Source organism: Candidatus Auribacterota bacterium, assembly GCA_026392035.1.
In the GTDB taxonomy this organism is placed as follows: Bacteria; Auribacterota; Tritonobacteria; order UBA1439; family UBA1439; genus JAPLCX01.
The window spans coordinates 1-43,351 of the sequence record JAPLCX010000084.1 but is presented as its reverse complement, the minus strand read 5'-3'; the positions used below and the strand labels follow the sequence as shown (position 1 = coordinate 43,351).

Annotated in this window: 30 protein-coding genes, 3 tRNA genes and 1 pseudogene; 4 read left to right on the top strand and 30 right to left on the bottom strand. The window is 56.5% G+C overall.

Annotated elements, in window-relative coordinates; all coding sequences use genetic code 11:
* Positions 1-316: 316 nt before the first annotated feature.
* The 7 genes from NTX71_09170 to leuC all read right to left on the bottom strand — a co-directional run bounded on the left by NTX71_09170 (position 317) and on the right by leuC (position 8,225).
* Entirely contained in the window at positions 317-1,360 is a 1,044-nt protein-coding gene (locus NTX71_09170; protein MCX6340069.1) for a hypothetical protein, read from the bottom strand.
* Positions 1,361-1,512: 152 nt separating this feature from the next.
* On the bottom strand, positions 1,513-3,111 hold the full coding sequence (locus NTX71_09165; GenBank protein MCX6340068.1) for a DUF2079 domain-containing protein: 1,599 nt from the start codon (positions 3,109-3,111) through the stop codon (positions 1,513-1,515).
* An 11-nt stretch (positions 3,112-3,122) separates the two neighbouring features.
* A complete protein-coding gene (gene truA / locus NTX71_09160) occupies positions 3,123-3,857 on the bottom strand; it encodes a tRNA pseudouridine(38-40) synthase TruA (GenBank protein MCX6340067.1) in 735 nt (244 codons plus the stop codon).
* Between the two features lie 77 nt (positions 3,858-3,934).
* A complete protein-coding gene (locus tag NTX71_09155) occupies positions 3,935-4,945 on the bottom strand; it encodes an aspartate-semialdehyde dehydrogenase (protein MCX6340066.1) in 1,011 nt (336 codons plus the stop codon).
* A gap of 71 nt (positions 4,946-5,016) precedes the next feature.
* On the bottom strand, positions 5,017-6,078 hold the full coding sequence (locus NTX71_09150; GenBank protein ID MCX6340065.1) for a 3-isopropylmalate dehydrogenase: 1,062 nt from the start codon (positions 6,076-6,078) through the stop codon (positions 5,017-5,019).
* Between the two features lie 157 nt (positions 6,079-6,235).
* A complete protein-coding gene (locus tag NTX71_09145) occupies positions 6,236-6,736 on the bottom strand; it encodes a 3-isopropylmalate dehydratase small subunit (protein ID MCX6340064.1) in 501 nt (166 codons plus the stop codon).
* Between the two features lie 229 nt (positions 6,737-6,965).
* Positions 6,966-8,225: a 3-isopropylmalate dehydratase large subunit gene (leuC, locus tag NTX71_09140; GenBank protein MCX6340063.1), complete on the bottom strand. Its 1,260-nt coding sequence runs from the start codon at positions 8,223-8,225 to the stop codon at positions 6,966-6,968.
* A gap of 190 nt (positions 8,226-8,415) precedes the next feature.
* On the opposite strand from leuC, the gene NTX71_09135 reads away from it, so the two are divergent.
* Both NTX71_09135 and NTX71_09130 read left to right on the top strand, forming a co-directional pair.
* Positions 8,416-8,491: transfer RNA gene (locus NTX71_09135), tRNA-Ala, on the top strand.
* Between the two features lie 52 nt (positions 8,492-8,543).
* The gene (locus tag NTX71_09130; GenBank protein MCX6340062.1) at positions 8,544-8,951 is read left to right on the top strand and encodes a PilZ domain-containing protein; all 408 of its coding nucleotides are present in this window, start codon (positions 8,544-8,546) and stop codon (positions 8,949-8,951) included.
* Between the two features lie 39 nt (positions 8,952-8,990).
* On the opposite strand, the gene NTX71_09125 is transcribed toward NTX71_09130, so the two are convergent.
* The 14 genes from NTX71_09125 to NTX71_09060 all read right to left on the bottom strand — a co-directional run bounded on the left by NTX71_09125 (position 8,991) and on the right by NTX71_09060 (position 25,355).
* On the bottom strand, positions 8,991-9,749 hold the full coding sequence (locus NTX71_09125; GenBank protein ID MCX6340061.1) for a sugar phosphate isomerase/epimerase: 759 nt from the start codon (positions 9,747-9,749) through the stop codon (positions 8,991-8,993).
* 207 nt (positions 9,750-9,956) lie between these two features.
* A tRNA-Ser gene (locus NTX71_09120) sits at positions 9,957-10,028 on the bottom strand.
* A 44-nt stretch (positions 10,029-10,072) separates the two neighbouring features.
* Positions 10,073-10,149, bottom strand: a tRNA-Pro gene (locus NTX71_09115).
* A 151-nt stretch (positions 10,150-10,300) separates the two neighbouring features.
* Positions 10,301-10,987 carry a DedA family protein gene (locus NTX71_09110; protein ID MCX6340060.1) on the bottom strand — a complete coding sequence of 229 codons (687 nt, stop codon included), beginning with the start codon at positions 10,985-10,987 and terminating at the stop codon, positions 10,301-10,303.
* Between the two features lie 404 nt (positions 10,988-11,391).
* Positions 11,392-12,045, bottom strand: coding sequence for a protein-L-isoaspartate(D-aspartate) O-methyltransferase (locus NTX71_09105; protein MCX6340059.1), 654 nt, complete (start codon positions 12,043-12,045; stop codon positions 11,392-11,394).
* Between the two features lie 77 nt (positions 12,046-12,122).
* Positions 12,123-12,821 (bottom strand): glycosyltransferase family 2 protein, encoded by a 699-nt coding sequence (locus NTX71_09100; GenBank protein ID MCX6340058.1) that lies wholly within the window; start codon positions 12,819-12,821, stop codon positions 12,123-12,125.
* Entirely contained in the window at positions 12,790-13,704 is a 915-nt protein-coding gene (locus tag NTX71_09095; protein ID MCX6340057.1) for a lysophospholipid acyltransferase family protein, read from the bottom strand. The genes NTX71_09100 and NTX71_09095 overlap by 32 nt, the downstream gene beginning before the upstream one ends.
* Before the next feature lie 433 nt (positions 13,705-14,137).
* Positions 14,138-17,368 carry a carboxypeptidase-like regulatory domain-containing protein gene (locus NTX71_09090; GenBank protein ID MCX6340056.1) on the bottom strand — a complete coding sequence of 1,077 codons (3,231 nt, stop codon included), beginning with the start codon at positions 17,366-17,368 and terminating at the stop codon, positions 14,138-14,140.
* A gap of 294 nt (positions 17,369-17,662) precedes the next feature.
* Positions 17,663-20,053, bottom strand: coding sequence for a secretin and TonB N-terminal domain-containing protein (locus NTX71_09085; GenBank protein MCX6340055.1), 2,391 nt, complete (start codon positions 20,051-20,053; stop codon positions 17,663-17,665).
* A gap of 2 nt (positions 20,054-20,055) precedes the next feature.
* Positions 20,056-20,499, bottom strand: coding sequence for a hypothetical protein (locus tag NTX71_09080; GenBank protein ID MCX6340054.1), 444 nt, complete (start codon positions 20,497-20,499; stop codon positions 20,056-20,058).
* An 87-nt stretch (positions 20,500-20,586) separates the two neighbouring features.
* The gene (gene pilO / locus NTX71_09075) at positions 20,587-21,147 is read right to left on the bottom strand and encodes a type 4a pilus biogenesis protein PilO (protein MCX6340053.1); all 561 of its coding nucleotides are present in this window, start codon (positions 21,145-21,147) and stop codon (positions 20,587-20,589) included.
* 134 nt (positions 21,148-21,281) lie between these two features.
* A complete protein-coding gene (locus NTX71_09070) occupies positions 21,282-21,851 on the bottom strand; it encodes a PilN domain-containing protein (GenBank protein MCX6340052.1) in 570 nt (189 codons plus the stop codon).
* Between the two features lie 78 nt (positions 21,852-21,929).
* Complete coding sequence (pilM, locus tag NTX71_09065) at positions 21,930-23,114, bottom strand: pilus assembly protein PilM (GenBank protein MCX6340051.1); 1,185 nt, start codon at positions 23,112-23,114, stop codon at positions 21,930-21,932.
* A 735-nt stretch (positions 23,115-23,849) separates the two neighbouring features.
* Positions 23,850-25,355: a hypothetical protein gene (locus NTX71_09060; GenBank protein MCX6340050.1), complete on the bottom strand. Its 1,506-nt coding sequence runs from the start codon at positions 25,353-25,355 to the stop codon at positions 23,850-23,852.
* A gap of 105 nt (positions 25,356-25,460) precedes the next feature.
* On the opposite strand from NTX71_09060, the gene NTX71_09055 reads away from it, so the two are divergent.
* A complete protein-coding gene (locus NTX71_09055; protein MCX6340049.1) occupies positions 25,461-27,320 on the top strand; it encodes a tetratricopeptide repeat protein in 1,860 nt (619 codons plus the stop codon).
* A 329-nt stretch (positions 27,321-27,649) separates the two neighbouring features.
* Here the strand turns inward: NTX71_09055 and NTX71_09050 are convergent.
* A pseudogene (locus tag NTX71_09050) lies at positions 27,650-27,736 on the bottom strand (prepilin-type N-terminal cleavage/methylation domain-containing protein).
* A gap of 414 nt (positions 27,737-28,150) precedes the next feature.
* Here NTX71_09050 and NTX71_09045 point away from each other — a divergent pair.
* Complete coding sequence (locus tag NTX71_09045) at positions 28,151-30,199, top strand: tetratricopeptide repeat protein (GenBank protein MCX6340048.1); 2,049 nt, start codon at positions 28,151-28,153, stop codon at positions 30,197-30,199.
* Positions 30,200-30,372: 173 nt separating this feature from the next.
* Here NTX71_09045 and NTX71_09040 read toward each other — a convergent pair whose 3' ends face one another.
* From NTX71_09040 to mrdA, 8 genes are all read right to left on the bottom strand, one after another.
* Positions 30,373-31,725 (bottom strand): sigma-54 dependent transcriptional regulator, encoded by a 1,353-nt coding sequence (locus tag NTX71_09040; protein MCX6340047.1) that lies wholly within the window; start codon positions 31,723-31,725, stop codon positions 30,373-30,375.
* Between the two features lie 5 nt (positions 31,726-31,730).
* Positions 31,731-33,377, bottom strand: coding sequence for an ATP-binding protein (locus NTX71_09035; GenBank protein ID MCX6340046.1), 1,647 nt, complete (start codon positions 33,375-33,377; stop codon positions 31,731-31,733).
* A gap of 103 nt (positions 33,378-33,480) precedes the next feature.
* Positions 33,481-34,698 carry a type II secretion system F family protein gene (locus tag NTX71_09030; GenBank protein MCX6340045.1) on the bottom strand — a complete coding sequence of 406 codons (1,218 nt, stop codon included), beginning with the start codon at positions 34,696-34,698 and terminating at the stop codon, positions 33,481-33,483.
* 366 nt (positions 34,699-35,064) lie between these two features.
* Complete coding sequence (locus tag NTX71_09025) at positions 35,065-36,294, bottom strand: ATPase, T2SS/T4P/T4SS family (GenBank protein MCX6340044.1); 1,230 nt, start codon at positions 36,292-36,294, stop codon at positions 35,065-35,067.
* Between the two features lie 110 nt (positions 36,295-36,404).
* Positions 36,405-37,418: a hypothetical protein gene (locus tag NTX71_09020; GenBank protein ID MCX6340043.1), complete on the bottom strand. Its 1,014-nt coding sequence runs from the start codon at positions 37,416-37,418 to the stop codon at positions 36,405-36,407.
* Between the two features lie 301 nt (positions 37,419-37,719).
* On the bottom strand, positions 37,720-39,651 hold the full coding sequence (locus tag NTX71_09015) for a TIGR03960 family B12-binding radical SAM protein (protein ID MCX6340042.1): 1,932 nt from the start codon (positions 39,649-39,651) through the stop codon (positions 37,720-37,722).
* 526 nt (positions 39,652-40,177) lie between these two features.
* Entirely contained in the window at positions 40,178-41,275 is a 1,098-nt protein-coding gene (rodA, locus tag NTX71_09010) for a rod shape-determining protein RodA (GenBank protein MCX6340041.1), read from the bottom strand.
* Positions 41,272-43,113 carry a penicillin-binding protein 2 gene (gene mrdA, locus NTX71_09005; GenBank protein MCX6340040.1) on the bottom strand — a complete coding sequence of 614 codons (1,842 nt, stop codon included), beginning with the start codon at positions 43,111-43,113 and terminating at the stop codon, positions 41,272-41,274. The genes rodA and mrdA overlap by 4 nt, the downstream gene beginning before the upstream one ends.
* Positions 43,114-43,351: the final 238 nt, after the last annotated feature.

Genomic DNA, 43,351 nt, shown 5'->3' with positions numbered 1-43,351 from the left:
GAGTCCGTTACGAGGCCACGACCAACCAGTGGTTTGATGACCTTGAGAATACATGGACGACGGTTCGCAAAACAACACGTTCATGGTCAGTTCAAAAAATCAAGCGATTGTGTAACTTTACTTAATGCGTTTGTATTAGTGTAGTGCGTCTAACGCTTCTTTATATTTGGGTTGTCATTGCGAGGGAGTCGCGCGAAGCGAGACGACCGAAGCAATCTCCCATGTGGAGTCAAGATTGCTTCGCTTCGCTCGCAATGACCCTAACCTAGGTCGGTTGATAGATTTTTATCTGACAAGATATCTCTGACGCACTACACTAGAACGCGTACACCAGCGCCACCCCGCCGATAATCTCGTCCTTGTCGTGCCAGACCATCGTCTGGGTATCGAGGTTCTGGGCGTCCATCACGTACCGCACGAATGGCTCGACGATGATTTTCGACTCGCCGAAGGCGCCCCACAGATACCTCTCGAGCGTGAACGCCTTCCCCATGTCGAGGATGAGAGGGAGCGCCAGCCCGAACTCCGCGTCCTGGAGACCTTTCTTCAGACCGGGGAGCACTGATCCTCTGTCGATCGCCCAGATTGTGGAGTCCAGCTTCAGGCACTGAAGGATGCCCCATGTGCTATCGGGGATGACATCGGGGAAGGGAACGATGAGATTGAATTCGACATTGTGCCACCACCAGTTGGGTGGGTAGCCGTGGAAGCCGTATTTATCAGTGGTCCATGCAAAGCTCTTTGACGAAAAACCGCTATAGGCACCATAGTGAACGGCGAACGGTATCGCGGTGACAGGCTTTGCGTAGCCGGGAAGCGTGAGGGGCCGGAATGTGGGGATCGAGTTGAATCCGGTGCGGATGAGCAGCTCCTCGAAGTCCCTGTCGTGGTCATCAAAAGGTGGGAGGCCATAGTGTTCGTAACCGATGTCGAAATCGAGGTACTTAAAGAACCTGTTCTCCAGCGCCGCCATCACCTTGAACCGATCATTTATCTCATGGCCCGACTTGAGGGCCCACGCGCCTCCGACCATGGAGTGCAGTTTCACCTCCCATATATCCCTCAGCCGCTGTTCGTCATAGGGGGTGAGATCGAGCTTGAAATCGCCGCCCATGAGATATGCCGGATCGATTCCGAACCAGTTGATGCCGCGCCAGACGTCCCGCGATTCAAAGATATTTGCCACCGCAAAACTCATCCGCTTCTTCGCGGCCCGCGCCCATCCCTCGATGCCGGTCGCAGTCACAGGCGCTCCCTGAGCGGCCCCGGGAGCGGTTTCGCGCGGCACCCCTGACAGCGCATCTTCGCCCACCTCCCCCGAGAAGGAGTCTTCGTCCTGGGCGATTATTAAAGGAGGCACACTTGCGATGCTGGTTATAACAGTAAAGAAGAACAAGATGAAAAATTTCTGCCTAATAGAGTAAAAACCCATACTACCTCCCTATGTACAGCCGAGGTTTAGGTCCCTGCTACAACAAATTAACATCCAATCAGCGCGGCAACATGATTGATCTATCTAGTTTTATCTTTTCTCCTGTATAAGTGTATCCCATTTCTACAAAATATACTTTTATAATTTGACAGATAGTTACTGTCATTGAGAAATTTCTCGTTTAAACGGCCAAGAGTCGCTTTATCTTTTGTGTTCTTGTCAATGAGCGCATAGTCGGGCCGCTCCCCTGGAAGGTCGTACAATACATGATCCCTATTGGCAAGATGGGGGGCTGTGTATCGAGGCACGGCGATGCTGGCCTGGGGAGGAATAATAGAGATCGCCTCGGCCAGCGCTTGTTTGTACTCGGCAAGAGGTATAAGGCCATTCCAGCCATACGGAGCCATGATCTCCGTTTTAATAGAGGGTATGTATTGATAACAGGTCAAAGATGTGGCAACAAACAGCATGAGCACAATGCAGAGTTTGCAGAGAAACACGCCCTCACCGGGTTTCTTATTAGAGTATCCCAGAGAGCCAAAATGACCCAGCGATAGTATGCAGCTTATAAAAAGGGCAACCATAACAAAAGCATGGTAGTGGTAGCCAATCCACTTAGTCAGAAGCTTGCCGGATAAGAGTACCCCTACGATAAAAGGGGTGGCGAGTATGCACGAAGGATTTAAAAAAGGTAACACAAACAAGGCGGGAGCGAGCAGAAAATAGCTATACCTGGCATTTTCTATGCTCACCATATTCTTATAAAGCTGAAAAGGCATTAAACCACCAGATCGGCCTGTAATTAAAACAGTTGGGTATTTACCCGACGGATTAAAATACGGGATTAGGAAGAAATACGAGGAGAGGATTGATACGGTCCCAATAATGAGCATAGGGATAGACCATGACTTATCCCTTTTTATAATAATGGAATAAACGCCAAGCGCGATCGCGCACATACCCATTTCTTCTCTTATTGATATGAGGATGATGAGACATAAAAAGAAAAAAGCCTTTTTCTTTTTCAGGAAATAGTACAAACAGAATCCAATGACGAGCGGTGCGAATTGAAGCTCGTAGAATTCGAACAAAAATTGGCTGAACACTGCGGGTGACATCAAATAGCTGCCTACAATGACCAGGGCAGCCATCTTTGAAAGTGCATCACGAGCAATTAGATAAACAGGTATCATGCTGAGTGAGAGGGAAAGAACTTTCGCAAAAATTAATATCCAAGGGTGAGGACAAAGCCAGTAGGCAGGACAGAGGATAAATAGGAACGGACTGAAGTGAATGCCAAAATGCGAGCGCGCATAAGAATTGGTGAACAGTTGATGCCGATAGGTTGTTGAGTAAAAGCTCTGAGCGAATTTGGAAAGATCCTCACCCACAAAGCCATAGTTGGTGAACTTCAGATAATTCAAGACGCAAAACAGGATCGCAACGATAACAACTATAAAAGCTATTATTGTATCTGCATGGCGGTTGAACCATTCGCCCAACTGTTGCGCATAGGGGCGATCTACCGATAAGGATACGGCGAGGAGGAGAACAGCGTTAATCAGGTGAAAAATAATAGTGTTTGCGTTTGGTATTTTTCCCCAGAGATAAATTGGCGCGAGAATGGCAAGGTACACAAGAGGCAATGCCACAGATACTAATCGTTGCGTCGTTTTCACTGAGTGGATCCTCAATAATCGACTTTGATCAGTGTAAGTCCCTGAGCCGGCGCGGTGGCGCTGGCGCTCTTCCTGTCGCGATCCCTCAGTATCCGGGGGACATCCGACGGTTGCATCTTCCCCCTCCCCACATCGATGAGCGTCCCCACGATCGAGCGGACCATTTTGTAGAGGAAACTGACCGCTTCTATCTCGATCGTGAGATAATTTCCCTGTCTGTCAACCGCTATGGCCAGGACGGTTCGCACCGGATCATCCTCCCTGCCGGCATTGCAGCCGAAGGAGGAGAAATCCCATGTGCCGATGAGATGCCCGGCCGCTTCTCGCATCGCCTCAATATCGAGCGGCTGCGCGAGGTGCAGGGCACAGTATCGCTGGAGCGCGCAAGGGGCAGTGCGGTTGAGGATTGTGTAGCGGTAGCGCCTGCTCTTCGCGCTGTACCGGGCATGAAATGATTCCGGAACTTCACCGAGATCGAGCACCACGATGTCATCGGGGAGGACTGCGTTCAGGGCGTGGCGCATCCGCTCGGCGGACATCCGGCACGCGGTATGGAAGTTCGCCACCTGTCCGGAGGCGTGCACCCCCGCGTCGGTCCGCCCCGCGCCGAAGATCCGCACCGTCTCGCCCGTGATCTGTCTGATGGCGAGCTCAAGCTTTTCCTGGATCGTGGGGCCGTTGGGCTGCACCTGCCATCCGCAGTAGCGGGTCCCCTCGTACTCGATCACCAGTTTTATGTTGCGCACGCCGGCCATAGGAAACAAGCTCTAAGTGGTAAGCCGTAAGGATTAAGCTGCGCCTTGCCGCTTTTGCGTATTGCTTATTATTTACCGCTTACTACTAATTCGGCGATCTGCACCGCATTGAGCGCGGCCCCCTTGAGGAGCTGGTCCCCCGAAATGAACAAATCTATGCCGCGAGGCTGCGACATATCCTCGCGAATGCGCCCCACGAGCACCTCATCCCGGCCGGTCGCCATGAGCGGCATCGGATAGAGATTCTTAGATGTGTCATCCACGACTTTCACGCCAGGTGCGCGGGAGAGGATTAGCCGCACTTCCGCCGCGGTCAGTTTCCGTTCCGTCTCGATATTCACCGCCTCCGAGTGAGCCCTCAGCACCGGCACCCGCACGCAGGTGGCGGTAAGCACTATTGAATCATCTCCGAATATCTTCCTCGTCTCCATGACCATCTTCATCTCTTCTTTCGTATAGCCGTCCGGGAGGAACACGTCAACGTGCGGGAAAAGGTTATAGGCGATCTGCTGGGGCAACACCGAGACCGTCGCGTTCTTCCCTTCCGATAGTTCGCAGATCTGCCTCTGCAATTCCGCCATCGCGCCCGCCCCCGCCCCCGACGCTGCCTGGTACGTTGACACCACGATTCTTTTTATCCGCGCCGCCCTATGCAGAGGCCAGAGGGGAACAACCATGATGATGGTGGAGCAGTTTGGATTCGCGATGATGCCCTTGTGCTCCCCGACCTTTTCAGGATTCACCTCGGGGACCACCAGGGGAACATCCGGATTCATCCTGAACGCGCTGGAATTATCCACCACAATCGCGCCCGCCTTAACGGCTGCCGGCGCAAAATCCTTGCTCCGCGATGCGCCCGCGCTGAACAAGGCGATCTCCACGCCCTTGAACGAATCGGCCCTGAGCTCCTCGACGGGGATATCCTCCCCCTTGAACGGCAACCTCTTCCCCACGGAACGGCGTGATGCGAGCAGCCTGATGTCCCGTACGGGGAAGTTCCTCTTTTCGAGCGTCCGAATCATCTCCGTGCCGACCGCTCCCGTCGCTCCTGCTATCGCTATTGAATATCCCTGCACCATACTATTCACTCCTTAATAAATAGGGACAGACACCATTTATTTTTCGGACACACTCTCTCGCCCTCATGACTTCATCCCCGCACGATGTCCGCCACCATTGTGCCCACCTCATCCGTCCCATAACCCATCTTGCCTGCCGAGAGGCTCTTGAGCTTTCCCGAGACCACTTTCATCACCGCTTGCTCGATCGCCTGAGCCGCTTCCTTCTCTCCCAGGAAGTCGAGCATCATCCCCCCCGCGCAGATTGCGGCGAGCGGGTTGATCACGTTTTTCCCCGTGTACTTGGGGGCCGATCCGCCGATCGGTTCGAACATTGATGTCCCCGTTGGGTTGATATTGGCCCCCGCCGCGATCCCCATGCCCCCCTGGATCATCGCGCCCAGATCGGTGATGATGTCGCCAAACATATTTGAGGTGACTATGACGTCGAATGCCTCCGGGCTCTTCACCATCCACATGCAGATCGCGTCAACGTGGGCGTAATCTTTCTGGACCTTCGGGTACTCCCGCCCCACCTCGTCGAAGGTTCTCTGCCAGAGGTCGTGGACATAGGTGAGCACGTTTGTCTTGCCGCAGAAGGTGAGCTTCTTCCGGGGTCGCGTCATGGCGAGTTCGAAAGCGTACCGGATGCAGCGCTCGACCCCCTTCCTCGTGTAGATCATTTCCTGGATTGCCACCTCGTCGGGGGTCCCCTTCTTCAGGAAGCCGCCGATCCCAGCGTAGAGGTCTTCCGTATTCTCCCGCACTACAATGAAATCGATATCCTCCGGCTTCTTATTCCTGAGGGGGGTCTCCACACCGGGATAGAGCTTCACGGGGCGCAGATTGATGTACTGGTCGAGCTCGAAGCGCAACTTGAGCAGGATGCCTTTTTCAAGAATCCCCGGCTTCACGTCGGGGTGCCCGATCGCTCCGAGGTAGATCGCCTTGAATCCCCTGAGCTCATTCAGGGCGGAGTCCGGGAGTGTCTCTCCGGTCTTCTTATATCGCGCTCCGCCAAAATCATACTCACGCGTCTCGAGTTTGAATCCATACCTGCCGGCGGCCGCGCTGAGGACTTTCAAGCCCTCGCGGATCACCTCAGGCCCCGTACCGTCACCGGGGATTACCGCAATCTCGTATTTTCGTCCCATTGTGTCCCCCTATTGAATACTGAACAAACCGTGTTAAACCGCGGATGAGGCGGATTGTGCGGATTTTTTTGCTATGCATGAACACTGTTGATCATTTTTATCTGCGCAAATCTGCATTCATCTGCGACCAATGACGCTTATAATCCGCTTAACCCGTTCAATCCGCGGTTCCCAACCTCTTTTTCACATACGCCATGAGGCCGCCGACCTTCACCAGCTCCTCCATGAAGGGAGGGATCTGCATGATAGGGTAGTCCTCCCGCCTGGTCAAATTTCTTACCAAGCCCTTTTCAGTATCGATTTCGACCTCGTCGCCGGCGGCGATCCCCCCGCTCGCTTCGGGGGACTCAAATATGGGCAGCCCGATATTGAACGAGTTGCGGTAAAATATCCGCGCGAACGATACCGCAATCACCGCGCGCACACCGGCGGCCTTTATCGCGATGGGCGCGTGCTCGCGCGACGAACCGCACCCGAAGTTCTTGCCTCCCACAATGAGGTCTCCAGGCTTTACCTTTGCCGCGAACCCGGGATCCGCATCCTCCATGCAGTGCTGCGCGAGCGCGGCCGGATCAATGGTGTTGAGGTATCGCCCGGGGATGATCTCATCCGTATTTACATCATCGCCGAACTTCCACGCCCTGCCTCTGATTTTCATTAGGAACCTTCTTCAATCTTTATCACGGATATACACGGATGAACCCAGATAAACACAGATGCTCACTACAGTTGAAAGTGTAAAGTTGAAAGAATATTGTGTGCCTTTATATTTTACACCCTACACTTTGAACTTTCGGCTGCGGCAAACGTCTGCGTGCACCCCGTTCTCGTCTCTTTTAAAAAATCTGTGCGTATCTGTGCCAATCTGTGTGCATCTGTGGCAAAAGTCAAATCTCCTCAGGCGAGCAAATCCTCCCTGCAACCGCGCTCGCCGCCGCGACCGCGGGCCCGCTGAGGTAGACCTCGCTCTTCTGGTGCCCCATCCGTCCCACGAAGTTCCTGTTGGTGGTGGCGAGCGCCCGCTCGCCGGCCGCCAGCACTCCCATGTGGCCTCCGAGGCACGGGCCGCACGTCGGCGTCGATACCGCCCCCTCGGCGTTGATAAAAATCTCGAGCAACCCCTCCCTGAGCGCCTCGGCGTACACCTCCTGCGTGGCGGGGATCACGATCAGCCTCACATTTCTGTGCACCTTCCGGCCCCTGAGGATGCCCGCCGCAACCCTCAGATCATCTATCTGGCCGTTCGTGCAGGAGCCGATCACCACCTGATCGATCGGCACCTCTCCCACCTCGCTGACGCCCCGCGCATTTTCAGGGAGCGAGGGGAAGGAGACCTGCGGCTCGATATCCGCGACATCATACTCGATCGTCCTCTCGTAGCGGGCATCCTCATCGCTCGAGCACAGGCGGAATTGGCGATCCGTTCTCCGGCGCACATATTCCAGGGTAATTTTATCCGGATTGATAATGCCGCACTTGCCGCCCGCCTCGACGGCCATATTGCACATGGTAATCCTGCCGGCCACAGGGAGCCGCTTGATCGTCTCTCCCGTAAACTCCATCGCCTTATAGCGTGCGCCATCGACTCCTATTTTGCCTATGGTATAGAGTATGAGGTCCTTCCCGCCGACCCATTCCCTCAATTTCCCCCTGTAGACGAACTTGATGGACTCAGGGACGCGGAGCCACACCTCACCCGTGGCCATCGCCGCGGCGAGATCCGTGCTCCCCACGCCGGTCGCGAATGCCCCCAGCGCACCGTACGTGCAGGTGTGGCTGTCCGCCCCGATGATCAGGTCTCCCGGCAGCACAAGCCCCTTCTCCGGAAGCAGGGCATGCTCTATGCCGCATCGACCAACGTCATAGTAGTGCGTGAGCTGTTGCTCGCGGGCAAAGTCCCTCAGTATCTTGCTCTGCTCGGCCGACTGGATGTCTTTATTGGGAGTAAAATGATCCGCGATGAGGATGACGCGGCCCCGGTCAAAGACCTTCGTGGCGCCGATTGATCTGAATTCCTTGATGGCGATCGGCGCGGTGATATCGTTTCCGAGCGCGATATCAACCGACGCCATGATCATATCACCGGGAGAGACCGACTCGCGCCCCGCGTGGGCAGCCAGTATTTTCTGAACGATCGTCATTCCCATATAAGGCCTTCCGGACAGATGCGAACGGCTGATTATATACCAGCGATGAAGTAAATGCAATTGACAAACCTGCCCGGCTTCCTGATAATAAGGTGATTTAACACCGCTCGGACAGTCTTTTTTGCTGTTCTATCTATTGGGATTTTGCCTGCCGGCAGGCAGGGATTTGGATGTTGGGATTTCCCCCGGTGGGGCTGTAGCTCAGTTGGGAGAGCGTCCCGATGGCATCGGGAAGGTCACGGGTTCAACTCCCGTCAGCTCCACCATTACTACAGTTAAAAGTTAAAAGCCTAAAGTTAAAAAAGCGGGAGAGCAGTCGTGGGACAGAAACCATCCGAGAGATCGGAACGCCGGAAACACGAGCGCCTCATGGCGGACCTCCCCGTGCGCCTGACCATCATTGATGAGTCAACGGCAGCTCCCGGTTTGAAGTTCTACGGGGGGCGGGTCTCCAACCTGAGCAAAGAGGGCATTGCCATAGAAACGTACGTCTCCTCCGGCGTCGAGGTTCTCAGAAACGGTCAGAAGGTATCCGCCGAAATCACATTGCCCGACTCGCATGATGCGATTACAATGGCGGGGGAGGCGACATGGGGGACGAAGATCCACAATCCCCTTGATCAATCTGCCATTCTCCGCGTGGGGCTGAAAATCAGCGAGATATCCTCCCCGGACGCCGAGAGGTTCAGAGCCCATATCGATCAGCAACTGGCTGGCTTACAGTAAGTTCGGCTTTAATCAACCACTCCCTCAGCCCCGGCCATTCTACTTCCACCACTTCTTAAGTTTTTCTTTGCACAATAAGACATAATCCCTGTCGCGGGAAAATATTTCCAGGGTTATTGTTCCATCATAGTACTGCTTCAGACATTTGATGACGTTTTCCCAGTCAATTGTGCCTGCCCCCAGAGGAATATGCAGGTCTCTGTTCCCGTCGTTGTCGTTCATGTGAATGTGTTTTAGCCTATCATGAAATTTTATAATGAACTGCTCCGGCTTCCTCCCAAACAGATGTGCGTGCCCAATATCGAGGTGCAGGTAGAGATTCGGCACGCTCTGCAAAATCTCGGAGACGCTCTCTATGCTGTCGTGCCAGGTATCGACGGGTTCATACATGAGACTAATGTCGTGCTTCTTCGCGCTCTCCACAAGTTTCCTCAGTGTTCCGACCTGGAACTCTATGCCTTCTTTCGTTGAAAACATTCCGGGCGGCCAATTGGCATGGATGGTCACATAGGGCACCGTGAGCTTCGAAAAGCACTCAAAATATCTCTGCATCTCTGAGATTGCAGCATCTCTCAGTGATGGTACGGGGGATCCGACCGGCAGATACCACGCGGTATGACCGACAACGCCGAGCCCGTACGTCTTCAGGAGTTCGCGTATTTTCTGAATATCAATTTTCTCGGGAACTGCCTGATCCTCTTCCAGGAATAAATCAACAAAATCGAATCCGTTCCTGCCGATCCATTCTATCTCGTCAAGGATGTTTTTCCGCGGATTGTTGGCAAAGCCTATTTTCATAGCGTGCCCCACCTGCGCGCACCGAGGAATTGCGTAACAGCCTCAGCACCGCATTATGCCTTACACTTTAGGCTGCAGTAATGGTCGGGGCGGGCGGATTCGAACCGGAGGACCTCCCCGATCTCGATCGGGGCCGCGCTAGCCCCGCTCGTTTGCCCCTCTTACTTGGAACTATAAACTGGAAACCGGTGTTGCTGCAGTAATGGTCGGGGCGGGCGGATTCGAACCGCCGACCTCCCCGATCTCGATCGGGGCGCGCTAGCCCCGCTCGTTTGCCCCTCTTACTTGGAACTATAAACTGGAAACCGGTGTTGCTGCAGTAATGGTCGGGGCGGGCGGATTCGAACCGCCGACCTCTTGGTCCCGAACCAAGCGCGCTAGCCAGCTGCGCTACGCCCCGTTTAATATAAACACTATATATCAGCTTGAACCGCCGACCTCCCCGATCTCGATCGGGACGCGCTCACTCCCGAATGCTTTCGGGACGCTACGCCCCGATACAACAGTGAAAAGTGAAACGCGCCACAATTCATCAACCGTTTATCTTCTCACTACATCATATACTTCATTGCCAGAAAACCGAGGATTATCAGCACCACGAAAAGAATGGAGAGCCAGTCGAAATATTTTTCTATAAATCTCTTCATCGGGGGACCGAATTTCCAGAGCAAAATGCTCACCCCGAAAAAGCGCCCGGCGCGCCCGAGGATCGACGCCGTCACCAGGGTGCTGAATGGTATTTGGAAATAACCACCCGCGATAGTGAAAACCTTATAGGGAATCGGCGTAAACGCAGCGGTAAAAACCGCCATAAATGCATTTTGGTCATAGAGTTGCTTGACCTTCAAAAATACGGAGGTGTCAGACACATAGGGGGATCCCGCCGGATACGCGTAAAAAGCGAATCCGGCTTCGTTCACCACCCGGGCGCCTTCATGCGCCACTCCATACCAGACACTCTTGCCAACGACAAAAGCGACAATGTAGTTCACTATGCTGAAGAATTCATGGCCGAGATAGTAGCCGAACATCCCCCCCAAGACCGATCCTATGGTGCATACAGCGGCGTAATAAAACGCGCGCTCACGGCGTGCGAACACCAGCGCGATCAGCAGCACATCCGGCGGCACCGGGAAAAAAGAGGATTCCGCGAACGCGAGCAGAAAAAGGGCCGGTGTCCCGTAGGGAGTATGAGCCCAGTGCAAAACCCAGTCATATAATCGCCGAAGCAAATGCATGATTCTCCTTTTGGCAGCGCTAAGGATTAAGCAATAAGCTTCTCTATGTGCATTAATCCAAATATGCTTAATCCTTAGTGCTTAATTCTGGTTCTCTTCCGTTTTGTGTGGGTAAATCACGTAAATTCCTCCCCCTCTGACGGGGAGCTTGTCCCGAGCGAAGCCGAGGGAAGGTTCGGTGGGGGTGTGAACTACAGTTGAAAGTTGAAAGCGAGCATACCTTACGCTTTCCGCTTTGAGCTTTTGGCTGTATTTCCCCCTCACCCCACCCTCTCCCTCCTGGGGGAGAGGGGATAACAACAAAAAGGCGTTGCGAAGGTTAGTTTCCATAATTGGGTGAGCTCACATATTCTTGATTGCTTTACAAAATCAAACCCACACAGCTTGGAAGAGAACCTTAATTCTTAATCCTGTTTCCATCCGAACTCCCCCAGGAGCGGCACGAAGACGCACCCGCAGACAGGTTCCTCCTCTATCTTCCCCTTCACCTTCCGCACGATCATCAATTCCTGCGACCACCCACCCCCCACCGGGATCACCAACCTGCCCCCCTCGGCGAGCTGCGCGACGAGGGGCTCAGGGATCCGAGGCGCGCCCGCGGTGACCACGATCCCGTCAAATGGAGCCTCCTCGGGCCATCCCCTCGTCCCATCACCCACGAGGAAATGGACGTTATTATACCCCAGTTCCTTCAGTATTGACTCGGCTTTTTTTGCGAGCGGTGCAACCCTCTCGACCGTGAACACCTCCGCCGCAATCGTCGCGAGGATCGAAGTCTGGTAACCTGAACCAGTCCCGATCTCAAGGGCGCGGTCGCTCGCCGCGAGGCCAAGACACTGCGTCATCAGCGCGACCATGTAGGGCTGGGAGATGGTTTGTCCTTCCCCGATCGGCAGGGGGTGGTCTGCGTAGGCCGAATGCTGGAGCGCCGCTCCCAGAAAACGATGCCGCGGCACACTCATGAAGGCGCGCACCACCTCAGGATTACAGATGCCGCGCGGCGTGAGTTGCTGCTCAACCATCAGCTCGCGTTGCTGCTTGAATTCTTTTTCGTCCATTGCCGTATGAGCGACCTAAAAGTTATCCATAACTGTAGGGCTCACCCTAAAGGGTAAGCTACAGGGTGCCCCCCGCCTCATTCATCACTCGCTCTGTTCCTGCCGGAGACCGGCGATTTCCTCATATGCCGCATCACCAATTTAATAAACCTGACGGTGTCTCGCACGGGATCGATCCTGCTCTTCTCAGAACCGTAGATTGTCTTCACCGGGATAGAGCCGATCCTGCACCCGGCACGCGCGGCCTCTATGAGCATCTCCGCCTCGGTATCGTAGCGCATCGTGCTGAATTCCATGCGCTGAAACGCGCTCCTGTGGATGAGCCTGTATCCGCACTGGCTGTCGGGTATCCTCTGCTTCGCGAGTTTTGAGACGAAGAACGAGGTGACCCTGTTGGTGAGATACCTGATGAGTGGCATGCCCTCCGCCCGCCCCATACGATCACCCACGATGATGTCCGACCGTCCCCCGCGGTCGGCCTCCAGGAACAGCGGAATCTCATCCCAGTCATGCTGCGCATCTCCATCGAGCACGATCACGGGATCGAACCCCTCGGCGAAGGCCTTTGTCAGACCATCCCTGAGGGAGGCTCCCTTGCCGAGATTCCGGCTATGGGTCACCACCTCGGCGCCCGCCTCACGGGCGACGCGCGCCGTCCCGTCCACCGAACCATCGTCAACGACGATCACCTTTGTCACATGCCTGGAGGCGCCGGCAACTACCTGTCCTATGCGCTCCTCCTCGTTAAACGCGGGAATCAGCGCGCACGGCTTCATCGGACTCACTCCATACCTTGTAGAATGCGAACCACTGTGACGGATAGCGCGCGATGTACTGCTCCATGAGTTCCACCATGCGCCTGTTGATCCGGTCTACCCTCTCGTCCATCGGCATGCCCTCATCAGCCTCGATAGGCTCCTCAACGCACAGACGGAAACAGCCATTTTTATCCTGCACGCAGAATGCGGGCACGATGGGCGCGCCGCTCCGCGCCCCGATCTCAGCGGGGCCCCTGGGGATGGTGATCTGCCTGCCGAAGAATTTTACGGGGTAACCGTTCCCGTTCACATCCCTGTCCGTCACAAAAGCGATCATCTCTTTTCTTTTGATCGCCTGGAAACATCCGCGCGCCGCATGGTTGAAGTCGATCAGCCGTATGCCGCCCAGGTCTCTCAGGTGTGAAAAGAATCGGTCGATCTTCTTATCCCTGAACTTGAGCGCGACCGCGTGCAGCGGGAACCCCTCGCTCGCCGTGGCCGCCGCCCCCATCTCCCAGTTGCCCAGGTGCGCGGTGATCGAGATCAATCCCCTGCCCCGCGCAAACGCCTCTCTGAAACGCTCGATATGCTCGAGTTTGAGCAGCCCTTTTTTAATGTCGCCGCGCACCTTGCTCAGGCGCATGAAGTCGACAATGTGCACCGCGAAATTTTCAAACGACTCCCGGGCGAGACGTATGATCTCCGCGCGGACCTGCCGCGACGCGGTTTTGCGCCCGGTGACGGAAAGGACGTGCGTGAGATTGGCGATGACCGCACGGCGCGCCGGGCCGTCGAACATAAAGCACATGTCCGCGATCCGCCTGGCGATCCAGACGGAGACAAGCCGCGGAACAACTGAAATGCCGAACCGCGCGATATTATACGCAATATACAGAAGCATCACAGCGCTCCAGGAGCCTTCTCTCACACGCAAAGAAATTCAAAGGGGATCATTCAGCTCGAGACGCCCGCACCGGCGCTTTCCTGCCCCGGCATCGCGGCCCCTATACTTATAGCACAGGGTCATCAGCAAGACAACGGAGAAAGACCCACCTCTTAAATCCCAAATCCCAAATCCCAAATGTCAAATCCCAAATCCACAATACCAAATGACAAACACCAAATGACAAAACACAAGTCCCAGAAGATAAATGAGAATCAAATGCTGCCGTTTACAAACCTCGAATTAGAAACGATCTCGGGTCTATAACACACGCCGAGAGAAGCTGCACCTTAAACGGATGCGTTCTGTGGGGCGCCAAAGACAACCAATGCGCGTGAGGCGGAGGCCTGTGGAGAGCAAGGTGCCGGACCTGATGAAGGAGGGGCCATCCTTATTGAATCGTGAATGATCTGGAGCCGAGGCCGGAGCGCCAGTTTCTGGGGTTGAACACCGAGGTCCCCGATGTATTCAGCACACCGTAGACAGTGTAGGTGCCGGAGGGGAACGACCCGCCGATCTTAAAAGAGCCCAAGGGGAGCGAGCTGTAGACACCTATCACCAGCTCTTTATAAACGGCCGCTGACGATCTCTTCCACCGGCCCTTTGACAGAAACAGCAAGGTGCCATTGGGCGTGCGCACGGCGATGTAAAGGTCGCCGAGATTGTGGAACGCATTAGTGCTATCAGGCCACATTCCAACACTCAGCGCGAGAGTCTCCCCCCTCCTGTAGCTCGCGGCGTTAGTGATCGGCTGGATCCGCGGATACTTCGGGATGGGCGTGGGCGGGCCGGGAGTGGGCGTGGGCGGGCCGGGTGTGGGCGTGATTGTCGGAAGCGGAGTTATAGTCGGTGGAGGGCTATTTACTGTGAATGTGACATCAGTATTGGAGCTCTGCTCATCAGGATTGGTGACGATAACGGCATAGGTTCCAGCCGAAAGCGCGCCAGAATCATAGGTGACCGTGAGGCTCGTCCCCTCGCCTCCCGGCGTGAGCCCCGGCCATGTATAGCCGCCAATGAGAAGGTTGCACCCTGATTGAAAATTCTTGCCGGACACCGTCAGATCTCCGGAGAATGCGCTGGAGATCGGGTTCGGGCCGATGCCGGTGACGTACGGCGCGAGCTGTCTGACAATGGTAAACCCGGGAACGCTCGCGCTACCCCAGATATTCTCCTGGCCGTCGGGGTTGACCACCCGCACCGCGTAATCGCCGGGCGCCATGCCGGCGGGAACAGTTGCCGTGAGATTGGTGGCGGTGACAAAGGTTGTATTTGAGCATGCCGTGTCACTGCTCGATGGGAGAGGCCCCCTCAGGAAAATGGCAGGTGTCTGCCTGAAAAGGATCCCCGCGACGACGATATCGGTTGTCTGGCTCCGGACCCCCCAATTCTTCCTTCCCGGCAGGCCGTAGTCGGCTCCATCGGCGCCGTCTTGCCGGCCCACGCTTGTAATGACCGGAGCCGGAAGCACGGTGGTGAAATCCTGTCCCGTAATATCAGACGGATTCCATAGATCGATGGTCACCGTCCTGGAGGGAGGGGTGAACGTATATCCGAGCCTCTGGGGGATAATGGAATACGGGGTCCCGCTCGGGAGGAGGCCATAGATTGTATAGTAACCATATTCGTCAGTGATAGCCGCAAGCACCGTGTGCACTCCCGGGAACTCGGAGTGAGTGCTGATATCCGCCGAAACCCTCACCCCCGCTGCGGGGTCACCGATAGTGTCCACTATCGTCCCGGAAGCAGAGTAGGTCCTCTTCTTATCAGGGGTCCGGTGGGGTAAATTCCACACGGCGCCGAGGTAGTGCGAATCGTAGTAATCCCAGATGTACCGGCCGATCACGGTGCCGTTCGTCGTCAGCCACCAGTTCCCCTCCGCCCATACCTCGAGCTGGTAGAGGTTTGGAGGCTGATTGCTGCCCTGCTCCATGTTGATGTTGAAGAGGCAGCCAGGATCCTGGACACCGTAAAATTCATTCTGCCCATCGCTGTAATCGGCTTGCGCGACATACCATGGAGGCCAGTTCCTGAAGGGGTTGGCGGGGTCCAGAAAGAGGTCGCCCAAATCGATGTTATTGTAGTCCCCCCGATCCGCCACCGACGGTGTGAATGAGTATATATCACCCTCATCGTTCGTCATTCCGCCGCTCATCCCAGAGGTCTCAAGCGCGTTATATGTTTCAGGAGTAGAGGATGGCATCGAGATGATGCCGATAACGGTGCCGGTGCTCTTGTCAGTTTCATTGGTGACGATCATCCCGTCATACGCACCCAGCGATACAAAGTTGACCGTGTCATCAATAATGTACGTATTTCCCCCATTAGCCGTACAGAAACCAAGAACAGGCTCGGCCTGCGGGGAGAAGTAGTAGATGTCCCCCGGGTTATTCACCGCGCCACCGATCATTCCGCCGGCGATCTGAAGAGTGTCATTCGTGGTATAGGTCGTGACAATACCTGTCACCGTTCCGGAGCTCTTGTCGGTGTAATTATAGATGGCCATCCCGACATACGCGCCCAACTCCACAAAATCTACCGTCGAATCGACCAGTGTCACGTTGCTCCCCGCCGTGCATTCACCGCTCCTGGGGTCAGGCGGGCTGAAGCGCGGGCCTATCATGTGATCGATGCCCGCCTGCGGATCGATACTGCCCCATCGCGGCCAGACGATCTGAGTAAAACCCCCGAGCCGTGAATACTCGACCTTGAGCACATCGAGGTTGTCGTCCCATTCTATACCGTTCCCCTCATCCCCCAGGCCGATGATATTGCAGTTATCAACAGTCATGCGACAGTGCGAAACGACTTTCGCTGAACCCACCTCTCTTGATTCGTGGCCGATGATGCCGTTAGCCGTGTCCGATATGGTGCTGTCGCGCATGATCACATCGCTATACATATCGAGGTCAACGGAGCCTGAGGCGAACGCGCAGCCGGTGAATGTCGGTTGCGCGCCCTCTGTCGCATACACGGCCATTTTATTCCCCGCCAAGAACCCCGTATTGCAGTTCGTGATCGCGGGGGCGCTGTCAGACATACACACAAAGCCGATGGCCGCATTTATTATCGTGGAGGTAGTGATCGAGGGAGAGGAATCGTCATCAAAAAGCATGCCAACTGACACATCATTGATCATGCAGTTGGAGACAACCGGCGCCGTACCGCCGTAAAGAGGGCCGTCGCACGCCGTGAAATTTATGCCGTACACGCTGTGATCTATATTGCAGTACTGGATGGTACCCGTTGCCGTATTTTCGGAGAAAATTATCCCAAACCAGCCCTGTGGCCCGGTCCCGGTGCTCGTGAGCATCACGAGTTCGGATGGGGTGCCGCTGATATCGAGGGTTCCGCGGACGATTATTTCGCTGCGCTTTTTATCCCATCCCCACTTCGTGTCGTCCTTGTTTTCCTGGAACCTGATATCGCAGCCCGGACCTATAGTGAGCGTCGCACCCTCATCGATGGTAATATCACCTGTGACGATGATTGGATTCATGGAGGATGTCCAGTTGACAGATCCATAGAGAGTCTGTCCGTGCACTATCGTCTGGGCCTTCAGCGAGAGGGGCAGGAGGAACAGCAGGGGAATGGCCGAAATGGCATATCGCAGTCGCATCATCGCACTCCTCTAAGAAGCCGCCACAAATATACCACAGAATCTGAGCATCGTCAAGGCTCTAGCTACGCCCGAAATGGCGGACTTGTAGGGGTCAGATTCATCCGACCCGCGTAACGGGTTTGATAAATCAAGCCCCTACAGAATCACCATTTCTTAATTACGCGCACCCAGTTGGTGAAGATATTAATCGGTTATCCGCCATTTTGGGCTACGGCGTAAGCTTGAAAGTGTAGATTCTAAAGCATAATGCACTCTATTCTTTATGCCTTACACGTTACACCTTCTGCTGTTTCTTCAATACCCCGACGTGGAGCCAAGGCCGTGGCGGAGCTTCTTCGGCTCCCACCATTTCGTCCGCGGGAGATTCAGGCGCCTGGCCTGATCCTCTCTCTGCCCGACCCAGAGATTGTCCTTGTTCTCCTCACTGACGACGCTGGCCGTGACAAAGATGAGGAGATTGCGGTTGACAATCGTCTTAGAGGAACTCGTAAAGATATAGGGCCCCATGATCGGAATGTCGCCGAGCAGGGGGACCTTGTTCACGAGAGCTGTTTCAGACTCGGTCATCAGCCCGCCGATGGCGAGCGTCTGCCCGTTTTTTATCAGCACATCGGTCGTCGCCGTGCGCGTCTGGATGATCGGCAGGGTTGCGCCTATTGCCCCGCCGAACGTGGTTGTATCAGAGATATCACTCACCTCCGGGCTGACTGACATGTTGATGAAATCGTCCTCATTCACATGGGGCTTCACCTTGAGGATAATGCCGATGTCCTTGTACTCGAAACCCGTGATGTCATAGCTGCCCGTCTGGCTGTTGAGCGTGAATTTGGGTATGGGCCACTGCTCAGTCACTTTGATGGAAGACTCTTTGTTATCGGCGGTCACCAGCTTGGGATGAGAGATAAGATTCGCGTCGGTCTGATCCTGGAGAAAACTCAGGGTGAGTTGGAAATTGTCGGGCGTGAGCACCGCCTGTGTGAGCGTCGTCGTCGTCACGCGGGAGCCTTTTTGGTCAATGGCCGTATCTTGCGAGCCAAGATCCCCCAGGTTTTTGATCCCCGTCGTCCCCGACTGCTTGACACGCTCGGTAGTGTTCTCTTTCGAACTGGCGGAGGTGCTGGTATTGGTGATGTCCGTGCCGCTGGTCCCGCCGGAGGTGGAGATCGTCGTCGTGCCGGTTTTACTCTTTCCCGTAGTGGAGGTATTCGTGCCAGTCGTCGTGGTGATATCACTGAATATATCCGCGCTGCTGTCCTCTTTCGCTGATATCGCCTCGCGCTTGTACGTAAACATACCCTCTCCCTCGGGAGGGCCGAAGGTGACGCTGTAGCCCTTGAGCGAAACCCAGTTGATTCCTATGTTCTCATTAAAGTCATCCCTGAGTTCCAGGATCCGGGTCTCGATGAGAACCTGCGGGGTGCGCCGGTCGAGGCGGTTGACGATCCCCTCAATCTGCGTCAGTTTTCCCGGTGTATCGGTCACCACGAGCGTATTGCTCCGGTCATCGGGCTTGACCTGGCCCCGGGCGGGGGTGAGCAGATGGGTGATGGAATTGATCACCTCGGTCGCCCGCGCGTAACTCAGCGGAAAGACCTGGGTCTCCAGCGGCTCTTTATCGAGCTGATCGCGGGAGATCACGCGAACCACGTTATTCTGCTTGACGTATGAGTAATTATTGGACTCAAGAATCAATTTCAGGGCGGTCGCCCAGGGAACATCCACCAGCCGTATCGTAACCTTCCCCTGGACCTCCGGGCCGGCAACGATATTTATCCCGTAGCGGGTCGAGAATATCCTGAGGATATTGACGATGTCCGCATCCTTGAAGTCAAAGGTAACCCGCCCCGGCGCTGACGGGAACTTCTCGGCGGAAATCCGCCCTTCGACAGGCCTTCCAGTTGTCGGTTCGACTCCAACCGCGGCCGTGGGTGTTGCGGCGGGGGGGGCCGCGCCTGTCGCAGGGGTCTGCGGCAGTGCTCCGCCGGCAGGTGTCGCCTGCGCTGGCGGGGCTTGCTCTGCAACCGCGGCGGCAGATGGCGCGCCCTTCACCTCTTCTCCTCCCATCTCTCCTTCTGAGGGGATGGGTGGAGCCGCTGCTCCCGGAGAAGCTACCGGCAATGGGCCGCTCGCCGGCGCGCGACCCGCGCCGGTCTCAGCCGAGGCCTGGGGTACCGGCGTCACCGCGCCTGCGGGGAGCGGCGTCGCCATGCCTGTGCTCCCCGCGGATATTTCCGCACTCCCTGCCCCCGGCGGAGGCCGTGAGGTCACGCGGCACACTTTGCCCTCTTTAACGCAGGAATAGCCGCATGACTCCACAATCTGCTTCAGGGCTGTTTCCCAGGGGACATCCGTCAGGCTCACCGTGACCTTCCCCTTCACGCCGGGATCGGCAACGATGACTGCTCCATAGCGGAGGGAGAAGGTGTGGAGAATGTTATGGAGGTCGGCATCTTTTAAATTAACTGTGACCCGCCCCTCGGCTGTCGGAGGAGCCCCTTTCACCGGATCCACGGGTCCAGGTGTGAGCGATATCGCCTTCTCTCCCCCGACCGGTGCGGCGGCCCCCCCAACCTGTTGAGCCGCTGCACCTGCCGGAAGCACGGGCGTTTCCTGGGCACACAGGAATGCGGGCAAAATAACGGCAATGAGATAACAGGACGCTCTTGCCCATCTCGTTGTGCTCATCCTTACCTTTCTCCTTTTTTCTTCTCTTCCTTTTTGTATTCTTTGAGAGGCACCTCGACCTTTTTCTTCCCGTACGAAAAAACGATGCCCTCCGGCTTTATCTCCACAATGGCGCAGCCCCTCACCTCCGCACCGACCGCGACAATCTCATCTCCGATAAGGGCGTAAGGATTCTCCATATCCCAGACGATGCCGCCGAGATTTTGACCGAACCACGTTTCAAGCGCGCTCGTGTCCACATCCCCTCCCTCGCCTGCCGCGAGCGAAGAGACCTGTGAAGCCGGAATAAATGGATTCCGCTTGCCGTGGCTGTCATAGGTTTTTTCCGCACTGACCGTCTGATCAGCACACGCCCCGCGCACAATGAGGATTATCGCCAGCGTCGCAAGGAACCGTATCGGCATGAGCTGTTTCTCCGCGTCGCTACCTCTGGCCGAGACCGCCATCGGCCATCATCGTCCGGTTTCCCAATTTTACATTCTTTCCCCAAGGCATCCTGGCACGAATCAACTCCTCGGGACCTCGCCGCTCCGTCAGCTCGGCTTCCTGACCAGATAATGGATCACGAGCACAACCTTCTGTCCGCCGGGCTCATTCCCTTCAATGCTTATATCGGTTACCTCCAGGAATCTGTTCACTCCCTCGAGCTTGCTCAGGAAACGCCCCAGCTCGTGATAGCCGCACCTCATGCGGATCTCCCATGTCTTTTCATCGTACTTCCCCTCCCATTCCTTGTCAAGCTTGAGGCTGGGGGGCGCCGTCTGGAGATACCGCTGGCTCACATCTCGCGCCCCTGTCTCGCTCGCGATGCTGTTGATCTGCCGCGAGAGCCATGTGTTGTCCGACTCGAACGGGACTTCGTTTCTATACGCATCCGCCTTTTTCTCCAGATCCGCGACCTCCTGCCTCTGCCGGGGGAGCCGCTTTACCCGCAGCTCGGTTTCCAGGAGCTGGGCACGATAACTGCCGGGCGCCTCTCTCTTCTTGGCTGCAGTGCCCGATTTCGGCAGCCGCACGAAGTTATAGAGAACAATCACGGCCAGAAGGCTGAAGATCCCGATGACGGCGATGAACTCGACCTTTTTTTTCTCCATGGCTTATGAAACGACCTCCATTCACACCGCCGTTCGAACGCACACGATGCCACTCATACGCACCAGGCCGCCCACAGCGACACCGTGCACACATCCGACACTCCGGGCCGGGTACCTGCTCTGCCGACCACGCATCACTTCTTCTCCTCCTTCTTCAATCGCGCGCACGTGATTTCGAAAGACTTGCGCCCCTGCTCGATGCTCTCTATGGAGTAGTTGATCCGGGGGAATTCCTTGAGGAATGCGGGCGCCAGGTGCAGGGAATCTATGAATTCAACAACCCTCTTATTCCCATGCCCCGGGGCGGCTTCTCCCTTGATGGTCAAGGCCGGTGTAGGCTGCGAGGAGTAGTTCAACCTCGTGAGGACACAATCTTCAGGCACCGCATCGCTCACCTCGTTCAACCGACGGTGCCAGAGAAGCTTGCGCGTGGTAAAACCGTCCAGTATCTCGAGCTCCATCGTGAGCTCGAGTTTCTTCTTGAGGAGCGCGTCTGCCTCTTCGCGCTGCGCGGTCAATTGATTCAGGCGCGCCTTCACCTGCGCGAGCTGGCTCATGCGGCGCCCTACGACGACGAAGGCAATCACGGCGATCAGGACCCCAACCGCAATCGCGCCGCCGCTGAGCATGGCGATATCCGCCTTGACCCTGCGGACCCTCTCGATTTTGCGGAGCTCTTCCGGAAGAAGGTTGACGTGTATCATAGTCCCGGCTTATGGTTTTCGCTACGGATCACGCAGCTCGTGCAATCCCGTTCCTGCTTCTCTCCCGCTCACGCGGCGTCAGTCCGCCAGTGCAAGTCCAGCGGCTACCGCCAAAACCGCCTCCTTGCTTCCCGGCTCCCCCGATGTCGTTTCCGCGCCGGGTAAGATCCCCCGAAGCGGATTCCAAAACGAAACCTCGATACCCAGCTCTGACGCGAGCGTCTCCCTGATTCCCTGGCAGAGCGCGCCTCCGCCACTGAGATAGATCTTACCAACATTCTTGTTCATTTTTGAGGATATGTAGCTGCAGGTTGAGCGCAGCTCGCGCGAGAGGACCATCACCATGGAGGGGATGAACTCCCTCGCCGCGGCGTCTCCTGCCTGTTTTCGACGCTCGGCCTCCTGAAACTCTATCCCAAGCCCCCGCGCAATGGCGAGGGTTGCGTTGTTCCCTCCCACCTCTATATCTCTCGTGAATTCCAGACCCGCTGTCGACATGACATTGAGTATCGTGCGGCATGCCCCCACGTGCACAACCAGGACGGTCTCATCAGAGCCCCGTTCAGCCGTTCCCTGAGCTGAACCAGGCGGAGCCTGCCCAGGGGCTGAGTCCCGTCTCAGCCCGTGAGCATTGTCCTGATCTCGCCGAAGGGCGGAGCCGAGCGGAGCCGAGGGAAGCTCGCCGCGGGGAGCTGGCCCGGGGGTGCCGCTTGCCATCGCAGACTCAAACGCGTTCGCCAGTGCGATTGAATCGATACTGATGATTCTCGGAACAAGTCGGATGCCGTTGACCAGATCCAATCGTTCTTGAACAACGGCCTTTCTCGCAGCGGCAAGGACTACCTTCATCCTGGCACTGCTCTTGTTATCCGGATCCAGGATCTGACAATCGAAAATGCAATCATCCAGGCTGAACGGGAGGAGCATCTCTGCTTCGTACCTGATGCTCGACTTCAGGTCATGGGGACTCATGCGGGGCATTTCTGAGTGTCTCACGATGGTCCCCTTCCCCGAGACAGAGACGCGCAGGTCGGCAAGATCGAGGCCGCTCCGCCCGACGGTATCCGCGATCGCCCGCGTGACCGTGGCGATCGGCAGCGGATTCTCCGACACCACCTCCATCGCGGAAACAGCGCAGTCGGTGAGCGCGAGCGCGCCAGGCATGCCGCTCATCGCAACCATCTTGATGGAATGGGAACCTATATCCAGCCCCACCGCGCGCTTGATCACGCGGCTCTTCCTCGTAAAAAATAATAACGGCATGCTCCCCTGCCCTCGATCAGATCGGGTGCTCCACCAGGCTATTATGGACACTCACCGTGAGCCCCACCTTAGAATTCAGCTATCAAGTTTACTTGAGCGGCGTGAAGCTGTCAAAGGAATTGCCCTTTGACGCGTAACCGCTCAGTGAAGCACTGATAAATCCCCCCTAGGGCGGCCTACGGCCGCAACCAAATCCCAAATCCAAAATCCCAAACTTCTACGCAAAATGAGAAGAAGTTATGATGTAAGAACCTAACCCCCCCTTTTCAAAGGGTGGAATGGGGGATTGAAAACGCCCCAGTGCTCCACTGAGGCATTACTTTCGAAAGTGAGGCCTCAGTTATGGGAGGTGCTTATAAAAACAATCCACGGATTAACACGGATTTTATTGAAAGGAATCTCAGGAGCTTTTGAATCCGTGTTAATCCGTGGATGAAAGAACACTATCTGCATGGATCCGCTGCCCCCACGTAACTGAGAAGGTGTGAAAAATTCGTATTTTCAGCGCGTGTACACTGATATGAGAAATTGTCATTGCGATCCCGCTAAGCGGGAGAAGCAATCTGTTGTCTCCAATAGAGTTGAGATTGCCACGTCCGCCTCGTCCTGCTTAGCGGGACTCGGCGTCCTCGCAATGACAACCTTAATGCTGATTTTTTCACACCTTCTGAGGCATTACCTCAGAAGAGAAAGGGACATTGGCAGCACACTGCAGAAAAGACGCACACGCCATGATCAGGGGAACGCGGTCGCCTCTGAGTCCGACGCGTGCGCGATGACCGGCCGCTGTGAGGCGAGCGAGGGGAATTTTTGTTTTTTTACAAAAAGTGATGCGGTCTCAGACTTAAAAACCAACGCCCATTCTGATAGCCCCTCAAGGAACGGCGTGACCGGGTTCAGGGGATGGACGAGAATCATCTCCGTCGGATAGCGGTCAATGAGATTGCGCCACCCTGGCCTGGCGAAGAAACATCCAAAGTTATCGTCAATGACCTCCTCCGGATAGACCGTCTCGTACCGGCCATCGATGGAGACCTTCAGTGTGTCGCGGAGGTGCCAGATGAGATACTCTCCCCAGTTAAAAAACACCGCGCAGTTTCCGCGCAGCTGGTGTTCCTTCATCCAGCGCACCGCGGCGACCGGGTACTGATCAGCGGGGACACGTAGTGAGTACGCGGAACGGCCCCTATAGGCCGGGATTGCCGCGAGGATGCACAGGGAGATGCCAATGTACAGGGGGGCAAGGGGATGGTGTTCTCTCTGCGTAAATTCACCGAATGGATTTCGGAGCCGTGCCATCATCCCGTCAAGGTGCTCAGGGAGAAAGAAGGCCGCGGCGATCGCAAAGAACGGCATATGCCGATTATGTCTGAGTGAGGCGAGGGCGCACACAAGCGTCAGGCTCAACAACCAGCCATTCCACGGCTTCCGTGACATGATCGCGCTGAGGACAACAATGGCGCCCAGTGCCTTAAAATCCGTAAAGGAGAGCCCGCCCGCGGGTACCGAAGCCCATTCGAGCAGGTAGTGCCTGCCCGTTGAAACAGACGAGTACAGGAATGACCAGAGGCCGATTCCGTACGGATTGATCAACGTCACCGCCAGGGCCGCGGCGAAAAACAGAAGAGTGCGGGCTGCCTCGCGGGGGAGCCTCTTTGACAGGGCGCCCGCACATGCGAAAAGTGAATACAGGGCGAGTGCGCCGAGCCCTATGAGAAATCCTCCGTGGGTATTTGCCCAGATGAGGAAGATGGCGACGGTGAGCGCCTTGTACCCTCTCGGCTTCCTGAGGAGGAGCAATACCAGCAGCGTGAAAAAGAAGTAACTGAAAAGCTGGGGGCGGAAACAGAGGCCATACGATATGGTGGAAATCACCAGCCACGCGATGATCGTCTGCCATTCCACACCGCATAAGATGCCTTTTTGCAGGTGGCGTATCAGCACGCCGAGGATGATCAGGCTGATGAGGCGCAGCGCGATGATCCCGCGGCTCCCGAGGTGTTTGAACAGGCAGGCGAAAATCACCTCCGCGGCCCACTCATGGTTTATCCAGGGCTTCCCATACGCGGTGTACGAGTAAGTGTCGGACCTGGGGATCTGCCCCTTCTCAATGATGTCGGACCCGAACCGAATATGGCCCCAGAGGTCCGGATCAGACACGTTGTTGGTCAGGCAGAAAATCGCGAAGGATGACGCGAGGGTGAGAAATAAGAAGTCACGGGACAGTCGAATTCCTGACATAGTATCAGACGCACCTGAATCTCACGGATGAGCTCGCAGGCGATGATGGCAGCCCAATAAATTGTTCTCACGTTGTTGCCTCTATGCTACATTATCCCCAGGGGAATGAACACAGCAAAGATGCGTGGTTCATACGGGGTTGGTTATGAGGGGACCGTGCTCAAACAGATTCTGCTCCTGATCGCTCTCCTGTTCATAGTCTACTCGAACACGTTTGACAATGGCTTCGTTTGGGATGATTATTTTCTGATAGAAAACAACTACAGAATACACAGTTCAGCACATATAGCGACACTATTTACCACCCCTTTTTTCCCCCAGGCGCCCGAGGAGAGTTCAGCTCCGTACTGGCGCCCGCTGGCCCTCTTCTCTTTCGCGCTCGACTACGCCTTCTGGAGGAATAATACCTTCGGATTTCACCTCTCCAATTTTCTCATCCATTCACTGAACGCCGCGCTTGTTCTTCTCCTGTGGCGGGCCATCCCGGCAACGCGGAAAATCGCCTTGTACGCCTCCCTCGTTTTCGCCCTTCATCCCCTGCAGACGACTGCCGCTGCCTACATATCCGACAGAACCGACCTGCTCGCCTCCGCATTCTTTCTCCTGTCATGCATCTTCTACCTCCGCCATATTGCGTTCGCAAGAGGCAGCGCTGCAAATATCATGGGCCTAGGCGTATCGCTGTTTCTCTCACTGATGGCGAAGGAGGCCGCCCTCGCCGCCCCTCTCGTGTTTTGTATGCTCGGGGGGATGGCCTCCGGAGCATTCTCCCGGCGGAGCATGCAGGCACTACTCACTTCGATATTGGTCCTTGCGGCCTACCTCATAACCCGTCACCTGCTCCGCCTCTCAGTTGGAGTCTGGGTAGCGGCGACGGGGGCCATCTCCGCGCATAATCTGTGCGCTGTTGCAGAGAGCCTCCTCATCTACGCGAGGCTGTTCTTCTTCCCGGTCGGCCTCCACATGGAGCGCTTTCTCGACATACCCCGTAGCATTGATATCAGAGCCCTGCTCTCTCCGGCCGTGGTCATTCTTTTGCTGCTCATCGCCGCCCGCGCGGTCCGCCGGAGGGATCTTCTCGCCTATCCCATATTTTTTGCGCTTGCGGCCCTCCTTCCCGCGAGCAACATTGTTCCGCTCTATCCCGCGTTTGCAGGGAGCCAGCTCTTCCTCGGTGAACAGTTTCTCTATCTTCCCATGGCCGGCCTCTCGGCCGCCGCCGCCCTCGCTTTTGCCATGATAGCGGAGCGCGCCGCGAAATACCGCACGGCGATCGCCGCCGGCGCTGTTGCCGTGCTCGCCATTTTCGGGATACTCGGCTACGCGCACAACGAATACTGGCGTGATAATCAAACATTTTACTCTGAAACACTCTCGCGTTACCCCGGCAGCGTCAGGATGAACACGAACCTTGGACTCCACTACGCGGCGCAGGGCCGCTATGAGGAAAGCATCAGGCTCCTCCGCGCGGTGCGCGAGCAGAACCCGCGCTCGGCCATCGCGCACCTCAACCTGGGGAACGCGTATCACGCCATGGGGAAGCTACAGGATGCGCGGGAAGAGCTTATGAGGGCGAACGAGCTCTGCCCGTCTTCAGCAATTGTGCTCCAATCAATCGGACTGCTCGACATGTCAGAGGGGAAAGTCGACGATGCGGTGGAACGATACAAATCCGCACTAGCTCTTTCCCCACATAACATAGTAGTCCGCCTCAACCTCGCAACCGCATACATACAGGAATCGGAGTTGGGTAAGGCCGAGCAGACGCTGCGCGAGGCGCTTTCGTTCGATCCTTCATCCCTCCAGGCCCGTTCGCTCCTCGCCAGGGTGCTCAAGCGGCAGGGGAGGCTGGAAGAAGCAGCTGAACAGTATGCGGCTATTTTACGAACTTATCCAGACCTTGCGCCTGCGGTGAAAAAACTTCAAGAACTTAATCAGCGCCTCTCAGGCGAAACCATCCGGTAGGAATTTCCCAAACGCTGCCGCTGAATAAAAGAGGGCAACTCTCCGAAGAGAGTTGCCCTTTTTGAATCAGCCAATCGGTCTGCTTATGGTTTGTGTATGGCACAGGTTATCGAAGCGCCCATGTCACCCAACCCGCCGTATGTCGTCGTCGCGCTACCTGGGCACGTTGATGTCACCGTCAGGTTTGTCAGGTAGCCGTTGAGGTTAGTGCTCGTGAATGTTGAGGTCGAAGCCAGCCCATTTTCAAGGGCGTACTGCTGCTTCGCAGCGTCGAACTGACGTATGTTGTTCAAACACGTGTTCTGCTGCGTCGTCGCCCGCGCCCTTATGAAATTGGGTATTGCAATCGCGGCAAGCAGACCTATGATCGCAACCACGATCATGATCTCCACCAGTGTAAATCCGCCTTTTCTCATCTCATTCACCTCCTTTCAGAGTAACTGTATTTACCACCTTGCTACTTTTAATTACAGCATATATCATGCCAATTTCAACAAAACTGTAAACTTTATAACATACTTAACACCAGTTAGTTAGCATTCTGTTTGCATATATTGTAGATAGAAACATTGTGTAAAATTTGCAATTATGCAAAAAATTGACCATGGTTTTGCAATTTCGCAAATACAAGAGCAGCTATCGCCAATATCATATCCGTCCGCGAATGGATTAAAATACTCTACTCCCGTCCCTGCTTCCGGGGGGCAAAATCGGAAAACGATGTATCCATGGCACGAATGCCGCATGCCAAAAAGCATCGCTTTGATACAATTGATCGGGTCAAGTTTCATTATCACGGACGATCTCCAGCAGGCACACTAAAGGTGCGGATGATCCCGAACCGATTCCAGACTTATAGATTTCACATTCTGCTCGCGCTGATTTTTATTATTCCGGTCTTTTACATAGAACCGCTATTATTTGGAGTAGAGCTCCCCGATGCCTTCAGTTTTCCCAAGCATTACGTCATCCAATTCTCTGCTCTCTTAATCTTTCTGCTGTTCTGCTTCGAGCTCGTCATCCGCCGCGAGCTGCGCTTCGCATGGGGAAAGGGCATGCTCCCTCTCTCTCTCCTCATCGTCTGGTCGTTCATCTCACTCCTCTATACACCCGGCTTTCACATCGGGGTGAGAGAGTGCGGCAGATGGTGCAGTATCTGGATGATTTTCTTTTCCGCAATGAATGACTGCACCTCAGGGAAAGGGGTGGCGCAGCTTGCGAGAAGCGCCTGCATTTCGGCGTCCATCGTATCCTCCATAGCACTTCTTCAATTCTTCGGATTCGACTTTTCTTTTCGGAGGGGAATTCTGCATAAAGTCTATTCGACGCTCGGCAACCCGAACTACATTGCATCGTATCTCGCCGTCGTCCTCCCCCTGGGCTACTTCGGCTGGATCTATCCCGCCGCAACCCGTCGCGCCGCGGCCTCCTTTCTTGTGTTCTCCATAGCGGGAACCGCCGCCCTGTTCGCCACCGGCTCCCGCGGCGGCATTGCGGCGCTCCTCCTCGGCGTATTCATTGTCGCACGTCTGCTTCGACTTCCGTTGAAGAGATTCAAACCGTACGCGCTCATCCTCGTCATCGCCGCCCTGTTTGTGTTTCTCTACCTCCCCTCGCCGCTCAATCACTACAGCATGGCGGCGGTAGGCAAAATTTCGGACATAGCCTCCACCACCCGCGCCGGCACCGCATGGCGCGTGATGGTCTGGGAAATCGGAGCGGGGATGGCGCTGGAGCACCCCTTTCGCGGCTCGGGCATTGGATCGCTCAATATCCTCTACCTTCCCCATCTCGCCCGATTTTTAAATCAGCGCGAACACAAAAACTTCCTTCCCCTCGCCGGAGAGGGGATTGACTACGCGCACCAGGAGTATCTCCAGGTTTGGATAGAGCTCGGCTTCATCGGCCTTCTTCTGCTGCTATGGTTCATTGTATCGATCGTCGCCTCCGGTTTTACCATGACGAGGGAGGCAAGAGACAGGAGCGGAATGCCCGCAGCCCTGTGTGCGGGGTGCAGTGCATTCCTCATCGAAGGGATGGTCAGCTTCCCGCTGCACCTCTGGGCGTCAACCGTGACCTTCTCGATCTTCGCAGGCATTCTGGCGAGCAGGCACAGTACCGTAAAAACAATACGCATATCCAGGCCGGCATCCAGGGTAGCGGTGGCCCTCTCCTCCAGCGCACTCTTCGCGGTGCTTCTCCTCTCCTCGATCCGCACAGTCATTTCAGAGGCATACTGCGGACGGGGGATGCGGGAATTCCATGCGGGCAGAATCGCTTCCGCCCTGGGTGAACTGACGGCGGCGATACGCTGGCAGCCACAGAACGGGCGCGCTCGCTCTTTCCGCGGCATCTGCCTCGCAAAGGATAAAAGATATGCCGAAGCGCTTCAGGAGATGCACGCTGCGCTCACAACCTACAATCACCCGGCGCTCTACCTCGAGATAGCGGAGTTGTATCTTGCCCTTGGCGACAAAGCGGATGCGGCCCATTTTATAAGCGCTGCGGTAAGCACACGCCCGCTTGACTCCGCCGCCTGGCTGGAAAAAGGGAGCCTGCTCTACAACAGCGGCAATCTCACCGGAGCAGCCGACTGCTATGCGCATGCGCTGCGGATCAAGCCCGATTCCCCTGAGGCGGCGCGCAATCTCGCCGTAGCCTATCAGGCCATGGGCAAACTCGAAGACTCGTTCAGGATGTACGAGCGAGCCGTTGAACTCGGGGTCGAGAATGCAGACGTCTATGCAAACATGGGGTCGATCCGCGCTCTGAGGGGAGAAAATGACCGCGCCCGATCCCTCTGGCTGAAAGCTCTCGCGATCGACCCGCATAACCGCAACGCCCGCGAGAATCTCCGGAGACTCGACGGGGAACGCTGAGCAAACCGGGTGTGATTCGCTGTCCCTTCGAAGGGGATGCTGCGCGCTTCGGATCACCGGGGAAGATAGGGAATAGCGCGCGAGGGAGAATCTGAAGAGGATCGAGGGGCGAACCGGGGAAGAGGCGAACTACCTTAACAGTCGCCCTATCGCCCACTCTCCCATTCGTCCGCTCAGTTTGATTTCCACCTGTCTATCTTGCGGTAGAGCGTTACGAGGTCAATGCCAAGGAGGCGCGCGGCCTTCTTCTTGTCGCCCCCTGTTTCTCTCAGCATCCTCTGAATGTGCGCCCGTTCCTTCTCATGGACGAACTCCTTGAGGTTTTTTGTCTGTGTCACCTCGCGGATCTCCTGCGGCACCAGGATTTTTTCCGGCAACTGATCGAGCTGAATCAGCCCCCCATCGCTCAGCGCGACAATCCTCTCGATCGCATTCTCCAGTTCGCGCACGTTGCCCGGCCAATCGTAGCTCATGAGCATATCCAATACCTCCGAGCTCATTTTCACGTCGATCGCGCTCCCGCGCTTCGCGAGCGCCCGGCGCATGAAGTGGTCCACGAGCAGGGGGATGTCATCCCGCCGCTCGCGGAGCGGCGGGAGGTCGAGCGGGATCACGCTCAGGCGGTAATAGAGATCCTCCCGGAACGTTCCCTGTTTTATCTTGTCCTCGAGCCGCTCGTTTGAAGCGGCAATCACGCGCACATCCACTTTGATATTCTTGGTTGCCCCGACGGGCCTGATCTCCATCTCCTGGAGCACCCGAAGGAGGCTCGACTGAATCGCGGGGCTCGTGCTGCCGACCTCGTCAAGGAAGATACTGCCCCCATCGGCGACCTTGAAGAGCCCCTCCTTATTCGCGATCGCCCCCGTGAACGACCCCTTCACATGCCCGAAGAGCTCCGACTCAAGCAGCGTTTCTGGCAGGGCGCTGCAGCTCACCGCCACAAAAGGTTTATCTTTGCGCGCGCTGTTGTAGTGGAGCGCCCGGGCAACGAGCTCCTTCCCGGTGCCGCTCTCGCCATAGATGAGCACGGTGCTGTCCGTATCCGCGAGCTTCTCCATCTTGCGGAAGAGCTTATGCATCACCTCGCTCGCACCCACAATGTTCTCGAATCGGTACAGCCCGGCGAGCTCGCGCTTGAGGCTGAAGTTCTCCTTCACGAGATTCCTGTGGGCGAGCGCGCGCCTGAGCGTCATTCTGATCTCATCCATCTGGAACGGCTTGATCACATAGTCATAGGCCCCGTTCTTCATCGCCTCCACGGCAGTCTCGATCGACCCGAAGGCGGTAATCATGATCACCACCACATCGCTGTCCAGCTTCTTCGCCTCCTGGAGCACCTGAAGGCCGTCAATGGGGGTCATCTTGAGATCGGTGATAATGGCGTCCACGTGGTCGTCGTGGAGAATGCGGATCGCCTCATCCGGCTTCGTGGTGGTCGTCACCTCATACCCCTCCTTGACCATCGCGGCCTGGAGCACCTCGAGGAGGCTCTCCTCATCATCGATAACAAGTATCTTCGCCATGGCAATCACCTCACCGTAGGGGCACCTTCGGGCTCGCAGGGCAACGTGACCGCGAACACAGTCCCGCCGCCCTCCCTGCTCTCCGCTTCGAGCTGACCCCCGTGGTTCCGCACAATCCTCTCCGCGAGAAAAAGTCCTATGCCGGTGCCGCTCTCCTTGGTGCTATAAAATGGTTCGAACAGATGCGCCATCCTCTCCGCGCTCATCCCCTCACCGGTGTCGGCAATTTTTATCCGCGCCACGGCCCCCCCCGCGGGCCGCAGCTCGGCGCGCTCCAGCGCGACCGAAACGCTCCCCCCTCCCCGCACCGCGTCCAGCGCGTTATCCAGGATATTGATGAACACCTGTTTGATCTTGTATGCCTCCACGCGCGCGTATACCGACCCGCCTCCGTTCTCCCGGGTGATTCGCACTCCTGCCAGCGGCTTCCTCCCCTCTCTGACCAGCGAGAGGACCTCGTCCAGAAGTTTATTGATATCCTCCCGCGTCCGCGTCTCCTTGCCCGCATGGCCATAGGTGAGAAAATCGCTCACGATCCTGTTGAGCCGGTCCGACTCCTTGAGGATCACCTCCATTAATCGTGTGTGCCCGTTTGGAAAAGAGCCGCTCTCCTTGAGCACCTCAACCGCGCCCCTGATTGACGCGAGGGGGGTGCGCACCTCGTGAGCCACGCTCGCGAGAATCGCCCCCGCGGCGGAGAGCCGATCGGCCCTGCGCATGCGCTCCTCCATCCGATATACACTCGTGAGATCCCTGAAGAGTATGAGAAGCCCCAGGGCGGTACCCTCCCTGTCCACGAGGCTTGAGACCGTGAAGCCGATCGGGATCTCCCTCCCGTCCCTCCGCCGCACCTTGATCTCGCACCGGGTGAATGACTTGGCCTCCTCGGCGAGCCACCGGTCGTCGATGTCTTCGACGGGCCGCCCCAGAAAGTAGTGCCAGCTTTTCCCCATCATCTCGCCCCTCCTGTACCCCAGTATCTCCTCGGCGACGGGGTTGACAAATATGATTTTCCCGCCCGCGTCCGTCGTGATGAGGCCGCTCTTCAATTGCGCGAGGATCTTCTCGTTGATTTTCTTGAGGTCATCCAGTTCCACCCGGTGCCGGTACAGGCTGTTCGCAAGATAATCGCCGAAGTACCCGAGAATGCAGAAGATCGTCGCCCTCACGAGGATCATGAGGCCGACATAGAACGGGTCGAGCGACAGGGGTATGGATCTGCTCAAATCCTCCGGCAGCGCACCCACACACTGAAGGACGCCGAGCGCGCCGTACATGGCGCTGCAGCTGACGGCGATCACCACTCCCGCCTGTCCTCCGATGATGAGGCTCGCGAAGACAATCGTGAGGACATAGATGAGGACGAAGTTGCTGTCAACCCCCCCGGTAAAGCTGAGGAGCAGGCTCACCATCGCGCTGTCCACGAAGAACTGGCCGTAGGCCTGGATCTTCAGGGGGAGGGATGTTTTGAGGAGCAGGCTGTAGATGACGGTGACGCAATAGAGGAAGCCGATGATAAAGAAATACGGCGTCGCCCCCAGGTGGAATATAAAAGGGCTCACCCCCAGGAGCAGGGAGATCAGAATGAGCCGGGCCAGCATGAACCACTTGAGTCTGCTCACGAGCTCTCTGCGATCCCCCGGCGCTCTCATGGCTCCCTCTCAATGAATTCCGAATTCCAAACCCCGCGCGACACACCGCGCGCGGCGCGCTCCCATCGGCCGCTCCCCCACAACCCACTCTTTTATTCTTTCACTATATCTTTACAATGGATGACAGCTTCAAAATCGGCATGAACATGCAGATCACGATGGTGCCGACGACAATGCCGAGAAACGCGATGAGGAGCGGCTCGATGAGCGCGGTGAGCCCGGCGAGTGTGGTGTTCACCTGCTCATCGTAGAAGTCGGCGATCTTCTCCAGCATGGTATCCACCCTCCCGGTCTTCTCCCCCACGGAGATCATCCTCACCACCATGGGGGGGAACATGCCCGTTCCCTCCAGCGGCGAGGCGATGCTCTCCCCCTCCTTGACCTTCTGAGCGGCTCTGGCAACCGCGAGCTCCACCGCATAATTCCCCGCAGTCTTCCCCACGATATCCAATGATTGCAATATCGGCACGCCGCTGCGCACCAATGTGGCGAGCGTCCTCGCGAAACGCGAGAGGACCACTTTCCGGATCAGGTCGCCGAAGACCGGTATGCGGAACTTTAAATTATCGATCTTCAGCCGGCCTTTATCCGTGCGATAGAATTTCCTCACTCCCAGCACGAGACCCACGAGGGCCGCGACCACGAGGGGGAGATATTTTCTCAACAGGTCACTGACCCGGAGCAGCATCTTCGTGGGGAGGGGAAGCTCAGCGCCAAAACTTGAATAAATGGTCCCAAAAACCGGGATCACCTTCACGAGGAGGACCATGGTGATGAGTACCGCCATGACCGATACGACTACCGGATACATCATCGCGGACTTTACCTTCTTCTGAAGCGTGCGGGCAGACTCCAGGTATTTCGCGATGCGATCCATAATCTCCGCGAGCGTTCCGCTGTTTTCACCCGCGCGTACGAGGTTGACAATCAGGTGGCTGAACGTTCTTGGATGCTTGTCCAGCGCGTCCGAGAGACTCTTCCCCCCCTCCACATCTTCTTTGACGGTCCTGAGAATCTCCGCGAAGAATTTGTTCTGTGCCTGCTGTTCCTCCAGGGCCTCAAGCCCCTGGACGAGCGGCAGGCCCGCATCGATCATCGTGGCGAGCTGCCTGCAGAAAATGACGACCGCCTCCGATTTCACCTTCTTTTTTAAAAAAAGCATGCTGCGTGCGGCGCGCGCGTCTCCCTCCCGGATAATCCGCACGGGCAACAATCCGCTCCTGCGCAGGCTGCTGATGACCGACCCCTCGTTCTCCGCGGTCATCGTGGCCGTGACATTGTTCCCCTGAAGATCCTTTGCGAAATACTTGAACGTCGGCATTTTAAACTCCCTAGGCGAGTCGGGGTAATGTAAAAAGTTTCTTTAACGCAACCACAGATTTCTCAGATTATTTATGCCTTTTCTGAGTAAATCAGTGGTGATTTATCTGTGGTAACATGCGTATAATTAAGCCCTTGTATAGAAATCCTTTCCCTTCTCCATTTACCACAGATTTATTCACCACAGATTGGCGCAGACTTCCTCCCCCCCAAAAATCTTCACAACTATCTGTGCAATCTGTGGTTGCATTCAGCTCTTTCATGGAACTTTTGACACTACCCGAGTCGGGGAAACGGCGAACCTGCGAGACGGCGAGTGATCGTGCTGCCTCCTTTTATTCTTCTACGTCTCTCCCCTCGCCGATTCTCAATCGGCGGCGGTAACCCGAATCACCTCCTCAAGCGTCGTCGCCCCCTCCTTGACCCGATCCAGCCCAACCATCCGGAGGGTCTTCATCCCCTTCTCCATCGCGGCGAGCTTGATCTGGCGCGCCGTTGCCCTTTTCATAACGAGGTTCCTGATATCATCATCAATGGAAATTGTTTCGATGAGGGCCATTCGGCCCGAATAACCCGTGTTCTTGCATGAGGGGCATCCCGTCCCGTGATAGAGCACGGGCTTTTCATTCTGCGCATACTTCATCTGGGCCGTCTTGAGCGCCTCGTCGGGTATCTCCAATTCCTTTTTACATTTCTTGCAGATGCGCCTGACCAGCCGCTGCGCCGCGACGAGGAGCGTTGATGAGGAGATCAGGAAAGGCTCAATCCCCATATCGTCGAGTCTGGTGATGGAACTGGCGGCATCATTCGTGTGCAGTGTGGAGAGCACGAGGTGGCCCGTGAGCGCGGATTTGATCGCGATATCGGCAGTCTCCTGATCCCTGATCTCGCCCACCATGATCACATCGGGGTCCTGCCGCAGAATAGACCTCAGCCCGGCCGCGAAGGTGAGGCCGATCTCAGCATTGACCGAAACCTGGTTCACTCCCTCCATCTGGTACTCCACGGGGTCCTCGACGGTGACGATATTGATCGTCGGCTTGTTGATCATCCTCAGGGCGGTGTAGAGCGTGGTGGATTTTCCGCTCCCGGTCGGCCCGGTGAGGAGAATGATACCGTAAGGGGAGGAGATCGCCTTCATAAATTCATCCATCCCCTGTTTATCAAAACCGAGCTTGTCCAGATCAAGGCTCTGGAGGGCACTCTTATCGAGCACCCTGAGCACGACCTTTTCGCCAAAGCTGGTAGGAAGAGAGGACACGCGGAAGTCGATTCCCCTGCCCTGGGCCCTCACTCTAAAGCGACCGTCCTGCGGGAGGCGCCTCTCAGAGATGTCGAGGTCGGACATGATTTTAATTCGCGAAATGATCGCGTTCTGCATGCGCTTCGGCGGAGGAGTCGAGTCATGGAGGACACCGTCAACCCTGTAGCGGAGCCGCAACTCTTTCTCGAAGGGCTCGATGTGTATATCGCTCGCACGGTCCTTTATGGCCTGAATGAGCATGAGGTTGACGATCTTGATGACAGATACCTCGCCACTCCTATCTCTCAACTCCTCAATGCTTCCCTTCTTCTCAGGATTATCATTTGGAGACATGGGTAACACCTTTCATAACCCTCAGAAACCTTATCCCCTCTCAAGCCCTAGCAGCAGTACCGTCACGCAGAAAAAAGAAATAGGATAAATGCCACCTGAATCATGAAATATCACATGATCTCCAGATCCGCATCACCTTCCTTCATCTCCCCTTTGGGGGATTCCATTTCCTTCAGGAGGCCCTCCATGTCCGCTTCTGCGGAGTAGTAGTTCCCGAGCGCGTCGCGAAAATCCTTCTCCAAACAGATGATAGGTTGTATCTCGAGGCCGGTGTTGAGTCGGATGTAGTCAATGGCTACAACATCGAAAGGATCGACCATCGCGAGGCTCAGCGTGTGCCCGAGAGCCGCAATTGGTATCACCTGACAGTAGCTCGCGATGCGACGCGACACTAGATCCAGCACCTCCCTGTCGGGCTTGTACCTGTTAAGCTCGAGAGGGGGGATGTTCATGTGAATAGCGATGCAGGTCATCAGCGCCTTCTCAGGCACGTACCGCTTCTCTATGAGAAGGCGGACGATACTCCCCCCCTCTGCCTTCTGCCGATCGAGCGCCTTCCTCATCTGATCTGAGGAGATGCACCCGTCATTGACGAGTATCTCAGGCAGTTTCTCCATGCCGGGCACAGCCATTGCCCACTCCTCTGGGAAGGTTTTTCCCTCAAGCTGAAAAACCTTGATGGGAGCCTCTGTCTCCACAGCGAATGTCTCCGTGGGGCCGAGCTCCTTCTCCACTCCTCCGTAGTGCTCTTCGATGGCCGATGCGATTTCAGTCGGGGTTGAGACAAAACAGAGCACGTCGCTCTTCGAGATTCTTTTGATCTTCTCAATAGCTTTTTCATCGAGCGGATTCGCCATGACAACGGTCAGAATAGTATCCACTCTCTCCACCGGGAAGCAGGAGTGCTCCAGCGCAAAGTCGCGCGGTATGAGAGACAGGAGTGCTCTATCCACATCACAGTTTCTCAGCCGCAGATAAGGAATCATGTATTGGAAGGCGATGGCACCCACGATATCTTCCTCTTTGGCGAAACCGAGCTCGACAAGGGTCTCCCCTATCAACCTGCCTGTTTCCTTTTGTTTGGCAAGAGCTTCCTGGAGCTGAGTTCTGTCAATAATGCCCATATACAGCAAGAGTTCCCCTAACATTTTTTTGACATGCCGATGAAATGTCATATCATGTCTCCCTTAATTCTCTAAGTGAAAATTAGCACACTTAAAGGCCAGAGTCAAGATTGCCTTTGCATAATTGCAAACTGATGCCATTAGCTTGACATAGTATAAATTAAGTGCTTGGGTTGAAATATATGCTGAAGTGCTAAAGGAGGGTTCAGGAGAAATGCTTATCTGCAGTTGTGCGAAAAATTGAGGCCGTGAATGCCGATTTTATGAATGTCCGGGGCAGCAGTACCGCAGCTCAGTAGCTTTAGACAATCTGTGTTGGTAGAACCATACCAATGGGACGTGGATACGCCCCTCCTCTTATCAAGTTTGTTCCTTCGTTGATAATCGGCTTTACTCCGAGAGAAATACAGGCGCCGCACCCCTGGCAGCCGCTGCTCACACAATCAGCCGTAAATTCTCCGCGAGCCGCTTTCTCCTTCTCCTCGAGGAGAAATTTTTTGCGGATCCCTGTGTCTATTATTTCCCAGGGGAGATGCTCGTCGTCGGCAAATCTCCGGTGGGCATACGCGCGCGGATCTATTCCGGCCTTCTCGAACGCCTCTCGCCAGAGCCCGAAATTGAAGGTCTCTCGCCACCCGTCAAAGCGGCACCCGAGCCGCCATGCATGGGCGATGACCTCCCCGAGTTTCTCATCCCCCCTTGAAAATACCCCCTCCAGGAAACTCGACTCCAGATCGTGGAACTTGAGATTGATGTTCTTCCCCCTCACCTCCCGTCGCACGAACGCCTGCTTCCGGCGGAGGCGCTCCACATCCTCCATCGGCTCCCACTGGAATGGGGTGTGCGCCTTGGGAATGAACGAGGCGATGGTCACATTCACCTCCCACCTCCCCTTCCCCCTCCCTCCGATCGATGCCACCTTCCGTATCGAGTCCACAATTCCCCTGAGGTCCTCCTCGGTTTCTCCTGGCAGGCCGATCATGAAATAGAGCTTCACCATCCGCCAGCCTCGCCCCCTGAGATCGGTGACGAAACGGATGAGGTCGTCCATGGAAATCTTCTTGTTAATCCTGCGCCTCATCACCTCGGTCCCCGCCTCGGGCGCGAGGGTGATCCCTGTCTTGGGCCCCTGGGCGAGGCGCTTTACGAGCGAATCGGAGAGTTGATCGGGGCGAAGAGAGGGCAGTGAAAGCGAGACCGGCCCGTGACTCTCACACTTCAAGATCCGGTCAGCGATGCCCGCCAAATCAGGGAAGTCGCCGATAGAAAGGGCGCAGAGCGCGATCTCTTCGTAGCCGGTGCCGGCCAGACCTGCCCGCGCAGCGTTATGGATATCGCTAGAAGCTTCATCCCTGACCGGCCGGTAGATCATTCCCGCCTGGCAGAACCGGCACCCCTGTCCGCAGCCGCGGCGCACCTCAAGGGCCAGGCGGTCATGGACAACCGCGATATTCGGCACGGGTATCTTCTGGAGCCAGCGGAGCGACTCCAGTCGGGGAATTGCCCTCCGCGTGACACGTGGCGGCAAACCCGCCTCACGGGGTTCGTATGAAAGGAGCCTGCCCTCGGCGGAATAGACACGCCTGTACAGTTCCGGAATGTAGACCCCTCGTACACTCCCCGCGAGATACCGCAACAGATCCTTCTTCTTCCCCTCCGTCCCCGCGTGCAGTCTCTTCCACTCACCGACCGCGCTCATCAGCTCTACGATCGCTTCTTCAGCGTCCCCTATGACGAAGAGATCGATGAAATCCTCGAGGGGGGCGGGGTTATACGCCCCAGGGCCGCCTGCGATCACGAGGGGGAAGGCGCCCCTCCCGCGATCTCCCGAGAGAAGCGCGATGCCGCCGAGGTCGAGCATGGTGAGGATGTTGGTGTAGGTGAGCTCATGCTGGAGCGAGAAGCCGACAAGTTCAAATTTATCCAGCGGCCTGAATGTTTCCAGGCTGTAGAGCGGGACCCCCTGCTGCCTCAGCCTCGCCTCCATGTCCGGCCAGGGGGCAAAAACCCTCTCCGCGGCCAGGCGCGGCCGGGCATTGACAATGGCGTACAGAATCTTGAGCCCCAGATGGCTCATGCCGATTTCATAGACGTCCGGGAAGGCGAGCGCGATCCGGACATCCACCTCCGAATCCCGCTTGACCACCGCTCCCACTTCGCCTCCGATGTAGCGGCCCGGCTTCGACACCAGCGGCAGCACCTCCCGCTCAAGGGTATTTTTAATATCGTCCATACAAGCGCCCTATAACATTTTATCAAGGAGGTCACAGCGCGGCCCTGCATGCGGGGCCGCAACCAAGATTCAAGTAGCCACAGAGAGCACAGAGGACACAGAGATTGACGTGTGACACAGATTCACACAGATAGACACAGGCTTTTCAGCATCCTCACTGTTTGTAGCGGTAAAAAGCTAATCGTGCAGTTTGAAAAACTTTCTCAAAAAGAAAAGTTTTGCACATGTGTAGTTCGGAGGACGCAGAGCGGAATTAAATATAATTTTCCGCTGATTTGCTCGGATTCAATTAAAACACGTATGAATACGAATTCAAACAACATTCCTACCCGTCCGGTTTCCCGATTTCTGACTTTGCTTCACCCTCACCCTTCCCTCTCCCCTCAGAGGGAGAGGGGGAAAAGGTGTTTCTCGTGGCTTGAGCATATTGCCTCTTCCGCTCTTTTGCTCTTTGTTCACACGATAGCAGTATCCTCTGCCTCCGTGTGCTCCGCGACTTCTCCGTGCCTCCGTGGTGAAACATTGATCAAAAAATGTATCTCCGGGCGCAAATGCTCTGGAGAATGCCGAGGCAGATAAGCGTGCTGACGAGCGATGAGCCGCCGTAGCTCATGAGCGGCAGCGGCAGGCCGGTGATCGGCAAGAGGCCGATCGTCATCCCGATGTTGATCGCGACATGCGACGCGAGGAGCACCGTCACTCCCACGGCGACAAGCCTGCCGAACTCATCCCGCGACTGCTCGGCGATGCGGAGTCCGCCGAACGCGATGATCGCGTAGAGGGTCACCACGAGGAGGCATCCCAGGAAACCCGTTTCCTCTCCAAGAACACAGAAAATAAAATCCGTGTGGCGCTCGGGCAGGAAGCGGAGATGCGTCTGGGTACCGTGGAGCCAGCCCTGCCCCCAGAGCCCGCCCGAACCCACGGCGATCATGGACTGAATCGCATTGTAGCCCGATTTGAGCGGGTCGAGCTGAGGATTAAGGAACACCCTGATCCTCGTCTGTTGATACGGTTTAAGGAAGAGCCAGCCGAGGGGAAGGGACAGGATCCCCGCGATCGTTATGTAAAATAGATACGACCAGTTCACCCCGGCCGCGACGAGCATCGCGATGAGCACCGGAATGAACACAATGGCGCTCCCCATGTCCGGCTGCTTGAGGATGAGCAGGACAGGGAAAAGCGCGAGCAGCAACGCCCCCGTCAGATACGACGGGGAATGCCGGGGCGCGTCCCCCCGGGAAAGGTACCGCGCGAGCGCGAGGATGAGGGCAACCTTGGCGAACTCGGAAGGCTGGACGGCAAAAGCCCCTATGGAGAACCAGCTCTGAGCCCCCCGCCTCGGATCAGACGTGAGGAGCACGACAATGAGCAGCGCGCTAAAAAAGGCATAGATGAAGAAGGCGATTGTCGCCAGCTTTCGATAGTCGAGCATCACGAACAGGGAAGCAGCGAGGCCGCCGATCAACGCCCATGTGATCTGCCTGAGTACGTAGCTCGTGCGCGCATCGGGCATGAGCTGATAGGAGCCGCTGTAGATAAAGATGAGCCCCAGTATCACGAGCGCGAGCGTGCACGCGACGATACTCCAGTTGATGTGCCTGGATAACCCGATGCCGGTCATATGCGGCGCTCCTGTGCGGGGTGCGGCGTGTCGCTTCCGGTGGGGGCAGGGGCTTTGTCTTCAGGATTCACGCCGAAGTACGCGGCGAAGATCTTCTTGGCTGCCGGGGCAGCGAAGAAGCCGCCCGACTCCTTCCCCTCCAGGAGCACCGCGATAACGATCCGGGGATCAGCATATGGCGCATAGCCGACAAACCAGGCGTGGTTTCTCCGCTTCCCCTCGGGCCCCACCTGCACCGTCCCTGTCTTCCCGGCGATCGCGACACCCTCCAGCCTGGCTTTCTGGCCGGTCCCGAAATTTGAACTCACCACCTTCCACAACCCCTCCCGCACCAGCTGGAGGTCTTTCTCCCGCAGTGGGATCTCCCTGATGAGTTGAGCTTGATATCGTTCAACAATATCTCCAAGAGGGGAGACCACCTGTTTCACCACGCGGGGCCTGTAGATCTTGCCGCCGTTCGCGATCGCCGCCATTATCATCGCCTGCCTCAGCGGAGTGAGCAGCACGTATCCCTGTCCGATGGCCATGACCACCGTATCCCCGGGGTTCCATCGCCCGATGCGCATCTCCTTGAGCCAGTCCTCGGTGGGCACCACGCCCGCTTTTTCACCGGGGAGATCGATCCCGCTCAGCTCGTCCACGCCGAATTCACATGCCATCCTCGCGATCGCATCCCGTCCGGTGCGCAGTCCGGTATTGTAGAAAAAAACATTGCACGAGAACATCAGCGCGTCAACAATGTTCAGCCGGCGGTGCCCCCGTTCAAGCCAGCACTTATAGGGATGCCGCCCCAGGGTGAACAGGCCCGTGCACTCAAACGTGGTGTTCTTCTGCACCGCTCCGCTCTCCAGCGCCGCGAGCGCGACGATCGGCTTGAACGTCGAACCGGGCGGGTAAACCCCCTGAATCGCCCTATTGACGAGCGGGTGGTCCTCGCGCGACATGAGGTCGCGTACGATCTCATTGTCCACGGGCGGGACAAAGGCATTCGGATCATAGGCGGGACCGCTCGCCATGGCGAGCAGCTCCCCGTTGCGCGGATCGAGCGCCACCACCGCCCCCCCGCCATCGCCCAACACAGACTCCGCGGCCTGCTGGGTCTTCAAATCGAGCGTGAGATGGAGCGCGCACCCCTGCTCGGGCTCCTGACGGTAGAGCACCTTGTCCAGGTAGCCGCGGTTATCGACCTGGACACCCTGGCCCCCCGCCCTGCCCGCCAGGAATCTCTCATAGCTCTTCTCAACCCCCGCCCTGCCGATGAGGTCCTGCGGTGTATAGCCCCGGCCGCGGAGCCGCTCGAGCTCCTCCGGGTTGATCATGCCGAGATAGCCGAGGAGATGCGCCGCGGATGTGGAATAAATATAGCGTCGCCTCGGATAGACGCCCACCTGCACCCCCGCAAGCATCGGCTGGCGCTCCTCAATCGCGAGCACCTCCTCCAGGGTCACATCACTCTCCACCGTCACCGGCAGGTAGGTGAACGCGCGCTGCCCGCGTATCCGCTCCCTCACCTTTTTCTGGTCAATCCCGAGCACCTCGCTGAGGCGCTCCTCGACGCGCTCCATGTCCTCAACATCCTCCGGGATCACCTCCACATCAAAGCTTGCCCGGTTGTCCACGAGAAGGTCGCCCTGACGATCATAGATCACGCCGCGCGGCGCGCGCTTGCGCACGAGCCGCACGCGATTTTTTCTGGCCATGTTCATGTACTCAGCGCCGTTGAGCACCTGCATATGCCAGAGATAACCGGTCAGCAGAAAAAATACCGACAGGATTGAGATTCCAATCCCCCTGATGCGCGGGGAGGTGAAGAATGCTCCCTCTGGGTACGCTTTCATGATAATGGCGACCTCACGCCCCGAGCCCGTGTGCGCCGCATGCACCCACGGGGCTCTCGGCAGACGGGGCTCGCGGATATCCCGATGCCCGACCCTTCTGTAATGGGTCACCCATCAAAGGCGCGGAGTCAATAGACATGATCTGGTCCCTCCCTCGCGCATGCGCGGGTTCAACTGCTTGCTCCGTTCACGCCAGCACTCGTGACTTGCCTGCTGCTCCATCCCGAGCCCGTTTCCT

What these genes read in the sequence shown, in the direction of transcription:
- NTX71_09155 (MCX6340066.1), bottom strand. Translation starts at nt 4,945, where the DNA reads ATGGTGCAGGGATATTCAATAGCGATAGCAGGAGCGACGGGAGCGGTC.
- NTX71_09150 (MCX6340065.1), bottom strand. Translation starts at nt 6,078, where the DNA reads ATGGGACGAAAATACGAGATTGCGGTAATCCCCGGTGACGGTACGGGG.
- NTX71_09145 (MCX6340064.1), bottom strand. Translation starts at nt 6,736, where the DNA reads ATGAAAATCAGAGGCAGGGCGTGGAAGTTCGGCGATGATGTAAATACG.
- leuC (MCX6340063.1), bottom strand. Translation starts at nt 8,225, where the DNA reads ATGGGAATGACGATCGTTCAGAAAATACTGGCTGCCCACGCGGGGCGC.
- NTX71_09125 (MCX6340061.1), bottom strand. Translation starts at nt 9,749, where the DNA reads ATGAAAATAGGCTTTGCCAACAATCCGCGGAAAAACATCCTTGACGAG.
- NTX71_09110 (MCX6340060.1), bottom strand. Translation starts at nt 10,987, where the DNA reads ATGCATTTGCTTCGGCGATTATATGACTGGGTTTTGCACTGGGCTCAT.
- NTX71_09105 (MCX6340059.1), bottom strand. Translation starts at nt 12,045, where the DNA reads ATGGACGAAAAAGAATTCAAGCAGCAACGCGAGCTGATGGTTGAGCAG.
- NTX71_09100 (MCX6340058.1), bottom strand. Translation starts at nt 12,821, where the DNA reads ATGAAGCCGTGCGCGCTGATTCCCGCGTTTAACGAGGAGGAGCGCATA.
- NTX71_09095 (MCX6340057.1), bottom strand. Translation starts at nt 13,704, where the DNA reads ATGCTTCTGTATATTGCGTATAATATCGCGCGGTTCGGCATTTCAGTT.
- NTX71_09090 (MCX6340056.1), bottom strand. Translation starts at nt 17,368, where the DNA reads ATGATGCGACTGCGATATGCCATTTCGGCCATTCCCCTGCTGTTCCTC.
- NTX71_09085 (MCX6340055.1), bottom strand. Translation starts at nt 20,053, where the DNA reads ATGAGCACAACGAGATGGGCAAGAGCGTCCTGTTATCTCATTGCCGTT.
- NTX71_09080 (MCX6340054.1), bottom strand. Translation starts at nt 20,499, where the DNA reads ATGGCGGTCTCGGCCAGAGGTAGCGACGCGGAGAAACAGCTCATGCCG.
- pilO (MCX6340053.1), bottom strand. Translation starts at nt 21,147, where the DNA reads ATGGAGAAAAAAAAGGTCGAGTTCATCGCCGTCATCGGGATCTTCAGC.
- NTX71_09070 (MCX6340052.1), bottom strand. Translation starts at nt 21,851, where the DNA reads ATGATACACGTCAACCTTCTTCCGGAAGAGCTCCGCAAAATCGAGAGG.
- pilM (MCX6340051.1), bottom strand. Translation starts at nt 23,114, where the DNA reads ATGCCGTTATTATTTTTTACGAGGAAGAGCCGCGTGATCAAGCGCGCG.
- NTX71_09060 (MCX6340050.1), bottom strand. Translation starts at nt 25,355, where the DNA reads ATGTCAGGAATTCGACTGTCCCGTGACTTCTTATTTCTCACCCTCGCG.
- NTX71_09055 (MCX6340049.1), top strand. Translation starts at nt 25,461, where the DNA reads ATGAACACAGCAAAGATGCGTGGTTCATACGGGGTTGGTTATGAGGGG.
- NTX71_09045 (MCX6340048.1), top strand. Translation starts at nt 28,151, where the DNA reads ATGATCCCGAACCGATTCCAGACTTATAGATTTCACATTCTGCTCGCG.
- NTX71_09040 (MCX6340047.1), bottom strand. Translation starts at nt 31,725, where the DNA reads ATGGCGAAGATACTTGTTATCGATGATGAGGAGAGCCTCCTCGAGGTG.
- NTX71_09035 (MCX6340046.1), bottom strand. Translation starts at nt 33,377, where the DNA reads ATGAGAGCGCCGGGGGATCGCAGAGAGCTCGTGAGCAGACTCAAGTGG.
- NTX71_09030 (MCX6340045.1), bottom strand. Translation starts at nt 34,698, where the DNA reads ATGCCGACGTTCAAGTATTTCGCAAAGGATCTTCAGGGGAACAATGTC.
- NTX71_09025 (MCX6340044.1), bottom strand. Translation starts at nt 36,294, where the DNA reads ATGTCTCCAAATGATAATCCTGAGAAGAAGGGAAGCATTGAGGAGTTG.
- NTX71_09020 (MCX6340043.1), bottom strand. Translation starts at nt 37,418, where the DNA reads ATGGGCATTATTGACAGAACTCAGCTCCAGGAAGCTCTTGCCAAACAA.
- NTX71_09015 (MCX6340042.1), bottom strand. Translation starts at nt 39,651, where the DNA reads ATGGACGATATTAAAAATACCCTTGAGCGGGAGGTGCTGCCGCTGGTG.
- rodA (MCX6340041.1), bottom strand. Translation starts at nt 41,275, where the DNA reads ATGACCGGCATCGGGTTATCCAGGCACATCAACTGGAGTATCGTCGCG.
- mrdA (MCX6340040.1), bottom strand. Translation starts at nt 43,113, where the DNA reads ATGAAAGCGTACCCAGAGGGAGCATTCTTCACCTCCCCGCGCATCAGG.